The sequence below is a fragment of the Virgibacillus sp. DJP39 genome, assembly GCF_049310925.1.
GTDB lineage: Bacteria > Bacillota > Bacilli > Bacillales > Amphibacillaceae > Virgibacillus_F.
Window position 1 is genome coordinate 1 of the sequence record NZ_JBMERP010000007.1, and the last position, 57,671, is coordinate 57,671.

Annotated in this window: 50 protein-coding genes and 2 pseudogenes (1 of these 52 running past the window's edge); 12 read left to right on the forward strand and 40 right to left on the reverse strand. The window is 37.7% G+C overall.

What is annotated here, in order from left to right:
* Positions 1-27 precede the first annotated feature (27 nt).
* The 9 genes from ACOI1D_RS04290 to ACOI1D_RS04330 all read right to left on the reverse strand — a co-directional run bounded on the left by ACOI1D_RS04290 (position 28) and on the right by ACOI1D_RS04330 (position 9,827).
* Positions 28-600, reverse strand: coding sequence for a glycerol-3-phosphate responsive antiterminator (locus ACOI1D_RS04290; RefSeq protein ID WP_422499511.1), 573 nt, complete (start codon positions 598-600; stop codon positions 28-30).
* A gap of 149 nt (positions 601-749) precedes the next feature.
* Complete coding sequence (locus tag ACOI1D_RS04295) at positions 750-1,679, reverse strand: ROK family protein (protein WP_422499512.1); 930 nt, start codon at positions 1,677-1,679, stop codon at positions 750-752.
* Between the two features lie 80 nt (positions 1,680-1,759).
* Positions 1,760-2,743 (reverse strand): aldo/keto reductase, encoded by a 984-nt coding sequence (locus tag ACOI1D_RS04300; protein WP_422499514.1) that lies wholly within the window; start codon positions 2,741-2,743, stop codon positions 1,760-1,762.
* 77 nt (positions 2,744-2,820) lie between these two features.
* Entirely contained in the window at positions 2,821-3,642 is an 822-nt protein-coding gene (locus ACOI1D_RS04305; protein WP_422499516.1) for a carbohydrate ABC transporter permease, read from the reverse strand.
* Entirely contained in the window at positions 3,642-4,580 is a 939-nt protein-coding gene (locus ACOI1D_RS04310; RefSeq protein ID WP_422499518.1) for a carbohydrate ABC transporter permease, read from the reverse strand. The genes ACOI1D_RS04305 and ACOI1D_RS04310 overlap by 1 nt, the downstream gene beginning before the upstream one ends.
* Positions 4,581-4,659: 79 nt before the next feature.
* On the reverse strand, positions 4,660-5,943 hold the full coding sequence (locus ACOI1D_RS04315; protein ID WP_422499520.1) for an ABC transporter substrate-binding protein: 1,284 nt from the start codon (positions 5,941-5,943) through the stop codon (positions 4,660-4,662).
* Positions 5,944-6,044: 101 nt separating this feature from the next.
* Positions 6,045-7,475: a response regulator gene (locus ACOI1D_RS04320; RefSeq protein WP_422499521.1), complete on the reverse strand. Its 1,431-nt coding sequence runs from the start codon at positions 7,473-7,475 to the stop codon at positions 6,045-6,047.
* Positions 7,456-8,913 (reverse strand): histidine kinase, encoded by a 1,458-nt coding sequence (locus ACOI1D_RS04325; protein ID WP_422499522.1) that lies wholly within the window; start codon positions 8,911-8,913, stop codon positions 7,456-7,458. The genes ACOI1D_RS04320 and ACOI1D_RS04325 overlap by 20 nt, the downstream gene beginning before the upstream one ends.
* On the reverse strand, positions 8,910-9,827 hold the full coding sequence (locus tag ACOI1D_RS04330) for a sugar-binding protein (RefSeq protein ID WP_422499523.1): 918 nt from the start codon (positions 9,825-9,827) through the stop codon (positions 8,910-8,912). The genes ACOI1D_RS04325 and ACOI1D_RS04330 overlap by 4 nt, the downstream gene beginning before the upstream one ends.
* Before the next feature lie 233 nt (positions 9,828-10,060).
* Here ACOI1D_RS04330 and ACOI1D_RS04335 point away from each other — a divergent pair, with 233 nt between their 5' ends.
* Entirely contained in the window at positions 10,061-11,263 is a 1,203-nt protein-coding gene (locus ACOI1D_RS04335) for an ROK family transcriptional regulator (RefSeq protein ID WP_422499524.1), read from the forward strand.
* Positions 11,264-11,546: 283 nt separating this feature from the next.
* Here the strand turns inward: ACOI1D_RS04335 and ACOI1D_RS04340 are convergent, their stop codons facing one another.
* The 5 genes from ACOI1D_RS04340 to manA form a co-directional block, all read right to left on the reverse strand.
* Entirely contained in the window at positions 11,547-12,566 is a 1,020-nt protein-coding gene (locus ACOI1D_RS04340; RefSeq protein ID WP_422499525.1) for an aldose epimerase family protein, read from the reverse strand.
* 31 nt (positions 12,567-12,597) lie between these two features.
* Positions 12,598-14,097, reverse strand: a complete 1,500-nt coding sequence (gene galT / locus ACOI1D_RS04345; RefSeq protein WP_422499526.1) for a UDP-glucose--hexose-1-phosphate uridylyltransferase — start codon at positions 14,095-14,097, stop codon at positions 12,598-12,600.
* A 3-nt stretch (positions 14,098-14,100) separates the two neighbouring features.
* Positions 14,101-15,102 (reverse strand): UDP-glucose 4-epimerase GalE, encoded by a 1,002-nt coding sequence (galE, locus tag ACOI1D_RS04350; RefSeq protein ID WP_422499527.1) that lies wholly within the window; start codon positions 15,100-15,102, stop codon positions 14,101-14,103.
* A 4-nt stretch (positions 15,103-15,106) separates the two neighbouring features.
* Positions 15,107-16,285 (reverse strand): galactokinase, encoded by a 1,179-nt coding sequence (locus tag ACOI1D_RS04355; RefSeq protein WP_422499528.1) that lies wholly within the window; start codon positions 16,283-16,285, stop codon positions 15,107-15,109.
* A gap of 103 nt (positions 16,286-16,388) precedes the next feature.
* Positions 16,389-17,345: a mannose-6-phosphate isomerase, class I gene (gene manA, locus ACOI1D_RS04360; protein ID WP_422499530.1), complete on the reverse strand. Its 957-nt coding sequence runs from the start codon at positions 17,343-17,345 to the stop codon at positions 16,389-16,391.
* Between the two features lie 296 nt (positions 17,346-17,641).
* Here manA and ACOI1D_RS04365 point away from each other — a divergent pair.
* Positions 17,642-18,126 (forward strand): annotated as a pseudogene (locus tag ACOI1D_RS04365) (ROK family protein); the annotation flags it as partial.
* A 65-nt stretch (positions 18,127-18,191) separates the two neighbouring features.
* Here the strand turns inward: ACOI1D_RS04365 and ACOI1D_RS04370 are convergent.
* The 9 genes from ACOI1D_RS04370 to iadA all read right to left on the reverse strand — a co-directional run bounded on the left by ACOI1D_RS04370 (position 18,192) and on the right by iadA (position 26,196).
* A complete protein-coding gene (locus tag ACOI1D_RS04370) occupies positions 18,192-19,190 on the reverse strand; it encodes a Gfo/Idh/MocA family protein (RefSeq protein WP_422499532.1) in 999 nt (332 codons plus the stop codon).
* 321 nt (positions 19,191-19,511) lie between these two features.
* Complete coding sequence (locus tag ACOI1D_RS04375; protein ID WP_422499534.1) at positions 19,512-19,958, reverse strand: hypothetical protein; 447 nt, start codon at positions 19,956-19,958, stop codon at positions 19,512-19,514.
* A 22-nt stretch (positions 19,959-19,980) separates the two neighbouring features.
* Positions 19,981-20,445, reverse strand: coding sequence for a hypothetical protein (locus ACOI1D_RS04380; protein ID WP_422499535.1), 465 nt, complete (start codon positions 20,443-20,445; stop codon positions 19,981-19,983).
* Between the two features lie 66 nt (positions 20,446-20,511).
* Positions 20,512-20,661: a hypothetical protein gene (locus ACOI1D_RS04385; RefSeq protein ID WP_422499537.1), complete on the reverse strand. Its 150-nt coding sequence runs from the start codon at positions 20,659-20,661 to the stop codon at positions 20,512-20,514.
* Between the two features lie 88 nt (positions 20,662-20,749).
* Positions 20,750-21,748 (reverse strand): ABC transporter substrate-binding protein, encoded by a 999-nt coding sequence (locus tag ACOI1D_RS04390; protein ID WP_422499538.1) that lies wholly within the window; start codon positions 21,746-21,748, stop codon positions 20,750-20,752.
* Positions 21,749-21,768: 20 nt separating this feature from the next.
* On the reverse strand, positions 21,769-22,530 hold the full coding sequence (locus ACOI1D_RS04395; RefSeq protein WP_422499540.1) for an ABC transporter permease: 762 nt from the start codon (positions 22,528-22,530) through the stop codon (positions 21,769-21,771).
* Positions 22,508-23,305 carry an ABC transporter ATP-binding protein gene (locus tag ACOI1D_RS04400; RefSeq protein ID WP_422499541.1) on the reverse strand — a complete coding sequence of 266 codons (798 nt, stop codon included), beginning with the start codon at positions 23,303-23,305 and terminating at the stop codon, positions 22,508-22,510. The genes ACOI1D_RS04395 and ACOI1D_RS04400 overlap by 23 nt, the downstream gene beginning before the upstream one ends.
* A 235-nt stretch (positions 23,306-23,540) precedes the next feature.
* Positions 23,541-24,461, reverse strand: a complete 921-nt coding sequence (cysK, locus tag ACOI1D_RS04405; RefSeq protein ID WP_422499543.1) for a cysteine synthase A — start codon at positions 24,459-24,461, stop codon at positions 23,541-23,543.
* A gap of 586 nt (positions 24,462-25,047) precedes the next feature.
* Positions 25,048-26,196, reverse strand: coding sequence for a beta-aspartyl-peptidase (gene iadA / locus ACOI1D_RS04410; RefSeq protein ID WP_422499544.1), 1,149 nt, complete (start codon positions 26,194-26,196; stop codon positions 25,048-25,050).
* 154 nt (positions 26,197-26,350) lie between these two features.
* Here iadA and ACOI1D_RS04415 point away from each other — a divergent pair, with 154 nt between their 5' ends.
* Positions 26,351-26,788 (forward strand): DUF2663 family protein, encoded by a 438-nt coding sequence (locus tag ACOI1D_RS04415; RefSeq protein ID WP_422499545.1) that lies wholly within the window; start codon positions 26,351-26,353, stop codon positions 26,786-26,788.
* 56 nt (positions 26,789-26,844) lie between these two features.
* On the opposite strand, the gene ACOI1D_RS04420 is transcribed toward ACOI1D_RS04415, so the two are convergent.
* Entirely contained in the window at positions 26,845-28,260 is a 1,416-nt protein-coding gene (locus ACOI1D_RS04420; RefSeq protein WP_422499546.1) for a hypothetical protein, read from the reverse strand.
* A 78-nt stretch (positions 28,261-28,338) separates the two neighbouring features.
* Positions 28,339-30,159, reverse strand: a complete 1,821-nt coding sequence (locus ACOI1D_RS04425) for a cation:proton antiporter (RefSeq protein WP_422499548.1) — start codon at positions 30,157-30,159, stop codon at positions 28,339-28,341.
* Between the two features lie 164 nt (positions 30,160-30,323).
* Between ACOI1D_RS04425 and ACOI1D_RS04430 the strand changes: the two genes are divergently transcribed.
* The gene (locus tag ACOI1D_RS04430; RefSeq protein WP_422499550.1) at positions 30,324-30,494 is read left to right on the forward strand and encodes a hypothetical protein; all 171 of its coding nucleotides are present in this window, start codon (positions 30,324-30,326) and stop codon (positions 30,492-30,494) included.
* Positions 30,495-30,712: 218 nt separating this feature from the next.
* On the opposite strand, the gene ACOI1D_RS04435 is transcribed toward ACOI1D_RS04430, so the two are convergent.
* The gene (locus tag ACOI1D_RS04435; RefSeq protein ID WP_422499551.1) at positions 30,713-31,474 is read right to left on the reverse strand and encodes an SDR family oxidoreductase; all 762 of its coding nucleotides are present in this window, start codon (positions 31,472-31,474) and stop codon (positions 30,713-30,715) included.
* A gap of 311 nt (positions 31,475-31,785) precedes the next feature.
* On the opposite strand from ACOI1D_RS04435, the pseudogene ACOI1D_RS04440 reads away from it, so the two are divergent.
* The 4 genes and pseudogenes from ACOI1D_RS04440 to ACOI1D_RS04455 form a co-directional block, all read left to right on the forward strand.
* Positions 31,786-32,541 (forward strand): annotated as a pseudogene (locus tag ACOI1D_RS04440) (APC family permease); the annotation flags it as partial.
* A gap of 37 nt (positions 32,542-32,578) precedes the next feature.
* Positions 32,579-33,535, forward strand: coding sequence for an acetamidase/formamidase family protein (locus tag ACOI1D_RS04445; RefSeq protein ID WP_422499552.1), 957 nt, complete (start codon positions 32,579-32,581; stop codon positions 33,533-33,535).
* 500 nt (positions 33,536-34,035) lie between these two features.
* Positions 34,036-35,184, forward strand: a complete 1,149-nt coding sequence (gene proB, locus ACOI1D_RS04450; protein WP_422499554.1) for a glutamate 5-kinase — start codon at positions 34,036-34,038, stop codon at positions 35,182-35,184.
* A 14-nt stretch (positions 35,185-35,198) separates the two neighbouring features.
* Entirely contained in the window at positions 35,199-36,461 is a 1,263-nt protein-coding gene (locus ACOI1D_RS04455) for a glutamate-5-semialdehyde dehydrogenase (protein ID WP_422499556.1), read from the forward strand.
* 413 nt (positions 36,462-36,874) lie between these two features.
* Here ACOI1D_RS04455 and ACOI1D_RS04460 read toward each other — a convergent pair whose 3' ends face one another.
* From ACOI1D_RS04460 to ACOI1D_RS04475, 4 genes are all read right to left on the reverse strand, one after another.
* Entirely contained in the window at positions 36,875-37,858 is a 984-nt protein-coding gene (locus ACOI1D_RS04460; RefSeq protein WP_422499558.1) for a LacI family DNA-binding transcriptional regulator, read from the reverse strand.
* Between the two features lie 238 nt (positions 37,859-38,096).
* Positions 38,097-38,894, reverse strand: a complete 798-nt coding sequence (locus tag ACOI1D_RS04465; protein WP_422499612.1) for a carbohydrate ABC transporter permease — start codon at positions 38,892-38,894, stop codon at positions 38,097-38,099.
* 48 nt (positions 38,895-38,942) lie between these two features.
* On the reverse strand, positions 38,943-39,842 hold the full coding sequence (locus tag ACOI1D_RS04470; protein ID WP_422499560.1) for a carbohydrate ABC transporter permease: 900 nt from the start codon (positions 39,840-39,842) through the stop codon (positions 38,943-38,945).
* A gap of 109 nt (positions 39,843-39,951) precedes the next feature.
* Positions 39,952-41,187 (reverse strand): sugar ABC transporter substrate-binding protein, encoded by a 1,236-nt coding sequence (locus ACOI1D_RS04475; protein ID WP_422499562.1) that lies wholly within the window; start codon positions 41,185-41,187, stop codon positions 39,952-39,954.
* Between the two features lie 260 nt (positions 41,188-41,447).
* Between ACOI1D_RS04475 and bglX the strand changes: the two genes are divergently transcribed.
* The 3 genes from bglX to ACOI1D_RS04490 all read left to right on the forward strand — a co-directional run bounded on the left by bglX (position 41,448) and on the right by ACOI1D_RS04490 (position 47,522).
* Positions 41,448-43,610, forward strand: coding sequence for a beta-glucosidase BglX (bglX, locus tag ACOI1D_RS04480; RefSeq protein WP_422499563.1), 2,163 nt, complete (start codon positions 41,448-41,450; stop codon positions 43,608-43,610).
* 23 nt (positions 43,611-43,633) lie between these two features.
* The gene (locus tag ACOI1D_RS04485) at positions 43,634-46,963 is read left to right on the forward strand and encodes a GH36-type glycosyl hydrolase domain-containing protein (protein ID WP_422499565.1); all 3,330 of its coding nucleotides are present in this window, start codon (positions 43,634-43,636) and stop codon (positions 46,961-46,963) included.
* A gap of 163 nt (positions 46,964-47,126) precedes the next feature.
* The gene (locus tag ACOI1D_RS04490; RefSeq protein ID WP_422499567.1) at positions 47,127-47,522 is read left to right on the forward strand and encodes a hypothetical protein; all 396 of its coding nucleotides are present in this window, start codon (positions 47,127-47,129) and stop codon (positions 47,520-47,522) included.
* Positions 47,523-47,543: 21 nt separating this feature from the next.
* Here ACOI1D_RS04490 and ACOI1D_RS04495 read toward each other — a convergent pair whose 3' ends face one another.
* A complete protein-coding gene (locus tag ACOI1D_RS04495) occupies positions 47,544-48,395 on the reverse strand; it encodes an MBL fold metallo-hydrolase (protein ID WP_422499568.1) in 852 nt (283 codons plus the stop codon).
* A gap of 63 nt (positions 48,396-48,458) precedes the next feature.
* Positions 48,459-49,163 carry a plasmid pRiA4b ORF-3 family protein gene (locus ACOI1D_RS04500; RefSeq protein ID WP_422499569.1) on the reverse strand — a complete coding sequence of 235 codons (705 nt, stop codon included), beginning with the start codon at positions 49,161-49,163 and terminating at the stop codon, positions 48,459-48,461.
* A gap of 211 nt (positions 49,164-49,374) precedes the next feature.
* On the opposite strand from ACOI1D_RS04500, the gene ACOI1D_RS04505 reads away from it, so the two are divergent.
* Complete coding sequence (locus ACOI1D_RS04505; RefSeq protein ID WP_422499570.1) at positions 49,375-49,836, forward strand: BsuPI-related putative proteinase inhibitor; 462 nt, start codon at positions 49,375-49,377, stop codon at positions 49,834-49,836.
* A 170-nt stretch (positions 49,837-50,006) separates the two neighbouring features.
* Here the strand turns inward: ACOI1D_RS04505 and ACOI1D_RS04510 are convergent, their stop codons facing one another.
* The 8 genes from ACOI1D_RS04510 to nikB form a co-directional block, all read right to left on the reverse strand.
* The gene (locus tag ACOI1D_RS04510; protein WP_422499571.1) at positions 50,007-50,534 is read right to left on the reverse strand and encodes a chromate transporter; all 528 of its coding nucleotides are present in this window, start codon (positions 50,532-50,534) and stop codon (positions 50,007-50,009) included.
* A 12-nt stretch (positions 50,535-50,546) separates the two neighbouring features.
* Complete coding sequence (locus tag ACOI1D_RS04515; protein ID WP_422499573.1) at positions 50,547-51,125, reverse strand: chromate transporter; 579 nt, start codon at positions 51,123-51,125, stop codon at positions 50,547-50,549.
* 37 nt (positions 51,126-51,162) lie between these two features.
* Positions 51,163-52,776, reverse strand: a complete 1,614-nt coding sequence (locus ACOI1D_RS04520) for a gamma-glutamyltransferase family protein (RefSeq protein WP_422499574.1) — start codon at positions 52,774-52,776, stop codon at positions 51,163-51,165.
* Between the two features lie 204 nt (positions 52,777-52,980).
* Complete coding sequence (locus tag ACOI1D_RS04525; RefSeq protein WP_422499575.1) at positions 52,981-53,952, reverse strand: ABC transporter ATP-binding protein; 972 nt, start codon at positions 53,950-53,952, stop codon at positions 52,981-52,983.
* Positions 53,927-54,922 (reverse strand): ABC transporter ATP-binding protein, encoded by a 996-nt coding sequence (locus ACOI1D_RS04530; RefSeq protein ID WP_422499577.1) that lies wholly within the window; start codon positions 54,920-54,922, stop codon positions 53,927-53,929. The genes ACOI1D_RS04525 and ACOI1D_RS04530 overlap by 26 nt, the downstream gene beginning before the upstream one ends.
* A gap of 7 nt (positions 54,923-54,929) precedes the next feature.
* Positions 54,930-56,492: a glutathione ABC transporter substrate-binding protein gene (locus ACOI1D_RS04535; protein ID WP_422499578.1), complete on the reverse strand. Its 1,563-nt coding sequence runs from the start codon at positions 56,490-56,492 to the stop codon at positions 54,930-54,932.
* Between the two features lie 16 nt (positions 56,493-56,508).
* Positions 56,509-57,402, reverse strand: a complete 894-nt coding sequence (locus ACOI1D_RS04540) for an ABC transporter permease (protein WP_422499614.1) — start codon at positions 57,400-57,402, stop codon at positions 56,509-56,511.
* 16 nt (positions 57,403-57,418) lie between these two features.
* Positions 57,419-57,671 carry the 3' portion of a nickel ABC transporter permease gene (gene nikB / locus ACOI1D_RS04545; protein WP_422499580.1) on the reverse strand. Its footprint extends 689 nt past the window's final position, so the window shows 253 of its 942 coding nt (coding positions 690-942); its start codon lies off the right edge, out of view; its stop codon occupies positions 57,419-57,421.

Here is a 57,671-nt window from a genome sequence, read left to right on the forward strand (position 1 = left end):
TTATATTTTTTAGATAAATAGATTAATTCATGACATTATATAACTTTCGCCGGAAATCGATAAATTCCACAATGTCGATTGTGAGGTGGTTACCGCCTTAGCACCACCTCTAAATGCATTGTACACATCTTCCTCTGTTCGTATTAAACCACCGGCAATAATAGGTAAACCTGTATATTCATGAATTTCAGATATAATAGATGGAATAATACCAGGTAACACCTCTATATAATCTGGCCTAAATCTATCAACCATCTTTATGTTATGTTTTATTGCAAGACTATCCAATGCAAATATCCTTTGTATTGCTAAAACTTTATTCTTTTTTGCTAGAGTGATAACATTTCCACGGGTTGAAACAATGCCATCCACTTTTAATTCTCTAATTAAATACTCCACACCATATTCATCTGACTTTAATCCTTGGATCAAATCAACGTGTACAAGTACCTTTTTATTTTTTTGTTTTGAGTACCTCACTAGATTCCCAAGTTGGGAAATTCTTGTTTCTAGTAAAATAATATTTTCTATGTCACTATCAAGAACTTTATCAAAGTCTTTCATACACCTAATTGCTGGTAATACCCCTGATAATTCCACATTGCCCCCTCCTCTTTTTGACTGTCTTTCATATCTATACCAACACTTTAGATTTTATGTACGATTATTCCACAAATCTACTGAAAGCTCGTATAATATTAACTATTGTGAGAGGATTAAAAAAGCTAAAATCCGAGTGGTTCCTGTCATCACTCGGATTTTAGCTTTTTATTAATTTCAAAACCTAATTTCGCAGCACCGATTACGCCGGCATTTTGTTCCAACTGTGCTGGAATTATTTCTGTTCTGCGTCCTGTCGGGTTTAGCGCATATTCCTTCACGTACTTTTTAATTGCCAGAAAAAGTGGTTCCCCAACCTTTGCTACTCCTCCACCAATGACAATTTTTTCAGTATCAAACGTATTTATAATAGAAACACTTGCTACTCCCAGCACAAGAAAAATACGATCAATTAATGCAACAATCTCTTTATGCCCCTCAAAATAAAGGTCAAAAACCCCTTGAGTAGAAAGCGTTCGTCCCACTATCTCTGAACCCCGCTTGGCAATAGCCGTTCCTGAGGCAATAGATTCAAGACATCCATATTGACCACATGTGCATAGACCGAATGAAGGGTCGACAACTGTATGACCAATGTCACCTGCATTTCCTTTAACACCTCTAAGCAATCTACCGTCCTGAATAATACCTGCACCAATTCCAGTGCTAATAGTCATATAAACAAAGCTGTCATTGGTTTTTCCAGCACCAACCCATTTCTCGGCAAGAGCCGCCATACTTGCGTCATTTTCAAGTGCAACTGGCAAAGAAAACGACTGTTTAATAAGTTCCACTATTGGTATATCAATCCAAGTGGGCAGGTTAGGTGGACACGTAATTAAGCCGCTTTTACTATCCAGTGGCCCTGGTGCACCTATCCCTATTCCAACTATTTGATCTAGTCCGACTTGAGATTTTTCAACCAACTTAGCAATCTCCGTTGTCACATTTACTATCATTTCTTCCGGTTTAATCGATAGATTAGTTGGAATGACAGATTGAACCAGCACGCCACCATCCTGATTTACAATTGCTATAGCAATTTTCGTTCCACCAATATCTATTCCTATGCTATACAACCAAACTCCCCCTCTCATCATGTGAAACACATTCATTGGGGGCTTTTGATTTCGGTATATCGCACTAAATAATCTACTACCTAATATGCCCCACGAATTTCCGTATGAACCTTATCCCAGTAAAACGTTTTTAGTCTCTCTAACTCCTCAGTATTATAGTCTTGTACGGATAGCGCTTTTAGATTATCTTCAACCTGTCTGACAGTTCTAAATCCAGGTATTACACTCGATACCGCCTCGTGTTCAAGAATCCATTTTAGCGCAGCTCTAGTCATATTCCCACGACCTTCAGCTATCCATCCCACTTGATCGCTTAAATCTACACCCTTCTCAAATTCAAGTCCAGAAAAAGTTTCTCCAACATTAAATGCTTCCCCATCACGGTTGAAATTTCGGTGGTCATCTTCCTCAAACTTAGTGTCACTATTAAATTTCCCTGTGAGCAGGCCACTTGCTAGTGGTACACGTGCAAGAATTCCAACTCCACTTTCCATCGCTTTAGGAAACAACACTTCCAGTGGCTTTTGTCTAAGTAGATTAAATATAACCTGAAGTGTGCTGACATTGGTATTTTCAAGGCAAAATAACCCCTCGTCAACCGTTTCAACACTGACTCCATAATGCCTTATTTTCCCCTGTTTTTTAAGTGTTTCCAGTACGTCAAATACTTTACCATCCTGTAATACTTCCATTGGCGGGCAGTGAATTTGATACAAATCGATATGATCTCGCTTAAGTCTTCTCAAGCTATTTTCACAGTACTCCATAACCCGTTCCATCGAATAATTTTCAGGATCATGAATATCTCCGGTACGACAAAATTTTGAAGCAATATGTATGGAAGATTCCTTGCCTTTGGTTGCTTCTGCTAAAAGTTCCTCACTATGACCATCTCCATAAACGTCAGCTGTATCGAAAAAATTCACGCCTGCGTCAATTGCATGGTCCAATGCTTTTAAAGCTTCTTTGTCATTTAATTTTCCCCAGGCACCACCAATTGCCCATGTACCAAAACTTAATTCACTAATTCTCATACCTGTTTTCCCTAAATCGCGATAATTCAAATAAAACACACCTTCCTAATTTACGAACAAAGTTTAGAAGGTGTGTAAACAGGCCTTCTAAACTTTGCTCAACTTTTTTAACCTTTAACAGAGCCAGCCAGCAGTCCACGTACAAAATATTTCCCGAGAAATATATAGACCAGGAGAGTTGGCAGTGCAGCCAACAATGCACCAGCCATTTGTACGTTCCATTGGACAATCTGACTACCTGATAGATTCTGCAATGCAACCATGATCGGTTGATTTTCAGAAGTGGTAATGGTAACAGCAAATAAAAACTCATTCCAAATATTTGTAAACTGCCAAATTCCTACCACCACAAAGCCTGTTATCGACAGTGGAATTATAATATGTCTAAATATCCCTAAAAAGTTTGCACCATCCATTTTTGCCGCTTCTAACAACGAATCAGGAATACTGGCGTAGAAATTTCGGAACATTAAGGTTGTAATCGGCAATCCATATACCACGTGAACCAGAATAAGTCCTGGTATCGTATTATACAGTTCAATTGTCCTTAAAAATTGGATTAAAGGTATTAAAATACTTTGATAAGGAATAAACATACCAAATAAAATAATCATAAAAATTGTATTTGCACCTTTGAATTGCCATTTTGACAAGACATAGCCATTCATAGCACCAAGCAGTGCAGACAATATTGTAGCTGGAACAACTAAGTAAATACTGTTTAAAAAGTTCGGTGCCAAATTCTTGAATGCTTCACTATACGAAGCAAAGTTGATGGAAGTAGGCAGTGCCCACATTTGCTCAAGTGAAACCTCATCCAAAGGTTTTATACTTGTTACGATAATAACATAAATAGGCATTAAAAAAAGTATTGCCACAATGGTTAAAATTAAGTATTTGATTATTTTTCCTATATTTTTTGAGGCCATTAATTATCACCCTTTCTACTATTCCATAAATATGGAACAATAAAGATTGCTACTAAAAGTAACATGATAATTGCAATAGCTGCCCCGTTCGCATAATAGTGACCTCTGAATGTAGTTTCAAACATATACATCGCTGGAACATCTGTTACAAAGTTTGCCCCAGACCCAGTCATGGCATAGATCAAATCAAATATTTTCAATGATATATGTGCCATAATTATAATGACAGATATTGTAATCGGCATAAGCATAGGTAAAACTACCTTACGATAGATTTGGAACTCCGAAGCACCATCCATACGTGCAGCTTCTCTTAACTCATCTGGAATGCCTCGTAATCCTGCTAAATACATAGCCAACGAGAATCCCGTCATTTGCCATACAGCTGCAATTACCACAGCTATCATAGCAACTGGTAATCCGAATTGAATGCTTCCCCATTCAAATCCACCTAAGATGGATGTGTCCGTATACCATTTTGGTTGGATACCAAACACACTTAAGAATTGGTTGAATCCAGTCGAGGGATGTAATAACCATTGCCAAACAACACCAGTTACTACAAAAGATAATGCCATAGGGAACAAAAAGATATTTCTGTAAAAAGATTCACCTTTCAACTTTTGATCTATTAAAATAGCAAGACCCATTCCCATAGCAATAACAGATCCGATAAATAAAATGGTGAAGAAAAGTGTGTTTCTTAAATCAGCTTGAAATCTAAAGTCATTAAACAAGTATTTATAGTTTTCAAGTCCAGCAAAAGAAAAATCTGGAACGAGTGAATTCCAATTACTTACGGATACATATGCTGTCCACCCTATAAACCCATAGACAAAAAGAAGGATTAATAAAAAAGACGGGATTAAAAAAGCGAAGGCAGTCCATTGATCCTTAGAAAATTTTTTATTGCGTTTTACATTGATATTGTTTGCCATTTCAAACCCTCCTTAACCTCTGAGGTGTAAAAAAAGGTTGCCTCTACTTGTAATGAGGCAACCTCGAAAAATCGATCTTTTACATTTCCGATGAAGCATTTTTTAGAGCTTCAATGAAGTTATCCACATCACCTTGTGTCACAAAAATGTTTACAGCCTGGTTAACCTTTGTTAGGAAACCTGCAGCTGCAGCAGAACCGTGTGCAAGACTTGGAACTAAACGTGCATTTTTGAAATCTTCAATTGTATCTTTACCATACTGGTCGTATTTGGAAAGATCTGCATCCACACGAGCCGGGATTGATCCTTTCAGAGGATTAAATGCATCCTGACCTTCAACTGATCCTAAAACAGTTAGAAACTTTTTAACTTCTTCAGGATTTTCAATTCCTTTTGGTAATCCAAATGTATCAGTGATTACTACAAATTCTCCTTCTGTATCAGGAAAAGCAAAGTAACCAAAGTCCTTATTCGTTTCCATATTTAAATCATTTACAAAATATCCCTTAGCCCAATCTCCCATATTAATCATTGCAGCCTCACCATTTGCCACTAATTGAGCCGAGTCCTGCCAGTTACGGGATGCATGGTCCTCGTTTACGTATCCTAGGAACTTTTTGAACTTCTCAGCAGCTTCAACTACCTGCGCATCGTCAAGTGAAATTTCTCCTGCAAAAAGTTTCTTATAATCATCAGGTCCCAGAACACCAAGAAGTACATTTTCAAATATTTGCGTTGCAGTCCATGATTCTTTATCACCTAGTGCTAATGGTGTAATTCCAGCAGCCTTCAATTTATCTGCTACTTCAAAAAATTCATCAAATGTTGTTGGTATTTCTATGCCATTTTCTTCAAATACTTTCATATTATAAAACATAACATTTCCACGGTGAATGTTTACTGGAACAGACCAAATGTGCCCATCTGAACTTACCAGATCAATTAGTTCTTCAGGAAATTTATCCATCCATTCATTTTCCTTATAAAGATCATCAAGCGGTTCCATTTTGTCTGCCGCTACCCAGCCTTCATTTAGCTCGGCACCACCATGTACTTGGAACGTCGATGGCGGATCATCGCCCTGCATTCTTGTTGCCAGAACTGCTTTAGCATTCGTTCCTGCTCCACCAGCTACAGCTGCATTTTCAATTTCAATGTCAGGATTTTTTTCTTTAAACAAATCAATTAGTGCTAATAACCCATCTTCTTCCCCAGCACCTGTCCACCAGCTGAAGATTTCTACTTTACCGCTTGCCTCTTCTCCGCCCCCATCAGAATCTCCTCCTGATGTTTCCGAATCATTACAGGCAGCTATCACAAATACTAAAGAAAGTAACACTAAAAAACCTAATAATTTCTTCACTTGTATATCCCCCTTTGTTTTTGGTAACGCTTTCACTATTTATTATAAAAGTTCTTCCACCCAGAACGTAAATAATTTTCTGTACATTTTTACTATTTCCTTCACTTTTTAAAGATTTCCTGTTGAAAACGTTTAGGGGAATCATTAAAATGCTTTTTGAATACTCTACTAAAGTAGTTCGGATCCTTATAGCCGACCATATAACTGATCTCTTTTAAAGAATAGCTGTGTTCTTCCATCAATTCCTTGGCTCTGCTCAGACGAATTTTAGTTACATAATCAATAAACGTCTCACCAATTTCCTGTTTGAACAAGTTTGAAAAATAATTGGCACTTAGGTTTACATGTGTTGCCGTCTCTTCTAACGTAATTGTCGTGTTGTAATTATTTTCAATATAACGTTTTGCCTGCTCTATATATTGTCTGGACTGATAATACTCATTAATTCTTATACAGCAAATATTAATAAACGTCTCCCAATCCCGTATGGATTTGAGTGAAGCAATAGAGTTTTCAGGTATTGCAATTCCCTTTTTCGTTACTAGATTTTTTATTTCTATATAAAGGTTTTCTTTTTCCATTGCTGTAAATAGACTAGCATTTTCTTTAAAATAAGCAGCCGCTAATACGTTGTTCCCCTTTCCCAGTTCTGTTAGGACAATTGCAATCGTTTCAGCAGCTGCATTTCGTTGATTGCTTTGTTTCAAAAAACCATAATTACTATTTTGCTCTTTAGCTAGTTGAAAACACGCAGAATATGCCTCTTGATAAGACTTTCCAAGTTGGTCAATTCGTGTGTACGGAAATCCTATCCCAATATATACAATCCCTTTGGTATCAAGTACTATTTTTCTAGTAATTATTAATAGTTCTGCCTTCTCCACAACGTTCTGTGCCAAAACACAAACTGATAATTCATTCTCTGCGTGTAAAGTTATATAGGAATAGTCCAGATTTTTTTCAAGCGTTTGTTCAAAGGCATTAAAATCAAAAGAACCTGAAAACGTGCAGACTAAAAAGCAACCACTTTTCAAATCAGGATATAATTGACGCTGTGTTTCTTCAACACTATTGTGGGTTGGGTTTTGAATTATTTTGGTAATAAACCTTTCTTTTACCAATTGGTCTGATTGAATCTTTTCCTTGGACTGAGCCGTTTCCGCTTCAATTTCTTTTTTCACTCTGAGTAGCGCCCTTACAATTTCTTCTTTTTTTCCAGGTTTTAATATATATTCCTTTATACCAAATTGCATTGCTTGTTTGGCATATTCAAAAGAATCATATGCAGAAACTAGGATGAATTTTATCGATGGTAAATCTGCATTAATCTTTTCAATAGCTTCAAGACCACTGATCCCAGGCATTTTAATGTCCATAAAAATTACGTCAGGTGATAACTCGGTTGCAAGTTTTATCGCTTTTCTCCCGTTCTCAGCTTCACCAACTATTGTCATCTCTGAAAAATTAGTCTCAATGAATTTTCTCATTGCCTTTCTTTCTAACAATTCGTCCTCAACAATCAGAATACGCAATCTGATCAACCCTTTCCAAATCATTCATTGGCAATACCAATCTAACTGTTGTTCCTCGATTAACTTCTGACTCTATCTCAACCACATGATCTTGCTGATAAAAAAGCTGTAAGCGCCGAATTACATTTGTTAAGCCAATCCCTGTTGAGTGCCCTACATGTTCATTTGAACGGTCTGATAAGGCAAGCAACTGTCTGATTTGATTTTCTTCCATTCCAGCACCATCGTCCGTGACCTCGACCATTACTGTTTCATCAGATTGATAGATTTTTAGGCTGATAACACCGCCGTCTTCTTTCTCCTCTATCCCATGAATGAATGCATTTTCAACAAGTGGCTGTAATGTCAACCTTGGTATTAGCACGTCCAAACAAGATTCATCTATATCAAGTTTGAATACAATTCGTTCCGAAAAGCGCGTTTTTTGGATTAGGAAATAATCCTTTACTACTTCCACTTCATCACGTAACGCTACTTTACCACCTATGTCTCCTAAACTATGTCTTAGTAATGTCGCAACAGAGTCAATCAAATTTGAAGTTGACCTTGCTTCCTCGAGGTAAGCCATTTTTGACAATGTGTTTAATGTATTAAATAAAAAATGTGGATTGATTTGATTTTGTAAATGCTTTAATTCCATTTCTTTTACCAATCGGTCTAACTCAGATTTATCCTTTATTTCTTCTACAAGTCCATGAATATTTGACCGCATATTGTTAAATGTATCTGCAAGCAGCTTTAATTCATCCTTGGACTTTATTTCAACTGGTTCACCCGCTAATTCACCCCTGGAGACTTCTCTCGCAGCAAGGGATAATTTTTTTAGTGGACGGGTAATGCCGTTTGAAAACCAGAATGCAAAAAAGATTGCCAGAATGACACTGGTAACAAACAGAAATATAATGAATAAGAAAAACGAATGATTCCGTAGCTGCATGTCTTTGTAAAAGGATTGATAAGCTGTCAATTCTAAATTGATTAGCTCGAGAGTTGATTCCTGTATGTAGCTTGAGGCATTTCTGGTTTCTTCTAAATGATAGGTATAGTTTTCAAAGTCGTTCCTCATAACAAAGCCTACCGTTAATTCTGTTTCATGGATGAAGGTATCAATCAAATTCATATAGTTCTGGAGTTCTATTTTGTCAATTGTGTAAAAAGCAGATCCAAGCCTTTTCCAATCTGCAATTAATGATTTTCTGGTTGTATAATAGGCATCGGCATTTTTCTCGTTGGATTCTGTTACAAATGCTCTTGTTAGTGAATACAATTCTTCTGATTGCTGGGAAATAGAGTTCAACAGCAAAAATCGTTGGAAACTTTCATGATAAGTAGTTGTCAGCTGATTGGAGCTTACAAAAATAGATATTGCCGTAATGTAAAAAAGAAAGAAAAATACAAAGAAATATACGATTAATTTTCCGCGTATCGTTTTCATCATTTCACACCACCAGGGTCTGTAGCCATATCTTTCATTTGTATAATTTTGGTATCTGTATACTTCTTATTTTCTAAGACATTCTTAGTCTGGAGTTCTACCATCACCTCAACTGCCTTCGCACCCATTTCTTTTGGATATTGTGCGATTGTTGCATCAATAAAGCCTTCCTCAACAAGGTCCAGGGTTTCTGGTAGTACATCAAATGCAGTAATAAATATATCTTCATTCGGAGTGATTTCTCTTACAGCGTTCACAATACCAATTCCATCCAAAGCACTTGTACCAATTAACGCATTCATTTTTGGATATTGTTTTAATAAACTATATGCAGCTTGAGTTGCACCTATCTCGGTGATATTTGATTCCCTGCTATCAACAATATGAATTCTCTCAAAAGATTCGACAGCATGTTTAAATCCCGCAATACGCTCCTGCTGGTTAATAGCGTCGAACCGTCCCGTTATAATCCCAACGTATTGATCCCCAACTGTGTTCGTAATAATGCTTTTACCTGCTAACTGTCCAGCATAAAAATTGTCCGTACCGACGTAGACCTTCCGTTCACTTCTTTCAACATCTGTATCAATCGTAATGATTGGAATACCTCGCTCAATTCCTTTATGTACTAAATCAATAAACCGTTGTCCTTCAATCCCCTGTGTAATAATTCCATCAACCTTAGCAGAAATCATTCTGTCTAATAGTTTAAGCATTTTACTATTGTCGGCTTTCTTAGGCGCAACATATTCCAGGTAAACATCGTTTTCCTGTGCTGTCCGCTTCGCACCCTGTTCGATTAATCGCCAATAATCGTTATCACTTTCCTCAGCAATCAAAGCGAAATGATACGCATAATCTTTAGAAGTAACCTGTTCAGGTGCAATATAAAACGTCTTATAACCATAAATAAACATCCCCACAGTACTAATCAGAAAAAAAACAGCACATATCGTAAACCCTAATATTTTCATCGCGGTGCCTGTCACTCCCCGGTTTTTGTCGAATAAAAAAACCCCAACATACCTATTATTAATTGGTTTCTATACAGTATACCTTAACGTAGTATGAATACAATATCCGTTATTAAAGTTAATTTATAATGTGTTATACTACAACTAGTATAACGTGAAAGTTAGGAGAACACTACATGCAGCACGGAAGCTTTCAATGGATGAAATCACTAAATAAATCAATTATATTAAACAAAATCAGGCTAAGCCAACCGATTTCAAGAGCACAAATTGCAAAAGACACCAACCTAACTCCCCCGACTGTCAGTACTATTGTAAAAGAATTGCTCGTTGAAGGGATAGTGCTGGAAAGTAGGCTTGGGACTTCACAGGGTGGAAGAAAGCCTACCATGCTGGTAATCAACCATAACAATTTTTACATAATCGGAATTGATGCAGGTCCAAAGAATATTACAGTGGTATTAGCAGATCTCTCGGGGGAAATTGCCGATAGAGCATCATATGAAATTGATTCTACTATTACAGCTACCCAGTTTATTCAGCTGTTAAAGCGTAGTGCAGAAAATCTGATTAACATGCACAGCAAGCAAACAGGTAAGATCATTGGTATAGGAGTTGCTATGCATGGCGTAATCGAGATTGAAACAGGTGTTGCAATTATTGCACCGAATTTAGATCTGCATAACATCCCTATTAAACAGGAACTTGAAAATGAGTTTAACCTGACAGTGAAAGTAGAAAATGATGCACGAGCAATGGCACTTGGTGAAGCATGGTTTGGAGATAGTAAGAATGCAAAAAGCTTATTAGCTTTGAACATTGGCCAGGGTGTCGGTGCAGGCTTTATTATAGACAGTAAACTGTATCATGGTGCATTTGATCTTGCTGGAGAAGTTGGTCATATGACGATTGATATTCATGGAAAAAAGTGTGAGTGTGGAAATAACGGTTGTCTGCAAACAGTCGCATCCGGCCCCGCGATAGCTTCAAGAGCCATGGCATCCATACAGAACTCTAGTATCCTATTTGGGTTAATTAACGGCAATCCTGCAAAAACAAATGGCGAACTCGTTTATCAGGCTGCATTGGCAGGAGATAAAAAATGTGTAACTATCCTGCAAGAAGCTGGCGTATCAATTGGAGTTGGCTTAACGAATTTAATTCACATTGTCAATCCTGAGAAGATTGTGATTGGAGGCGGTGTCTCAAAAGCAGAAAAATACCTGTTACCTTCTATTAAAAAAGCAATCCAAACAAGGGCATTAACCGAAAGGGCCAAGCAAACAGAAATCTCCATTTCGAGATTAGGGGACGACGCTACTGTGTTAGGTGCAATCGCTCTCTTGCTTGTCGAAATGTTTGAGTCATCACAGCTTTAAGGCTGGTGGGCGGATTATGAAGGGTTTGACTGTAGTACCGCAATTATCGCGCATCAACTAGACAAAATCGAGCACCAGATTGTTTTTCCGAGCACTGAACATGGAAAATCGAGCACCATAAGTTTGGTGCTCGATAATTGTTGTTCAGTGCTCAATTTTCGTATTTGGTGCTCGGTTCTCGGCCGTGGGCGCTCGAAAATTCTAATCGGTGCGCGATTTTCATCCACCCCTGCCCCTCCCACCGGTTGATCAACAATTTAACCCCTACTCACCCCACAGTTCACTAATCGATCAATCCAAATTGAAAAGTTGTTGTATAGTAATATACTTCACCTTTATTCAGAATACATGTAGGAAACCCGTCACCATGGAGAGAAGCTGGAGAGGCCTGTGTTTCAAAACATACGCCTAAATGTTTACCAGATTTCCCTTCTGCCAGTTCATGCTGATCATCAAGCCCATTTCCTGAATAAACTACCACGCCAGGCTGGTCAGTTTTGATGGACATTTTTCGACCACTGGTGAAATCTTTTACAACAACTTCAGCATCACTCTTTTTATCAAAAATAAAATAATGGTCATAACCATTGCTGGCTATTTTATTTTGCTCACAATCTGATACACTTCCATCTTTTAACAGTCGGCCTTTACGAAAATCAAATACACTATCAGCAACACGAAGCTTTTTTCCGGTCGGAATTAACGCCTCATCCAATTCTAGAAATTCACAGCTGTCCAGCGTAACATGATGGTCCAATATAGTGTCCCGGAGGTTTCCACTTAAATTGAAATATGTATGATTCGTTGCAGTCAAAGCTGTTTTTTTGTCAGCCTCACCTTGGTATGTAATTGAAAAGTTATTGCTGTTGTCCAAGGTATAAATAACTTTCATTTCTAAATTTCCGGGATAGCCGTCTTCTTCATCTGCAATAAAATGAGAGAGAATTAGCCCTGCCTTACCCTCCTGTTTAAAAGTTTCAACATCCCAAACCACTTGATGAAAACCTTTATCTCCACTATGTAATTGATTCTTTCCATCATTTGCTTGAAGCTGATATACATGCTCGTCGAGTGTAAATGAGGCGTCCTCCACCCTACCAGCAACTCTTCCGATTAACGCTCCAAAAAAATTAGGGTTACTAATGTAGTCCGCATAGTCACGATAGCCTAAAACAACATTTTCAACATTACCGGATTGATCGGGAGTTAGAATTTTGGTAATTACGCCACCATAATTCAAACAACTTACTTCCATTCCATTGTCGTTTACTAATGTAAACTCCTCCCATGATACTTTTTTCACCGAAATTTCCCGCTGCCTAATTTCCAAGATGTCACTCCTTTTCATTCAACGTATTGATAAACTTTCTAAAAGCCTTTTGTCCATCTGGGGTTTGTTTAAATACTCCAGCATCTTCTAATACACGCGTGAATTTTTTACCAACCTCATCGTGCAAAATACTATCTATATTTTTATATGTAGCTGTTGATCTGTATTTTATTTTTAAATACTGTGCCCATTCCATGTGATAATCTGTTACTGTTGTTGTTTCACCTAGTATAAATGATTTTATTTCTTTTAATTCTCCCATTAACCTGGCGGGTAAAACAGCGAGCCCCATGACTTCGATTAAGCCAATGTTTTCTTTCTTTATGTGGTGCACATCTTGATGTGGATGAAAAATCCCAAATGGATGCTGCTTTGTGGTTCGGTTATTACGAAGAACAAGATCGATTTCCATTTTTTCATCAATAAACCTTGCAATCGGTGTGATCGTGTTGTGTGGTGTTTCATTTGAAAAAGCCTTGATCTCCACAGATTCATCACTATATGTTTGCCAATGCTTTAAAATATGAGTTGCTGCATCAACGACTTCCGTTCTATTTTCTCCCTTTAGACGAATAACAGACATCGGCCACCTAATAACAGATGCCCTTACTTGTTTAAAGTCATTTAATGAAAATGCAAATGCCTCACGCGCATGAACCATGGCAAAACCATACCGACCGCCCTGGTAATGGTCGTGACTTAGTATGGAACCACCGACGATAGGTAAATCGGCGTTCGATCCCATAAAATAGTGGGGGAATTTCGCCACAAATGCTGTTAATCGATCAAACGTCCCTCTGTCCAGTTTCATGTCACGGTGCTCTTTGGCAAACAAAATACTATGTTCATTGTAATACATATATGGCGAATACTGCAGATACCAGTTTTCTCCCTGCAAAGGTACACCGATTATCCTGTGATTGGACCTGGACGGGTGCCCTGTCCGCCCTACGTACCCTTCATTTTCTCTACATAACAAGCAGGTGGGGTAACTAATTGGCTGCTTTATTTCTCGTTCCCGTTTCAATTGTTGGGGGTCCTTTTCAGGTTTTGACAGGTTAATGGTAATGTCCAGGACACCGTATTCTGTTTCTGATTTAAAATGAATATTATTGCTTAGTCGCTTCATTTGGATATAGTTACTATTTTTACTCAACTCGTAAAAATAATCCGTAGCGCTTTTGGGAGACTTCTGGTACAACAGATTAAACTGTTCATTTATAAGTGAAGGCTTTGACAAAAAACAATTCATAATTTTAGCTGAAAGTATATCTTTTTCATCCAATACATCATCAATAACATCTTTGCTAACCGCAAAATCAACTATCAATTCCAGCAAATCGGGAATAGACAACTCGGTCTTGACTGGCTCTGCATCTTTAAAATCATTCAGTTGCAAAAGACCAATCACTTGGTTGCGAACATAAATAACGTCACCTTGTTCAATTAATTTTTTCTCTAATCCCTTGGCAATTAGCTGTGATACGATCGAATAGATATCCATTTGCTATAACACCTCATGAGGTCGATACCCATTAGGATGTGTATTATGCCAAACCCAGGCATCTGTTATTATTTTATTAATGCACAAGCGCGATGGACGCCACTTTAGAATTCGTTTGGCTTTTTCAGATGATGCTATTAACACACTTGGATCGCCTTTTCGTCTAGGGCCAATTGTAACTGGTATTTCTTCTCCCGTTACCACTCGGGCAGAATTAATAATCTCTCTAACAGAAAAGCCCTGGCTGCTGCCCAGATTAAAAATGTCGCTCTCCCCGCCTTCCTTTAAATAAGTGAGAGCCAGCAAATGGGCATCGATTAGGTCTTCTACATGTACATAATCTCTAATACATGTTCCGTCCTTCGTATCATAATCGTCACCAAAAATCGTTATGCTTTCCCTTTGCCCTAACGCAGTTTGTAAAACTAATGGTACTAGATGCGACTCAGGGGTGTGATCCTCCCCGATTCTTCCAGATTCTATGGCTCCTGCCACATTAAAGTAACGCAAAGAAACAAACTTGATTCCATATGCCTGGTCACACCATTTCATTATTTTTTCCATAGTTAATTTTGTTTCACCATAGGCGTTAGTTGGATTTGTTGGCTCGCTTTCAGTAATAGGTATAACGTTAGGTTCACCATACGTCGCTGCTGTTGAGGAAAATACAATTTGCTTAACGTCATATTCATTCATAACCTGTAGCAAAATCTGTGTGCCATACACATTGTTACCAAAATACTTTAGTGGATTTTCCATTGATTCACCAACAAGCGAATTGGCAGCAAAATGAATGACAGAATCGATTGTTTCTTTTTCAAATACTTCTCGCAAAAAATCTACTTCCCGAATATCTCCCTGATAGAATGTTACGTCCTGATGAACTGCCTTCCGATGTCCAGTTTCGAGATTATCAACGACCACCACATCCTGGCCTTGTTCCATTAATTGACAAACTGCATGTGAACCAATATATCCTGCTCCACCTAAAACTAATACACGCATCAAATCACTCCTTCAGTACTATTTCTCTCGCACCATCACTAATTGTTGGTAAATAAAAAGTAGCATCATAACCTATTTGATCATTGTAAATCCGGTTAACATTTTCCTTAAAATCGTCTACTTTTCCCTTTAGCACAAGTGCAATCGCACACCCACCAAATCCAGCTCCAGTCATTCTAGCCCCAAGGACCCCCGGTTGCTGCCATGCTGCTTCGACTATTGTATCAAGCTCTACCCCCGTTACCTGATAGTCATTCTTTAGTGATTGATGGGATTCATTCATTAACTGACCAAACGATTGTAAATCACATTCTTTTAAAACCTCAAGCGCTTTTATTGTTCGAGCATTTTCATAAACAGCATGATTTGCTCGTTTTCTATCAACCTCATTATCTATCAAATAGCGATGTTGTTCAAATTGATCGGTCGTTAATTCACCTAGCGTTGTTATATTTAAACTTCTTTGCAAATCACTCAGTGCGCGTTCACACGCTAGCCTTCGCTCATTATACGCAGAACCAGCAAGCTCTCGCCTTTTATTTGTATGAATGATTACAATGACATAATCCTCAAGTTGAAGTGGTGCATACTCAAATGCCAGTGTCTTGCAATCTAATAAAATAGCATGATCCTTCTTGCCTTTGCCTATCGCAAATTGATCCATAATTCCACTTTGCACACCTATGTACTTATTTTCAACCAATTGACCCAGCTGAATCATCCGTATACGATCAATTTCAAGCAGGTAAAGATTTTCCATGACTACACCAGTTACCATTTCAATCGACGCTGACGACGATAAGCCGGCACCATTGGGGATGTCACCAAAATAAAGAATGTCAGCACCAGTTGTAATCGAATGGCCTTCATTTTTCAAAAATCGGATCATTCCTTTTGGATAATTCGCCCATGCTTGACTCTCCTGGTAATCAAGATCAGAAAGCTTACATTCCATTACACCCAGCTCTGGAAAATTCATTGAATAGAATCGAAGCGCGTCGTCTTTCCTCTTCGCTGCCACGGCGTATGTTCCAAAGGAGATTGCAGCAGGAAATACATTTCCACCATTATAATCGGTATGCTCCCCAATTAAATTTATGCGTCCAGGTGCAAAGAATACTCTCGGATCAACTTGTCTATTAAAGATAACGGCAAACTTCTTTTTTAACCTGCTTATATCCATAAAAACCCTCCTACATACGTGTTGAAAAAAACTTAATTAATTTAATTAATTATCTATATGTAGTTTACTCTTTTTATCAATGGAATACAATACGTTCCCAGACCTATTTATGTGAAACAATCAGTGTAGCTTTTCCAGACAATTGACACGTTTTAACAGTGGAGGGCAATACAAAGTGATTCCCTTTTTCGATGGAAAACTTCTCATTGTCAATCGCAATCACTCCCTTGCCTTCTATTACACTAACCTGCAAAAAGTCCTGCGTTAGTTTTTTCATCACTTTACCATCTAATTCCCAAAGATAGACGGTGAAATATTTCTCCCTAACCAACGTCTTTTCCATTAAGCCATCTATTATCTTCACATGACCATCCGCTTTATAGACCTGATGTGGCACCAAAGTCACTTCTTTTGCCCGTTCCAGATGTAATGCTCTCGTTTTACCATCTGCATCAACTCGGTCATAGTCGTACACACGGTAAGTAATATCAGAGCTTTGTTGTGTCTCCAATATAACAATTCCTTTTCCAATAGCATGAATTGTACCACTTGGAACATGGATAAAATCACCAGCATTTACTTTCACACGCTTCAGTAATTTACTCCATTCATTTTGATCAATCATATTTCCTAATTCTTGCCTGGTTTTGGCATGATGGCCCAGAATTATTTCCGAATTAGGATCTGCATTTAGGACATACCAGCACTCGGTTTTTCCATATGGTTGTCCTTCTATTTCAGTAGCAAATATATCATCCGGATGGACCTGGACTGATAAATCGGCGTTGGCGTCAAGTATCTTGACCAGCAATGGATAATCTTCACTATCAGATTCTTTCCTGTTAAATAATTCCCCGTGTTCATTCCAGGCATCGGCTAATGTTTTTCCTTCTAGCGGACCATTTAGTATTACACTTGGTCCGTTAGAATGAGCTGAAATCACCCAAGCCTCACCAATTTTCGAATGTGGGATGTCGTACTTGTATTCCGTTAGTAATTTTTGACCACCCCATATTCTTTCCTTAAAAACGGGCTGTAAAAAGATTGGTTTATTGTACACTTTGATCCCCCCAATTTAATAGGTTTTTGTTCAATTTTATTATACATCTATTTGACAACTTAATAAATTATAAATACAATTCTATTTTCTGATTTTGGATGAATCCGATTGAGAAAGTTATTATAGCTGGTCTGAAAATAAAGGGGAGATTTTTTCTCCCTTCAAGCTGTCGGAAACCCTCTCGACAAGGGCAGTTTATGCGGATTGGCCGAAGTTCACAGATAAGCTGCTGAAGTTCACAATTGCACACAATTAAAAGAGAGACAAGCTAATCAGCTTGCCTCTCTTTTTAACCACTTGGACATATGACCATTCAAGCAAACGGACTTAAATGCAGGTGCGGTAATGAAGGGTGCTGGGAGCTGTATGCTCGGAGCAAGCTTTGTTAAACGAGGCAAAAAAAATAGGCATAACATCGGCAAACTCAAGTGCAATAACGCTTGAAGACATTAATAACCATGCAGAAAAGAATGATTTAGATGTAATCCATCTATTTGAAAAGATTGGGGATTATTTAGGAATTGGTGTTAACAATATTATAAATATCTTTAACCCTGATCAAATAATTATCGGAAATCGAATGTCGACTTCTGGAAAATACCTAAAAAAAACGCTCGAACAAAGAATGAAAACTCATACCCTTTGGTATCAGCATAGTGACATGGACATTCACTTTTCGGAACTAAACACACACTCTACCGCCTTAGGAGTAGCAGCTATAACGGCAGAAAAGTTCCTTCGTGTTGATTTAGAAAAGAAGGCATTAGAAACCCAAAAATAATTCTGGTTGAATAGAAAAAGCGTAGTTTGCTATCTCCTTACAAACTACGCTTTTTTCATTTTATATTATGTTAAATTAATTGGCTGACCCTTGTCGATAGATTCATAACAAGCATCAATTACACGCATATTGTTTATCGTGTTTTCAAAATCATGGTCAAGCTGTGTTTTCCCATCCAAAATCGCTTGTGAGAGATGCTCTACCTGGTTACGGTATTGATCACCATTAACCGTTTCCGTCCTTTGTACTCCTGATTTTTCAATAATTACTAACCCATCACCACCATTGTTGTCTGGCCGGTAGGCTCTAGGTACAGTAATACGTCCTTCCGTTCCAATTACCTCATACTCACTCCGATGCGCCATACTAAAACTTGAATCAAACGTCGCACGAACGCCGTCCTTGAAAGTTAAATATCCAACAGCATCAGTTTCAACTCCAAGTTTTGGATCCTTCACCCCGTGTACAAACACAGTTTCTGGTTCAGAACGAAGAATATTTCTAATCGAGTGAATGCCATAGCAGCCTATATCATAAATACTGCCGCCACCTTTTTGGTTGTCCATACGTATATTATCTTTATTAGTTAGGAGAAAAGAAAATGCTGCTCGCATAAATGCCACTTCCCCAATCTCACCCGAATCAACAATTTGCTTCACCCTGTCATGCTGAGGATGAAAATAGTACATAAACGCTTCCATGAAAAGAACCCCGTGCGCTTCACAAACTTCTCTCATTTCCACAACATCACCTGCATGAATTGCTGCAGGTTTTTCACATAAAATGTGCTTCCCTTTTTTTGCAGCCTCCATTACCCACTTCTTATGCAAATGATTTGGTAAAGGAATATAAACCGCGTCAATATCTGGATCATTTAATAATCGGTCATAACTATCATATGTACGGTCAATGCCAAATTGTTGTGCTATGGCTTCAGCCTTCTTCAAATCACTTCCACTCGCTATACCCACCACTTCAGCGTTATCAGCTCTCAAAAACGCAGGAATAAGCGCCTTTTGCGCAATATTAGCAGTACTTAAAATTCCCCATTGAACTTTCTTCATGAAATCTCCTCCTAATTACTTTCCCTTGAATCCGATTATACACGAATAGTAGAATAGTAGAAAAGCGAAAGCGACTTGGTCAGGGGTGACACGCATAAGCAGAGGACCGTAGAGTGCCGCTCTTTGCACTCGAAGTGTTCACTGCTTATGTCGCGAACCCCTAGGCGCTGCAGCTGGACAAGAAAAGCGAAAGCGACTGTACAGAAGCAGACGCATAAGCAAGGGTTCAAAAACGCCGGGTTATGCGTTTGAAGTAACCATTGCTTATGACGGCAGCTTCTAGGCGCTGCAGCTAGACACAGAAAAGCGAAAGCGCCTTGATCATAGTCCTACCTTAACCCAGAGTATCTTATCTTTTATCTCAAATTTAATTATGTTCCCGATTGGTACGGCTCTTATTTTATCAATTGAGTTCAGGTCAATTTTGATGACTTCTTTGCTGAATTTCATAAATGGTGGTCTATTTAAAATAACTTTGCTGAGCCAATTCCATTTCACCGGTTTAGCCTCTTCTAATTTCAGGGTTAGAACTCTCCCATTTGCATCGACAGGTCGTAAGCGAGCGTAAAACTTCACAAGACGGAAAAGCACTTTTTTATTTCCAACAATAGTTAAATAACCATCGTCAAAGGACACAGTTAAATCACCTATTTCATTATTTTTGTTCATTGTTTTTTGTAGAGCCAACAAGAATAAATCTGACGTTATAGCTAGTGTTACACCTTTGTCCTTAAGCGAATTTCTAAGTTCATCAAGTCTCTTTTTCATAGATTCGTCCTCCAAAGAATATTCACTTCTTATAATTCCAAATTATCTTCCATTTATCGTCAACAACTGTAGCATAAACATCCTGAACAATACTAAAATTACCGTATTTACTTTTATAATCTTGTGTTACGGTTACACCATAAACGGTTGGGATTGGATCCGCTCCATCTTCTATTTCCCAGTTCAATACTTTAACTGCTTCCCCAAGTGTATAAGTGAAAGTGACCACACCAAAGTGATTCATGAAAACATGTGCACGATCCTGTATATAGCCTCCTTTAGTAAACTTCTCTTGCATCAACGGATGAAACATTGCCCACGATTCAGAAAATGCACCGTCCTGTTCATATGTATAAAAAGTATTCACCGCTTCCTTTGCCTGATCTTCTGGGGGAGGCTCTTTCATGAGGAAGTACAACATAATCACAATACCTGTGGTCACTATCAATAAAAAAATCAATCCGATGCCCCGACCTCTTTTGTTCATGAATGTCAGTCCCCCTTTACAAGCATTACTAACATTTTATTCATTAGGTATGATAAATAGTAGTTGCTATAAAATCAATCTTCTTTCAACCTCGTTCGGACCCGTTTCTCTTTTTCTTTTCATAGCTACTTCTACTTTTATAATAGATGATAAGGGTGGGTTTGGTGGCATCTTTTTAATAAATATTTCATATAAATTATTACCACTTAATTGCATTGAATTTCGATAATAGAAGTAAGGATAGTGTATTGTTGTAGCGGGGATAACTTAACTAAAAAAGGCAACCATAGCGGCTGCCTTTTTTCTATTCAATAAAACTAGTATTAACTAATCCCTCTAAATCTGGCTTTTTCTTCAAAAACTCAAGATCATAAGAAGAATTCGCAAAATCCTGTAGAACTTCGCCGTTTACTTCATACGTAAAGTCAATCCGTTCCCAGGCATTATCAATAACTGACTCGGAAAGCTGTTGATCTGTAATGTCTTTAATTTTTTTAATGGCAATTGTTTTTGCTTCTGCCGGATTATCTTGAATGAACTTAGTTGCTTTTTTGTGTGCATCAACAATACTTTGGACCATGTCAGGGTGGTTTTTAACCAAATCCTGTGATGTTACGAAAACAGCTGCTGGCAATGTTTTACCATAGGCCACGTCTTCTGTGTCCACTAGTACTTTTCCGCTTCCTTCTGCTTCAATCACGGATGCCCATGGTTCAGGAACTGTTGCGGCGTCTACATTACCAGTAGTAAACATGCTTTGATAAGTAGCTGGCTTTCCTGTAACATGCTTCATTGTTCCACCAATCCGTGAAGATGTAATGCCATACTCTTCTTTCATCATCGTTTCGAATTGCACATCATGTGTACAGCCTACGCGCGGTGAAATGAAAGTTTTTCCTTTTAAGTCTTCTGGTGTTTCAATATTAGCACCTTTTCTTGCCATAATTACCGTTCCACCTGTTGAACCTGCAGCTACAACATTAATTTTTGCTCCACTAGTAAAATGGTTCATGGCTGGTCCCGGTCCAACAAGTCCACCTTCAATATCGCCGGTTTCAATAGCGGTCATAAAAGCTGAACCATCAGGGAAATATTGAAAGTTTACTGTTGTTCCATCTGGTAACGTTTCTTCATATAACTTCTTTTCTTCGGCTACCATCCCGGCTACATGGTTAATATTTGGGAAATATCCAATCGTAATTTCTTTTGACTCCTCACTACCTGTTGCTTCCTCACTATTTCCACATGCAGCTAACACAAAACTAAGTGTAACAAGTGCTATGAATAACATAAATTTTTTCATAGATTTTTTCTTCCTCTCTATTATTTAACTAGACCCCAACGTTTCATAATGTTTTTCTCTAATTTAGAAAAAACGAGTTGATCGACGACTGCACCAATCACTCCGATAATGATAATAATTGCAATAACCTGATCCATACGAGCATAGTCCTGTGCGAATCTCAGTGAGTAGCCGAGGCCAGGCCCGTTACTAAGTAATTCACCAGCCATTAGTGCGCGCCAACTGAAAGCCCAGGAAAGCCTAACTCCTGACATGAAGTACGGAATACTTGCCGGAACTTCAACGCGGTAAAATAACCCAAACCCTTTCGTTCCCATTGTTCTGGCTGCGCGTATGAAATGAGGTGAAACATTATGAATTGCCGATCTGACATTTAAGGCCATGACAAATGTACCACCTAAAACTACCACGAATATTACTGCAAATTCAGTAAACCCAAAAAGCATAATAGCTAAGGGAACCCAGACAATGCTTGGGATACTTTGCAAGGCAATTAAGTACATACCAGCTGTTTCATCTGCTTGCTTGGATTTCCCAAGAATCACACCTAAAGTCGTTCCAAGCAGAATAGCCAGTGTCAAGCCAATGAGCAAATGTCTAAAGCTTGCTCCCAGTGCCTTGATAAAATCCCCACCAGCAAACCCATCATATAATGCTGTAAAGACTAGAATCGGAGACGGGAGTATAATTTTCGGGAACACGCCTATTGAAAAAATCAACTGCCATAATCCAATGAGTACGAGTAAAAATAAGACACGTTTAACGACTATATTGAATTTCATTTGATAACTCTTCCTCTAAGACTTTTTTTATTTCACCTTCAAGTAGATTCATGACCCTCTTTTCAAGCTCAATTACAGCCTGATCATCGCGTTCTCTTGGTCTAGGTATATCTACGCTAAAGTCAGATATTACACGGCCGGGACGAGTACCCATCACAATGACCCGGTCCGATAGTTTAATAGCTTCCTGAATGCTGTGTGTAACAAAAAGTATTGTTTTCTGTGTTTCCTGCCAAATCTTTATTAACTCATCCTGCAGAATATGCCGTGTTTGTTCATCTAACGCTCCGAATGGTTCATCCATTAGTAAAACTTTAGGATCCATTGCGAGAGCACGAGCAATAGCAACACGTTGTTGCATCCCACCCGATAGCTCATATGTGAAGTTATTTTTAAACCTGCTTAAGTGGACCATTTTTAAAAAGTGATCTGCACGTTCACTTGCTTCTTTTTTGCTTAAGATCCCTTTTAAAGGAAACATGACATTGTCGTGAACATTCAGCCATGGGAACAAGGAAGGTTGCTGGAATACCATACCACGTTCACGTCCAGCCTGCTTAATTTCTTTATCCTGCAGCAGGATGGAGCCTGTAGTAGCACTTTCGAGCCCTGCTACCATTGACAGTAAGGTAGATTTCCCACAGCCAGAAGGTCCAAGGATAGATACGAATTGATTTTCAGATACCGATAAGTCAATATCAGAGAAAACGTTAAAGGATGATTGCTGATCCTGATCGGTAAAAGTTTTCCCAACATGGTTCAAGTGAAGAAACATTGAACTACCTCCTTATCATTATAATTCCTATAAACATACTTGGTTATACCAGTATACGCATCTCCTACTATTAGTGTCAATTACTTTTAACCACTAAATATTCCCAGATTCTTACTTTATCTTAATAAATGGCAAGACTCGTTGTTATACAGTAAAAAAACACCTACTTTACAAAATAGGTGTTTGAATATACATACGTGTTAAGCAAACTAGCGCAAGTTATACACGAATAGAATCACTCGTCAATCAAATCCATACTTAAATACCGCTCTCCACTATCGGGTGCAATACATAACACACGTTTTCCTTTACCGAGTTTTTTAGCAACTTCAATTGCTGTATAAATGGATGCAGCTCCAGACAATCCTACAAAAAGACCTTCCTGGATTGGCAACTTTCTAAACATGTCAACAGCAATATCATCTTCAATTTGCATAATTTCATCATAAATAGTTGTATTTAAAATATCCGGGATGAAACCTGGACTAGTTCCAACGAGTTTGTGACTGCCCGGTTTTCCGCCTGACAAGACGGGCGATCCTTTTGGTTCTGCAACTGTGATCGTAAGTTCTGGAAACTTCTCCTTCAAAACTTCACCTGTACCTGTAATGGTACCACCCGTTCCGGCAGTACAGACAAATGCGTCCAACTTACCTTCCATTTGTTCATATATTTCTAAGGCTGTAGTAACGCGGTGCACATCAGAATTTGCTTGATTTTCAAATTGTTGGGGAATAAAACTACCCGGATTTTCCTGTTGCAATTCCAATGCCTTTTTAATCGCTCCAGGCATTTTTTCTTCGCTTGGAACAAGTACAACTTCAGCTCCATAGGCTTTTAAAATATTTCTTCTTTCCGTTGTACTATTATCGGGCATGATTAAAATTGCCTGGTAACCTTTAGCGGCTGCGACCATGGCAAGTCCGATCCCAGTGTTACCACTAGTCGGTTCAATAATCATTCCACCCGGCTTAAGCATCCCCTTTTCTTCGGCTACTCGAATCATATTCGTTGCTGCGCGGTCTTTCACACTTCCACTTGGGTTAAACATTTCCAGTTTAACAAAAACATCCGCTGCATCCTCTGGGACAAGCTTGTTAAGCTTGATAACCGGGGTATCTCCCATCAACTCTGATACATTATTTACGACTTTCATCTAAAACACCTTCCTATCTTAATACATTTAATGTCCATTACTAATTTTGTTGCGATTACATCCTCTCAGTTGATAGAATGCTGCGAAGTAACTGCTATGTTTATTTTCTACCATCCTTTACAAAATTGGTGCTGACCCGCCGCTGCGGAAAAACACTCGCTTTCCATGGGGAACGCTTCAGACTGTTCCTTTCCCATTGGAGTCTCGCATTTTCCCGCAGCTTAGGTAACCTTCTGTTCAAGAATTCTCGTAAAAAAAACAGGCTTCATGCTTAGTTTTCTATCTTAGTGAAGGCAGAATACGAAGACTCCTGCGGGAACAGCACGCGTCCGAAGACCCCGGAAGAAGCGATCTTTGCTTCTGAGGAGGCTGAGGCCGTGCCCGCGGAAAGCGAAGTATTCTGCCGGAACGGAGTCGAAAAAGTTTTCACAACGTCGCTTTTTATAGATTTTATGTCAAACTACAATTTCTTATAAAATAGCTTTTTTACAAACTAATCTCGTTTAAACCAATCATACCCATTATCGGTCAACATTATGACTACACATGAATTCCCTTTGGTGGAGCGAAATTAAGAAATCTATAATCATTCAAACGTACCCTTAACAATTACATTTCTATTTTTCACCATTTGACAACCTTTTGCAAAAACATGATCCAGCTCAAATGTATCTTTTTCAAAAATTAATAGATCTGCATCTGAATCCTCAGTCAAAATGCCTTTAGACTCAAAACGTAAAGCTGTGGCTGCGTTGGAAGTAACCAGCTTCAATACGTCTTCAAGTGGTAATTTATAATCTTTTACAGTAGAAATGATCTGCTTTAACAAAGTTTGTTGACTGGCGACTCCCAGGCCAATTAGATTACCTGCTTCATCAAATTTAGGAAGACTGCCATTACCATCAGAAGAAACAGTCAGTTGCTCCATATCCCCACCATTTTCCTTAAAATAAACGATCCATTCCGGCGTATCATCAGCAGCAGTTATGTCAACAAACGCACCTTTTTTAGACAGAGCTATTGCATCATCCATTAGCTCCTTGCTTCTATTGATATGCGTTGCATAGATTTTAGAAGGTGGTATTTCATAATCTTCTACTAGTTTATGTAAAATTGACAACCGATCTTTTCCCGGTCCCACGTGAAAATGGGTAACTCCAGCTTTCTTACTTAATAATCCTCCAACTCTCGCTTCCGCAACAAGCTTTGCGATTTCATAAATGGACGGTTGCGCAGACCTTGAATCTGAAATTGCAATTTCACCAGCACCAATTACTTTATCAATAAGAATCACATCATCTTTTACCGAAGAAGTGATGGTTGGGGTTGGGACATGGTAGTTACCTGTATAAATATAGGTAGTAACACCTTCTTCCTCCAGTCCTCTTGCCTTAGCCAGTAATGACGTCATATGACGAGTTGTTCCATCAGTTCCTAAACAGCCCACTACTGTTGTAACTCCTGATCGTACGATATCGCTTAACTGTAATTCAGGAGTTCTGGTAGCAAAACCTCCTTCACCCCCACCTCCGATCAAATGCACATGTGGGTCAATAAATCCTGGGGTTACAATTTTACCTGTTGCATCCACAACTTCAATAGTAAGTCCAAGCGATAATAAGCTGTTTTCATCGATTTCACCAATTTTGATAATCTTTTCCCCAATAATTAATAAATCAAAGGTGCCTATGTATTCAGGATTATAAATTTCGCCATTCTTTATAAGTGTATTCAATGCAATGCACGCACCCTCTATTATTTTTTATAATACTAACAATTCCCATGGTAACTTTCTCACTGTATTAATTTTAGCATACTTACAATTTCCTCTAAATAAGAAAGTATTGTTAGTCGGTAGTCCGCATAAGTATAAGATAGAGGTGGTGCGCATGTCTTTTAGAGAATACATAACCGAAGACACATTAGAAATGCTAGAAACATTAATAGCTAAGAAAAAGGAACTCAAGAAGTTAACCAGATCTCAAAACAAATATTTCATAATTACAGTTACCTTGATTTGTGTTTTATTTATTTCTGTATACCTGTTTATTCTTAATAATTCAGATACCAATATACTTTTTGCTGTATCTGACTTTTTCAGCAATATTTATAATCTTCTATTGTTACTATCGGCGGTTGCCTCTCACATAGGACAGTTAAACTATAAGAAACAAGTTAAAAAAGTAAAAGAAGGCTTTGAAGAGCTACGAATAGAAACGATTGAACATCTTGACAATACCTGGTACATCACCAAACATTCCCATATAATCAACCAAATATCTTCCTACATGGAACAACATCAAATTAACATACGCTACAAAAGCTAAAAAAGGTGCCAGGCACATATTACAATAAATGGAATATGTGCCTGGCACCTTTCCGGTTATTTCCAGAAGTGTATTGCTGTCTGGACGTATAGTTGAACTATTATGTAAAACACGATGGCATATTTTCCGTTAAATTGGATGCCGTTTTTGAATAGACTTAATCCATTGGAGGCGCTTAATACAATGACTGGCATTATTACTGGTGATAATAATATGGAAATAACGCTGCCTGATGTGATCGTCAATACAATCAATTCTGGTGGGTATGGCAGTGCGACATTTTGTAATAATCCTGCAACTAAAACCATTACGGTTAATGGGCCCAATCCAATGAACCCCAGAAAGATAACAATAAATGGAAGAAAATACAAAAAGTTAATAAAAGGAAAAACCGATTGCACATATTGTACTCCAGCTATAAATGCTGTACCGAATCCAGTTTGATTTAACCCATTGATGAGGACACCTGCAGCCAGCATAATGCATAGCTGATACGATTGCTTCAGCATATCCTCAGAAAAATATACTTGTGTGTGCTTCACAAGCTTTTTGGTACTTTTTTTAGCCAAGTAATAAAACAGCGTCCATACTACCACTACAATTGGAATGGTGGTCATTAGATTTGCAGCATAGACTCCATGTAAAAGAAAAATAGTACCAAATAAAGTAATGAACAGTAACATGAATTCTATCACTTTCTTTTTCAATTCTTTCCTATTCGTATAGCTGCTTAACACATTTTCAATTTCACTTTGAAGCGCTTCCGTTAAATTTATTCCATATTTTTTTTCCTGAAAATAAGAAAATATGACCGCTGTAATAGACCCTAGCGCTGCCATCCCAAACCCTTGCAGGATAGCTACCCACAAAGAAGCTTCTAAGGTCTCCACTGCAAAAATAAAACTTGGGATACTAATCACCCACATAGTGGACAAGGCAAATGCACGCAGGAGAGCAGTTCCTTTAAAATTTTCCCATGCTTCTCCTGTTTGGTTTTTCAAAATAACTGTTACAAATTGATACATCATTGGAATAGACCCAAAAAGTAAAAAATAAGAAATCACTTGGGTAAATGAGACAATTCCAAAGTAAAATTTTCGACTTGTATTAATTCCCTTATGGGCAAAAGCTAAAATTTCTTCAATATACGGCTCTTCTCTCAACACCCAGCCTATCATTGGAACAATCACTAATAGTCCGATAATGCTCCGCATCTGAAGAAATCCATGATAAAGGCCATCTACAGTGGAACCCTCAGAGTAAAACAAAACTAATACACCTGAGAGAAACAGAAAAAGTGGTAATTTAAATTGTTTTACAGTTATAGTGAACGCAGCAAATAACAGCGTGAGAAAGCCACAAAAGGACAAAACATACAACAAAAAATCCACCCTGTAAAAATAAGTGAAAAAGTGAAGAAGTGTATAGAAGGAAATAGCGATTTTTAGTCCCAAGGCTGTTAACTGCTTCATCACATAAACTCCTTATAACTTACCTATCATCCAGTAACTTCACGCTACTCAAGTAGATAGGCACCAGTAAACCAGTGCCTATGCCAATTCTTTTTGTATATTGTTGAGATCTTCCATTTCTCCACTAACCAATAGTCTGTCTCCTTCTTGAAGAATGGTATTTCCATGCGGCACGACTACCTTCCCGTGCCTGTAAATATGCAGGATAAGAGACTCTCCAAGAAATGACAGGTTCATAATTGGCTGCTGATTATAATTGGAATTGTTGACAATAATTTCTTTTATGGTCTTATTATGATTTGTTATTAGACGAACTAGGCCAGGATTATCAATAAGTGCTTTTAATAGGGTTCTAGTTGAATACAATGTGGAGTATATTGTAAACCCTTCCTCAGATAACTGATCCTGTAATGATGTACTTTCAATCCGTAAGACAACGGTTTTGATACCTAATTCTTTCGCATGCCTGCCTAGTTCAATATTAGTTGCGTCTACTCCAGTTGCTATAACAATTTTGTCAGCTTTAAATGCATTATGTTCATCTAGTTGTTCTACCGTTAATTCACTCACATGAATATGTGGGAATAAAGATTCTTCGTTTTCTTGTTTCTCCTGCGCACTATACAAACGTACAACTGATTTCTCTTCCATCTTATCCCGAGCAACAAGCAAAGTTGCGGCATTGGCGCCTATTATAGAAATTTCCTGTTGTTTTGGCCCACCATTGGACATCGGAAATAACTTCGTAAACGTAATTGGTGAAATAAGACAGGTTAAAATGGACACTAATATAATTGCTCCATTCAGAACATCATCAATAACACCAAGTTCAAGTGCAATAGAAGATGCAGCAATCACAAGACTTAATTTGGATGTAGTTAATATTCCTATACTTAATGTTTCTTTCCAGGAATACCACTTTTTAAGAACAAGTGCCGGAATCACCTTAGCAAGATACATAAACACTAATAAGATTGGCATTAATAATAATGTTTTTCGATCAACAAATAGTTCCCAGATATTCAGCCTAGCTCCAACCATAACGAAAAAGATTGGGATAAAAAATCCGAATCCAAATGAATCCAGTTGCCGGGTGAATTCTTTGTTAGGAGCAAGCAAAGAAATAATAACTCCTGCTAGGAATGCGCCTAAAATATTTTCTGCACCAATTGTTTCCGACAAAGAAACAAAAAATAAAATAAGCGCAAATACTCCTCTGGTTCCTAACTGCACAGTTCCTTTCAACAAATTATCAAACAGTTCGAAGTTGAAATATTTTTTTATCATTTTGTAAGCAAGGAAAACTGCCAGGAAAAGCACTAATAAAAGCAGGACTTTCATGCCTTCCTGATCACGAAACATAGCGTAAACAGTTAAGAGGATCATAGTTGTAAAATCTGCAATAACAGTAATGAGCAGAATAACTTGCCCTAATAGCCCCTCGGTGAGATTTTTTTCTTTAATAACCGGTACAACAATACCGAGTGAAACAGTTGATATGATTAAAGTCATCAAATAAGGATCTTTTATCAAACCGAGCATTACTAATACGTATGACAACAAGAAAGATACACTTATAATCAGACTAAAGATAACGAGCGATACCTTAATAGGGTTCGGTAAATTTCCATCCTTTTTTTTCTTCTTCTTCTTAAACAAACTAAAGTCGATTTCCAAACCACTAATAAACATTAGGAAAATGAAACCCAAAAGCGATAACAATTCTAGCATTGGATCTTCTAATATTAGATTAAAACCACTTTTTCCAATTACTAACCCTGCAATGATTTCAGCAATAACAACAGGTATAAATCGTAAATTAAACCGTTGTAAAATAATTGGAATAAAAAACGCAATTGCTACGACAATCATTAGGGATGTCAGAGAATGATGCTCCATAAAACACCTACTTCTAAATTATATACCAATAAGCCTACCGAATTTTGGATGTTTTTACAATAGAATTGTTTCAAAGAAATTCATACCATGCTCTTTTCGTGACAAACTACCTTTAACAGGAGGAATATCTTCCTATGAAAAAAAGTTTGAAAGGAGCATGATTAATGGATGAAAAGAAGAAAGCGTCTGACACTAGGAAACCTGAAATTGAAAGAGAGAATACTACTGAAGTGGAACACAGCACCCCCCATCCCCAAGAGAAAAGCCTTAGAGATGTAAACTTTGCCCCAAGTGAGAATACGTATATATCTGGACGGAATCAACCAAATGACTAAAAAAGAAGATAAACAGAAAAAAGACAAGATGTAGATAAAGGACAGAAGGAAGCCGGGTGTTGACTTATCGTACGAAGGTGAGGGAAGTATCGCTAGTCTCTGGGCGCTGGAGCTAGATGTGGCTGTTACTGTATGCAAGCTTAACAAAGCAAATTTTTTATACTATAAAAAATCCCTAGCCCGTAATTAAATTGGGTAGGAACTTATTTTTGTAAAACTTAAATACCAAACGTGTTTCCTCCATTAACTGACAGCGATTGCCCAGTAATGAACTTTGCCTCTTGAGAACTTAAAAAGACTACCATATTAGCAATATCGTCAGGCTCACCCATTTCCCGGAGAGGAACACCCTGTCTGTAACCATCGTATTTAGCAGAGTCTTTATCTTCATGCCGTTCAACAGGTATAAAGCCAGGATTGACTAGATTTACAGTTATCCCAGAAGCTCCTAACTCATTTGCCCAAGAACGTGTCATGCCAATTTGAGAAGACTTTGCTGTTACGTAATTTGCAAAGTTCGGATTGCCTAATTGAACAACTTCACTGCAAATATTGATGATTCTACCTTCTTTTTTCTTCTTCATCCCTGGTAAAATTGCTTTCGTTAATAATAAAGGAGCTTTTACAAAAAAATGAAGCTGATCCAGATAATCGTTCCAAGTGCTATCCTCAATCGACAGTTCTGGCTGAGGCCCAGTTGCATTGTTCACCAAAATATCAATGGTCCCCTTACACTTTTCCTGAGATTCTTCGATTAAAGCAGTCACCGCTGCTTCGTTGGTAATATCACCTTTTACCGCAAGAGCTTGTCCACCATTAGATTGTATGTGCTCTACTGTTTTTTCTGCCATTTCCTTATTGTTAGCATAATTAATAATAACCATTGCTCCTGCTTCAGCCAGATTCATACTTATAACTTTTCCAAGGCCTCTTGATCCACCGGTTACCAGTGCAATTTTTCCTTCCAAACGCTGATTCATGCAATTCCTCCTTACTTATGTATGGTTTCTTTTTAGTTTAGCTTAATTCTATGTTGATTAAAAATATAATCTAAAAGATTTACACATTCCCCCGAGATTGTTTCTTTCTTGACACCAATTTATGATTTTAATATAATTTTCCCACAATTAAAATTTCAGAGAATAAAAGGAAAGAGTTAAAGTGAAAGAAAATAATAGCCTTGAACAATTTGGCTACAAACAGGAATTAAAGCGTTCATTGTCCTTTTGGGACTTACTTATTTATGGGTTAATATTTATGGTACCAATAGCACCTATTTAACCCTGATACCTTCAGTATGAGTGTTGTCATGGGTGCAGTTTCTATTGCAGTGTTAAGCTTCTTAGGTTTTGATGCAATTTCTACATTGTCAGAGGAGTCAGCTGATGGCCCCAAAGCAGTCGGTAAGGCAACGATTTACTCCCTGTTAATTGTTGGTGTATTATTTATGGTACAAACGTGGGTTGCAGCTTTAATCTTTCCTAATTTCAATGACTTTGAAGATATAGGAACTGCTTTCTATCAAGTTGCAGAGATCGCTGGCGGTGAATGGCTAGGTGTGCTAACTGCACTAGCTACTGCTATAGCTTGGGGGATTGCTGATGCCCTTGTTGCACAAGTCGCGATTTCCAGAGTCCTGTTCAGCATGGGACGCGATCGCAAACTCCCAGCTTTCCTGGCTAAGGTTCAACCTAAACATAAAACACCTTATGCCAGTATTATTGTAGTAGCTATTATTTCACTTATCGTTGGGTTATTGTTCATGGGTGATATTGGTATATTGTCATCATTCGTTAACTTTGGTGCTTTAACTGCATTCCTTTTCCTACATGTAAGTGTATTTTCCCATTACATTGTCAAAAGCAAAAGCAGAAATTTCTGGAGTCACTTAGTACTCCCACTAATTGGTTTTATTGTAATGGGCTATGTATGGTTAAACTTAGCAACACAAGCAAAAGTACTTGGCTTTAGCTGGATTGCAATTGGTGTCGTAATTACTTTATACTTTGCTTTAACCAAAAAAGATGCAAAAATTGATTTAGACTAGTTTATTCATTAAAAATATCTAAAGGAGCGTGAAACAGATGAGTATTCATCATCATAATCACACACATTTAACTATTCATGATATGAAGTCCCATATGCATTACGGTTGGGACAAGGATATTAAACCGATTGCAGAGGTGGATTCTGGGCAAACCATCACATATGATATTTTAGAGTGTTCAGGTGGTCAGTTTTCTAAGAATTCTACTTCAGCTGATCTTGAAAACCTGGATTTTGAAAAAATTAATCCAGTAGCTGGACCGGTATATGTTAAGGGAGCACAACCTGGAGATACATTAGAAGTAGAAATGCTTAATTTCAGACAGCTTGAATGGGGATGGACTGGTATTATTCCTGGATTCGGACTGTTAGCAGATGAATTTAAAGAGCCCTATTTAAAAACGTATGATTTATCACGAGCCAATACAACAGAATTTCTCCCGGGGATTGATTTATTTATTAAACCATTCCCCGGCACAATTGGGGTTGCATTACCTGAAGAAGGAAACTTTAGTGTTGTTCCTCCAAGGAAAAACGGTGGAAATATGGATATACGCCATTTAACCCGTGGAACGAAACTATACTTACCTGTCGGGGTTGAGGGTGCATTGTTTTCCATTGGTGATACACATGCTGCCCAAGGTGATGGAGAGGTATGCGGCACTGCCATTGAAGCTTCAATGGAAACAACGGTGCGTTTCAAGTTGCATAAAGGTAAAACCATTGCCGAGCCACGGTACGAAATTCCAGGAGCTCCAACACCTGAAGCGGATAGCAAAGGATACTATGTGACAACAGGACATGGAACCAGTCTTGTGGAAGCATCAAAAAATGCCATTCGCTACATGATTGAACATATCGTTGACACATACGGAATGTCGGACCAAGAGGCGTATGTACTCTGCAGCGTTGCCGTCGACCTCAGAATAAGTGAAATAGTTGATATGCCAAACATGCTCGTATCAGCCTTCCTACCAAATGCAATATTTAAGTAATCATTTAAAGGCTTACACAAAGTAAGCCTTTTTTTAATGGCAAACACCCCCAATCATTATTCGACAAATTCCGAGTGGCGCCTGGCACTTTCTCCAGGTTTATCCAAATCTCCATTTATCCGGATTTGAGAGTCTGAGAGCATCTCTGAAGCGATGAGAGGTATATATCTCTAAATGACAGCGCTTACCATTGTTATATCGCTTATATGCACCTGACTTGTGTAAAAACCCTTGAACTATATGTGTGAAGTGGTATTATAACTACGGTAAGACAAAAGAAAAATAGACCTTTTATACAATTTAAGTAATGTTTTTTTAAAACCAAAATATAAATAAAAGATTGATGTATTTATCAAACGCACCCATACGAATAAAAGGAATTCCAATCCTTATAAGAAAAATACATGAATCAAATAATTAATGAACCTACTTAAACCGATTTTCCTCAATTTATAAAAACATGAGGCATCAATGAATCAAAACTAGAAGGAAGTGTTGACTTGACACCTGATATTGAAGCACAACGCATCGTAATTAAAATTGGAAGTAGTTCACTTACCAGTATGAATGGAGAAGTGAGCAGAAGAAAACTTGAGAAGATTGTGGAAGAAGTTGTTCGTCTAAAAGATGACGGACATGAAGTCTTGCTCGTTTCCTCTGGGGCTGTGGCAGCCGGGTACCGCAGACTTGGTTTTCTCACCCGACCAGATTCACTACCTGAAAAACAAGCATCTGCATCTGTTGGTCAGGGTCTACTAATTGAAACCTACTCAGATATCTTCATCTCACATGGCTACGTCGCTTCACAAATATTAATTACACGAAGTGACTTTTCTGATGAACTTCGGTACAACAATGCAAGAAATACCATTAATGTATTACTTGAAAGAGGTATTGTACCCATAGTTAATGAAAATGACACAATCTCTATGGATTTCTTGAAATTCGGGGATAACGACACATTATCAGCAAAGGTTGCAGGGCTTGTTGATGCCGATCAACTAATTATTTTATCTGATATTGATGGTTTATACGACGCTGACCCACGAAAAGATGAAAATGCTAAATTATTGCGCGAAGTTCATGAAATCACACCTGAGATTGAAGCTGCTGCTGGTGATCCTGGAAGTGCAAATGGTACCGGCGGAATGAAATCCAAAATTGACGCCATTAAAATTGCTATGGCATCTGGAATAACATCTTTCTTGGGTAATGCATCATCAAAAAACATAGTTTATGACGCTGTACATCAAGAAGCAAAGGGGTCATACTTTGAACCACAGAGTTCCCTTCAGAATTTAAATCATAAAGAACAGTGGATTGCTTTCAACTCCGGTCCTGAAGGTGAAGTGACAGTTAACCATACAATTAGAGAAGCAATAATTAATGATAAGATCAGCTTAGCTCCGACAGACATTCACTCGATAAGTGGACGATTCGATAAAGGAGCTGTTGTGACGATTATAGATGTCGAAGGTGAAATAATTGGTCTAGGCGTCGTAAGCTATTCTTCCCAAGCTTTAAACAGATTAATTAACCAAACTGAGGTTGAACTGAAAAACTATGAAAATGTCGCCATTGAAAGTAAACATCTGGTATGTCATTTAGATGCAGAAGTACCTGTAAACAATTTAATTACAACAACTTAACCTGGAGGGATTAGATGACCGTTTCAACTGAAAAAGTGAACGTGGAAGAACAAGCTAAACTTGCCAAAAAAGCTGCTAAAACCTTATCTATATTAACAACAGAAGAAAAGAATGAAGCACTTCTGACACTTGCCGACACATTAGATAATGGCTATGAAACAATTTTAAAAGCGAATGAAGAAGATTTAAAACTTGGGCATGAAAAAGGCTATGACGAGGCATTTATTGACCGTTTAACACTTACTAAAGAAAGAATTGAGGAATTTGCTCAAGGTCTGCGTGATGTTGCTAAATTAGATGACCCAACTGGGATTGTTCAATCTGACTGGACCCTTGATAACGGGTTAAACGTTCAACAGATTACCGTGCCACTTGGTGTTATTGGAATGATCTATGAAGCACGTCCAAATGTAACTGTAGATGCTACTGGTCTTGCATTAAAGTCAGGTAATGCGATTGTCTTAAAAGGTGGATCATCAGCAATAACTTCCAACAAGGCTATTGTAGAAGTTATCCATCAAGGGTTAGAAAAAACGAAGATACCAAAAGAAGCTGTTCAATTTATTGCAAGTACTGATCGCGCAGCAACACAACAGTTATTCACTATGAAAGAACATATCGATGTACTTATTCCTCGAGGAGGCGGTTCATTGATTAAGGCAGTTGTAAACAATGCAACAGTTCCAGTCTTGGAAACAGGTGTTGGTAATTGTCATCTTTATATTGATGTAGATGCAGATGTTCAAAAAGCATTAGCTATTCTAGTCAACGCAAAAACAGACCGTCCAGCAGTTTGTAATGCAATTGAAACCGTTATTGTTCATCAGGACTGGCTTGAGGCAAATAAAGTTGCACTAATTGAAACACTTAAGCAAAACGACATCAATGTTCATGGTGACGATACTATCGTAGAAATGATACCTGGCGCAGTTCCTGCCAATGAAGGTGACTGGGCAAATGAATATTTAAGCAAAGATATTGCGATTAAAACAGAAGCAAATGTGACGGATGCAATCGAGCACATCGAACTTTATGGCACAAAGCACTCAGAGTCAATAATTACTGAGAACAAAAAAACTGCTGAGATATTTATGAAACTAGTTGATGCCGCTGCATTGTACCATAATGCTTCTACTCGTTTTACTGACGGTAGCGCGTTAGGATTTGGGGCAGAGATCGGAATCTCAACTCAAAAGTTACATGCACGTGGCCCAATGGGACTACCTGCTCTAACTACAATAAAGTATTTAATGCATGGGAACGGACAAATCAGATAGACAAAAAGAAACCAGGGGGATTAAATTTAATCCTCCTGGTTTCTTTTATAAAATTTGTCCAACGTTTAATTTTCTCAAGTATCCTGATCCTTTTTTTGCTATTTGCTCAATCAGATTATACAAAACAAATATGCATCGGATGAATAGTAATATCTTTTTTAGTAGTACTTATACAGAGCCTTTACAGTAAGTTTATTGCACCATGGTTCCACCATTTTGCCTTAACTATCCTTGGAAAACATCCAGCTTTTATTTCACATTGGTTCTAAGCCAGTCAAAATTGATAGAACATATCTAAAAGTAAATTTTAAATCCACGTCCGCTCTTCCATAAAACATAAAGTAGACCGATCAATACCGTCTACTTTATGTTTTATAGTTCTTCTCCAACTATATACCATGATGATATTATAACTACCTCACAGAATCCCGCTCTATAAGTTCAGTTGAAAGTTTGTAATTATGATTTACTTTTTCGCCTAATAACATTTGAAAAATTAAATGCACTGATAGTGCTCCAACCTCATATTTAGGTTGTTTCATTGTAGTCAATGATGGTATCACGTATTCGGCTAGTTGTATATCATCAAAACCTATGATGGAAATGTCTTTTGGAACACTTATCCCATTTTCCTTAAATGCCTGTAAGCCTCCAATTGCCATTTCATCATTAGCGTAAAATATTGCTTCTGGTAAATCACGTTGAGCAATTAACATTTTCGTTGCTCTGTATCCACCTTCACGTGTGAAGTCTCCAGATAATCTCCATTTCGACTGAAAATTTAAGTCATTGGCTTTTAAAGCGTTTGTAAATCCTTCAAATCGTAGCATATTATCATGTGAATTAGATGGACCGCTTACATAAGCAATGTGTCGATACCCTTTATTAATTAAATATTCCGTTGCAGTGTATCCGCCTTGAACGTTATCTACTTCAACATGGACGACAAATTCATTTTTAAGCTTTCTGTCCAATACAACAAGGGGGAATCCCTCTCTTGCTGATTCTAGTGTAATTTCATCACTTATATTGTGGGCTAAGATAATCACCCCATCAACTCGCTTTTCTTTTAAAAACTTAACAGCTGTGGATTGTGGTCCACCAATTGAACTACAAGCAATCAGATCATAGCCATTAGCTGTGGCAACATCCTGAACCCCTTTAATCAATTCCGAATAATATGGACCGGATAAGTCACTCAATATTAGGGCGATTGTATTTGTTCTCGATCTTTTTAAGTCTGATGCAAATCCATTTTTTTGATAATTTAATTCCTTAGCAGCCTCTACTACTTTTTTTCTAGTTGATTGACTAACTTTATTACTATTATTCAGTGCGTATGAAGCTGTAGATATCGCTACTCCGGCTAGCTTTGCTACATCTTTAATTGTTGCCATCTTTAACTTCCTCCATAAAGTAAAACTTCATATAGCGGGGATTTCTTTCTTCCCTCACTGAATTTTAGTTGAATTAATTGGGGATTATATAAGCGAGTCATCCCACACATAGAAATATCGATCAACCTCAATTATCGAGCCACGGTTTTTTACTGCCCGTCACTCTTTGATAACTTTTAAAACGACATCATTATAATTTCATAGTACCTTATATTATACCATTTGAGAACTAATCCCCCTACTTAATCCCAGACATTGTAAACCCTTCAACAATATATTTTTGAAAGAATGAAAAGATAATCATTATTGGTATAACCATGAATGCAGCTCCAGCCATTTGTAATGCAAAGTTATTCGCATATTGACCCTGTAGCAATGATAGCCCAACAGATAATGTATATAGGCTTTCATCATTAGCAATAATTAAAGGCCATAAGAAACTGTTCCACGCTGCTATGAATGTTAGAATTCCTTGTACAGCGAATATCGGTTTTGCAATAGGAATAATTAAACGGAAAAATATATAAAATTCTCCTGCTCCATCCAAACGAGCAGCCTCTATTAAATCAGTAGGAATAGTGGTCATAAATTGTCTGAACAAAAATATGCTGAAAGCAACTGCCAACCCTGGCAATATAATACCCGTCATTGTATTTGTTAGACCCATTTCATTAAGTAATAAATAGACAGGTATCATTGTAACTTGTCCTGGAATCATCATTGTTGATAAAACAACGTAGAATATTTTTTCCCTTCCTTTAAAATGAAACTTTGCAAACCCGTATCCTGCCATAGCATTAAATAGTAATCCTATAAATGAGAAAAATACAATAATTATTGTATTCTTTAAATAAACTAAGAAATTTAATTCGGTAAATAGTTTAATAAAGTTTTCTAATGTAGGGTTTTCTGGAATCAACGTGGGAGTGAGCTGCAGCACTTCACTTTCTGGCTTAAATGCACTGGAAATCATCCACAAAAATGGGATTGATACCAGTATCCCCCCTAAAACCATAATAATCGTTACAACTCTCATCTCGGTCTTACTCTTTTTTGTAGCTGTAGCCATTACGATCAACCTCTCTTAATACTCTGTATCAGACTTTTTAGATTTAAATTGAATTAACGTTACAATTATAATCATGATAAATAATAAGAATGATCCGGCTGACGCATAGCCGAATTCACTAAATTGGAAACCTTCCTGGTAAATAAACAATGCTACTGAAATTGTTCCATCTAACGGTCCACCCTGAGTCATTACATAAGGCTCCTCGAAGAATTGCATCCACCCAATTAATGTAGTAACCGTAACAAAAAAGGTTGCATATCGCAAAAGTGGTATAGTTACATGGAAAAGCGTTTTTATCCGGCTTGCACCGTCCATTTCAGCAGCTTCATAGTATGATTTCGGAATACCTTGTAAGGCGGCCAAAAAAATAATCATATTAATACCGATACCTTTCCAGACCGCTAATATAATTAAGGAAATTTTGGCTATCGTAGGTTCTTGCAACCACGGAATACTGTTTACATTTACGAGCGATAAAAGGTAGTTAAATAATCCATAATCTGTATTGTAAAGATATCCCCAAATTACCGCTACGGCAATAATATTGGTGATTGAAGGCATATAATATACTGATCTAAAAAAAGAAAACAATTTATTACTGCCATAGTTCAACAACAGTGCGATACCTAAGGAGAAGAGAATAACGAGAGGTACTCCAACAACGACGTAAAAGACAGTGTTATAGACAGCCTTTAAAAAAATATCATCTTTAAAAAGTTCAATGTAGTTTTCTAAACCAATAAAGCTTATATTTGACCAATCAGCTAGCCCCTTTAGATTAAGGTCAGTGAAGCTTATTACAAATGCAATCATAATCGGTATAATGCTAAATATCGTCAGCAATATTACTGAAGGTGCAATAAACATATACGGATGTTTATTCTGAAATTTACTTTTAAATGCGTTCAACATTTTTAACCCACCTATCAAAACTGCAAGTAATATATCTAAAAAGAAATATGGAGGGCAAGCAACTGCTAATCGCCTCCATATTTCTCTTTATTATAATAGCTTGTCGAATTTATTCTTCCTCTAATAATTCCTGAGCTGTTTGATTAAACTTTTCCATTTCTTTTTGTAAATCCGCTCCACCTGCGTTAACTCTTTCAAGTGAGCTTAAAAGTTCTTGAGCAATACGCTCAAATTCTTCAATTTGAATTCCTGCTTTTGTGTGCTTTAATTGCTCCCCAAATACTTTGTAGTTAGGATCTTCTTTTAACAAAGGATCTTCCCAAGCTTCCGTTCTTGCTGGAAGTGTATTGGAAATCTTTAGCCATTCAAGTTGTGTGTCCACTTCATTCATATAAGAAATAAATTTCAGCGCATTATCTACATTCTTTGACGTATCGAAAACAGATAATACAGATCCACCCATACTGGATGTTCTTGTTTCCTTCTTAGGCATAACCGCTGTGGCCCATTTCCCTTTAATTTCAGGAGCTTGTTCATTTATTATGTTAATCATCCACGGCCCACTAAAGAACATTGGTTTTGAACCTTTGCTGAATGCTTGAACTATGTCTCCACCTTGTTGCGTTTGACTGTAGCCTTTTTCAAAATAGCTGTGATAATACTTCATCGCTTCAATAAATTTAGGTGAATCGAAATTCAAATCATTATTTTTCAAATCTGCTTCATATCCATTCTGCCATGCAAAAATGAATGGTGTTATCTGGTCCTTTTGATCAATATCAAGTCCAAATTGGCCTTCTCCACGGGCTGCTAGCTTAGCCGCCGCGTCCTTTAATTCTTCCCATGTCTGTGGTGCTTTATCATAGCCAGCTTCTTTTAAGATATCTGTACGGTAATATAAAACACGGGTATCCACATACCACGGAATTCCAACAATTTCATCCCCGCGCTTCATTACAGATTGAGAACCTTCAAAGTAATTATCAGGAGCAAATTCCGGGTAATCATCCATATACTTGGATAAATCCTTTAATGCACCAGCTTCAGCAAATTCTGCTACCCATGTAGTACCTAATTGTAGTACATCCGGTCCATTTCCAGAGGCTACAGCAGTTAACAATTTATCATGAGCACTTCCCCACGGTATAGCTTGTACATCTACTGTAAGACCTTCATTTTCTTTTTCAAATTTCTTGGCGAGTTCTTCTAGTTTCTTACCTTCTTCACCCATTGCCCATACTTCAATCGTATTGCTTTCACCCTTTGATCCCTCTTCAGAACAAGCACTTAGTACTGCAAAAGCAACGAAAATCGAAAGCAAAAATAATAACTTAGTTTTTTTCAATCCAAACACCCCTGTTTTTATTTTATAGTAATCTATTGAAACGTTTCGATACTTTGATTATAATCAATACTGTATCCGCTTTCAATAGTTTTTTTGAAATTTTATACTTTTTATTTATTTAATTTCACTTAATGCACTGTTTATACCTATATTACAAGGGAAAATAAAGAAAAAAGAATTTGACCATTATAGCAAAAGACTTTATAATCCCACTATACAATCAATCGAAACGTTTCACTAATTACACGGAGGTTCTAACTATGAATAAAAATTTAGTTTCACTGATGGAAAAAATGACATTGGATGAGAAAATAGGACAACTTATCCAACTAGCCACCCCTTTTTATATGGGGGCAACTGACCGTGGGCAAATTACTGGACCAATGGTTGGTATGGGTATTGACGATAACGTCGTTCTCAACAGCGGTTCTGTACTTGGAGCTTCTGGTGCAAATGAAGTAATTAACATTCAACAACAACACTTAAAGGAAAACCGTTTAGGTATCCCCCTTTTATTTATGTCCGATGTTGTTCATGGGTATAAAACTATTTTTCCCGTTCCATTAGCAATTGGTTGTTCTTGGGACTTAGAACTTGCAGAAAAAAGCGCTGAAATTGCTGCGTATGAAGCAGCAGTTTCCGGTGTCCACGTTACGTTTGCACCAATGGTTGACTTGGTTCGTGATCCGCGGTGGGGGAGAGTGATGGAATCCACGGGAGAAGATTCCTATCTAAATAGTCAATTTGCTAAAGCTCAAGTTCGCGGGTTTCAAGGAACCGATATGACGAAGGACCATAAACGTGTTGCTTCATGTGTGAAACACTTTGCTGCTTATGGAGCTCCAGAGGGAGGCCGTGATTATAATACTGTAAATATGTCAGAACGTGAACTACGTGAAACCTACTTACCAGCATATAAGGCTGCACTTAATGCAGGGAGTGAAATGGTAATGACAGCGTTTAATACAGTTGATGGCATACCTGCAACTGGAAATAAACAACTAATGCGAGACCTGCTTCGCGACGAATGGAATTTTGATGGGGTCATTATTTCAGATTGGGGTGCTGTAAAAGAATTAATTCCACACGGCATTGCAAGTGATGAAAAAGAAGCAGCCTTAAAAGCAATAAAAGCTGGGGTTGATATCGAAATGATGACCGCGTGCTATGTAAAAAATTTAAAAGAACTTATTAATAATGGGGATATTGACGAAGGATTAATTAATGAATCCGTTTTACGCATTTTGCAACTCAAACAAAAGTTGGGATTATTTGACAACCCTTATCGGGGCGCAGACGCTCGACTTGAACAAGAAGTCGTCATGAGTGATGCACATAGACAGGTATCGCGTGAACTAGCAACAAAATCCATTGTGTTGTTAAAAAATGAGGCTATTCTTCCATTACACAAACACCAAAAGTTTGCTTTAATAGGCCCCTTTGCTAGTAGTAATGACATTCTTGGACCCTGGTCTGGGCTGGGATCAAAGGATGATGCCATTACAATGAATGAAGGTTTGAGAACAAAATTAGGTGATTCACACCTTCTTGTTGCCAAAGGCTGTGATGTTGAAACAAGGACTGACTCCCAGCTTAATGAAGCGCTTCTAGCTGCAAAGGATGCTGACGTTATAGTTTTAGCACTTGGTGAAGACTCCGAAATGAGCGGTGAAGCAGGATCCTTGACAGATATTAGGCTACCACAAGTACAACTCGATTTAATAAAAAAATTGAAAGAACTAGGAAAACCAATTGTAACTGTTTTATTTAATGGGCGTCCATTAGATTTGCATGGAGTTATAGAACACTCTGATGCAGTAGTTGAAGCTTGGTATCCAGGTACAGAGGGTGGAGTAGCAATTGCTGACTTACTTTTTGGCGACGTAAATCCATCAGGAAAACTTACAATGTCTTTTCCTGATTCTGTTGGACAAGTACCAGTTTACTATAACCATTTCAACACCGGGCGCCCTAAAGGTGCTCCAGATGCTCAAGAACGGTATATATCACAGTATTTAGACAGCCCAAATGAACCTCTGTTTCCATTTGGTTACGGATTGGGTTATACAACGTACACCTACAACAACATGAGACTCTCAGCAACTGAAATGACCGCTGAAAAACCGATAACATTAACAGTGACCGTTAAAAACACAGGGAGTAAAGCAGGAGTAGAAACGGTACAGTTTTATATTCGTGACCTCGTAGGGGAAGTCGTACGTCCATTAAAAGAACTTAAAGGCTTTAAAAAGGTTCACTTACAACCAAACGAGGAAAAAGAAATATCCTTTACAATCTCAGAAAAACAATTACGCTACCACCATTCAAATTTAGAGTTTTCTAGTGACTCCGGAAAATTTATTGCTTATATTGGACCGAACAGCCGGGATGTACAAGCTATTCCTTTTGAATTATTAAAATAACTGCCGAAGAGGAGAATGAAACAATGCACGAGCCTAAAATAATGATTAACGAAGGAGATTTAAGTTTCACTTTTTTTAAAAGTGGTGATTTGTATGAAATTCGCCATAAAGACACAATGATTAATCAATTATTGTCAAATTCTATTGATGGTGCATTAAATAACCTTTTCTTACGGATTTACAAATCTGACGAAATAAAAGCTTTTCCGTTACTGGGTGTAAAATCTAATAGTACTGTGTATACGAATGGAACTCATGTTATCTGGCGAGGTTCTATATACGGCGTAGATTACCAGATTACATTTAGATTGTCTTCAAAGGGAATTTGGTTCTGGGATGTTACGTTAAATGCTAATAATTTAGATGTAGACATTATCTACGGGCAGGATTTGGGTCTTGCTGATTATGGTGCAGTCAGATCAAACGAAGCCTATATGTCCCAATATATGGACCATAAAGTATTTAAAGATACTTCGAGAGGTCATGTTATATGCACACGACAAAATCAGCCGATGACCGATGGCTTCCCATACATGCAACAAGGTGCACTTACTAAAGCAGTAGGTTATTCTACAGATGGATTTCAATTTTTTGGCTTGTCATATAAGACTACAAACCAACCAGAAGTACTAAGTAAGTCCACCTTAGCAAATGATATCTACCAATATGAATTTGCCTATACTGCATTACAGTCAGAGCGAATCACTTTATCTGGTAGGCATAATGTTGTATTTTATGGTCTTTTTAAAGAGGACCACCAATCTGCCATTACTTCCTTAGAATTTAATGATGAGATATGGAGCGCTTGGGAAGAAGTAAATAAACTAAGTACCAAAACCTGCACGCAGCTGGATAAAACTAGTACTTCTCCTACTGTTGGAGAACCACTTCAAACACTGTCGATGACAAATGAGGAAATCAGTGAATATTTCCCGAAACGTCACCAAGAGGAATATGAGGGCGAGTCCTTACTTTCCTTTTTTACGGATACGTATGAACACGTTATTCTGAAGGAAAAAGAACAACTAGTGGAACGCCCACACGGTCATATTTTAATGAGTGGTCATAATGATAAGTTAAAAGAAGACACAATTACGACCACCTGTTTTATGTACGGGATATTCAATTCCCAACTAACTGTAGGAAATACGTCTATGAACAAAATGTTATCGAACATCCGAAATCCGTTAAATATAATGAAAACATCTGGCCAAAGGATCTATGTAGAAATGGATGGAAAGTTTCAATTACTTACGATGCCCACGATGTTTGAACTAGGATTTAACTATGCACGGTGGTACTACAAAATAAGTGACGATGTCTTAATCATTACAAACTTTACAACGGTCGATACACCTGAAGTGCGACTTCAAGTAAAATCAACTAGCGGCAAAGCCTATAATTACCTAGTTACAACCCAGATAACAATGAATAATAACGAATATGAAAAACCTTTCAAGATGACAAAAGAAGGAAATACATTATCTTTCTTTGCTGATTCTGAAGCTGATAGTTCAACAACATATCCTGACTTATCTTATCGACTTCATGTAACTGGCGCAACAGTTCAGCAAAAAGATGAAAACCTTTTAGTTAAAAACGCCCCCGGTTCATCTTCGCTTATAGTTTTACAACTATATGCTTCAAGTGAGTGGGAAATAGAAATACAAGGTTTACTATATAATGAAATTAGGCCTTGGAAAAAGAAAGACTTCTTAGTAGAAACAGAGAGTTACCGTACTTTTTACCGTGGTGTCATGAATAACTTTAACCTTTCTATCGATAACGCTAAAACACAAGAACTTGAAAAAATGAACGCCACAGCATGGTGGTATACACACAATATGCTTGTTCATTTTTCTGTTCCTCGGGGTTTGGAGCAATATATCGGAGCGGCATGGGGAACACGTGACGTATGCCAGGGGCCTACTGAATATTTTATGGCTACACAAAATTTTGAATCGGTCAAAGAAATTATTGAAAAGGTTTTCTCCCATCAGTACGAGGATATCGGAAACTGGCCACAATGGTTTATGTTTGATAAATATGCAAACATTCAACAAGCTGAGAGTCACGGAGATGTAGTTGTTTGGCCATTGAAAGTAGTTGCTGATTATTTGGAAGCAACAAATGACTATGCAATTTTACAAAAACAAGTTCCCTACACAGAACGAGAAGGATTTGGATACACTGAAAAAACTGAAACTATTTTAGAACATGTTACAAAAGCAATTAATCACATTAAGGATGAATTTATACATGATACATGCTTATCATCCTATGGCGATGGTGATTGGGACGATACACTTCAACCAGCAAATGCCCAATTAAAAGAATTTATGGTTTCAAGCTGGACAGTAGCATTAACATTCCAAGTAATTAATAAACTATCAAAAGTACTAACAGAACCCTATAAACAGGAAGCTAATGAATTAAACGAAATAGCTTTAGGAATTAAACGTGATTATGACCGTTATATCCATCACGAAGAAATTCTACCAGGCTTTGTTTACATGGAGAAACCAGGGAAACCTGAATTTATGCTACACCCAACCGATTCAAAAACCGGAATTAACTATCGACTATTGCCGATGCTTCGAGGTATGATTAGCGAACTCTTAACATTAGAAGAGGCTAAAGAACATTATGATATTATTAAGAAAAAACTTTACTTTCCAGATGGTGTCCGTCTAATGGATCGACCAGCTAACTACACTGGGGGAGTAAGTACGCATTTCAAACGCGCGGAACAAGCTGCAAATTTCGGACGTGAAATTGGTCTACAATACGTACATGCTAATATTCGATTTGTTGAAGCAATGGCTAAAATCGGTTATGAAAATGAAGTGTGGAGAGGATTATCAGTTATCAATCCGATTGGGATTAGAGATATCGTTCCAAACGCAGAAATACGTCAAAGCAATACCTATTTCAGTAGTTCAGATGGGAAATTCAGTACTCGATATGAAGCGCAAGAACACTTTGATAAATTAAGAGATGGAACCGTACATGTGAAAGGTGGATGGCGCATTTATTCAAGCGGCCCTGGAATTTATATGAACCAATTAATCTCCAACACCCTAGGAATACGTCAAGAAAAAGGCAATCTTATTGTTGACCCAGTTTTGCCAGACAAATTGGATGGATTACAGTTTACCTTTATGTTCAATAAACTACCTGTTACATTTGTTTATCATCTAAGCCAGGATAAGAAAAGCTTAGTTGTTAATGGACAAAGTCTGGAAACAGAATTCATAATTAACCCTTATCGTGATGGTGGATTCGTTGTTGGACATGAAATCCTTGAGAAGTTTCTTACAGCCGGTAAAAATAAAATAGAAATCTATTTATAATAAGTGAACCCACACCTCCCCTTTTGAGTTGTGGGTTCATTTTGTTCGGAAGAATATCACTTTCATAAATAATGCCAAGATTGTTAATGTAATAGATATAGCGATTCAATCATAAGGTGTAGTAGAATAAACACTATAAATCTTTTACATACGGAGGCAATTTATGAAAGACGTCATTATATTTTTAGCAGGTATAGTTAACAACATTCATGACAGATTCCTCGATTTGTTCGGACTTCAGATGACCGACAAAGAGCTTCACTTTTGGATTATTGGAGTTATCGGGATCGTAACTTTTTTCTTTGTATACAGTGTTTTTAAGATTGTTGAAAAAATGAAATGGAGCATTACAATTTTAGCATTCATATATACATTGACAGTTATGATCGTACTGGTTTTTGCGATAGAATTACAGCAGGCAATTACAAACCGCGGTAATATGGAATTTGCAGATGCTGTAATGGGACTATGGGGTTTCATCGTGTTCTTCATCATCTATTGTTTTGTAGGTATTACAGTTTTCCTTCTCGTAAAATTAGTAAAGAAAAAAAGAAGATAAAGTGTGGTGCCAGGCACCGACTTACTTAAAGTAAGTAAATCGTTCGCCTGGTGTCATCATATGGAATTTTTGTGTTGGTGAGCTTTGAAATAGGTAGTCTACGAAATAGGCTGGGTTTTCTCTATTGTTTGGGAACATGTCATAATGAACGGGTATAAGCATGTCTGCGTTAACTTTTTTAGAAAAATCAACGGCTTCTCGAAAGCTCATATTTCCTGCGATTCCTCTTGCCGTGCGGAAATAATCTGCTCCATTAATTGGGAGAAATACTATATCAGGAGCAAAGTCAGCTATTTTCTCTACTAAGGCTGTGGTTACAACAGTGTCACCACTGTGAAATATCTTTACACCGTTTACTTCAATACAATAACCAATATACTGGCTGTCTTTACCAACTATTTCATACTGCACGTGAGCTACAGCAATTGGCTCTATTTTAAATCCTTTAATCTGGAAAGCTGTTTCATTTTTTACAGGTATTATTTTATCCTGACTAACGCATATTTGACCTAACATAGACACTGCAGGAGATGGGATAGCAAACTTTGTTTTGTCCGAAACCCTTCCAATTTCATCAAGCGTCGTCAAATCAAGATGATCATCATGAGCATGCGTTACAAGAACCCCATTTATACCAGAAAGATCCTCAGGCTCCATTACAGGAGGAAATGCCCGCTTGAACTCTGTTTCCGGGTCGTTTTTTTCTATAGAATAAGATAGATAAGGATCGATACAAACATAACCATCATTACCTTTACCTTTTAATACAATCCCAGACTGCCCTAAGCTCCAAAATGCAAGAGAATCTTCCGGTACAGATGTAGTTGAAATTTCCTGAGCTATAGATGCACTCGTTCTAGATAATTTTGACAAAATAACCATCCCTTTCGATAAAAAGATGAAACTTCAAAAAACATTTATAACAATGATTTACCTTTACGCTTTCTTCTCATTTATTTTATCCCACTCTGTTTTCTTGTACTTAATGGATTTTAGCATGTCGTTGAGAAAACGTTCATCGTATTCTCTATAACCCTGTTCGTTAGCCCATGCCCTTGTATCATCGTGGTCTGGATGTTTAGGATTGTTGAAGATTTTGAGAAACTCATAATATCCTGACATTCCTCCAACGTCCTCGGGTGGAGCAGTTTCAGCACCATCAATCAACGTAGGGTAACCGTAATGATAGTCTTCTGTAATTCCCTCTAGCTTTACAAGAAACTGCCAGCCATCCCCGAAATCGTAGTTATAGTTAAGTTCACCATACTTTTCGATATAGTTATCAACCTTAATTCCTGTTGGCTTACGAACCGTCTTTCTCAGGTTTGCTAACTGCACCTCTTGATATTTTGAAAACTTGGGATCAACTTCTGACATTTTCTTCTCTATCGCTTTACGGTTTTTCTTAAAATGCTGATGCTCCTGATACGCTTCCTCATTATTGGTAACTCTAATATTTTCTTCCGACAAAGTGAATTCAAAGAGATGCGAAGGCTCATAGGGATAGCCACTTGTAAAATTTGTTACCGTTTGAATAACGTCATGAAGTCTGTTGAAAGTTGCCCCCGCAGGCATAACAATTCTTCTCCAGATTAGAGGGTCCGATCCAGTTAGTTCAATTTCGATCTGATAAGCTTTCATTTTATCATCCCGCTTTCTATTAAATTTCTAGGCTAAATAATAGTTGCTGAGTTAATTTTAGCATACATCCTATTTTTTTTGACGTCATCCCCATCCTCTTACGTCCGGCACCCTGCTTAAAGCAACAAAAAGAAAACATGTAACCCTTTTTACGTTTTACACGTCTATAATAAATAGAAGAGTAATTTAAAACTATAAAAGGTGTGAGTTTATGAAAAAGCGGGGGTTAATCCAAATCCTATTCTGTGGTTTGATAATTGTACTATTATCAGGCTGTGGTTCCTCAGATCAAACGAATAGTCAACAAGGGTCTGACAAAGAAGAAAGTGTAACAGGAGAAGTCGTGCCTTCCTTAATTGATTTAGGTAATGGGATGTTCGAATACAGGGTTAAAAATCAAACTGGAAAAGTAGTTGAGTTCGAGTTCACAAGTGGTCAGCGCTATGACTATGCATTAATAAATAAAGATGGCGAGCAAGTATTCTTATATTCAAGTGTGGCATCGTTCATACAGGCTTTAGGGGAAGAAAAGTTGAAGCCGGGTGAAGAACTGGTTTATGAAATTGATTTATCAAAAGTTAATGTAAAAAGTGGAACGTATATTTTAGAAGCCTGGTTAACCGCTACAAGAGATGAAAAATACAAAGTCAGTACGGATTATATCGTTGAATAACCCTATATCAAAAAATATAACATGGGACCTTTAAAGAGTTGCTGAACACATAAATACAAAAATTGAAACAAACTTAGAAAACCTTGGTTGCACTTATGCAATAAGGGAATTTTTATATTTTCCTTATTGCCAAAACTAGAAAACGGTTGGTGCCAGGCACCAACCGTTTTCTAACCTAACAATAATCCACCGTATAGTAATGCTGCGGCTATTACAAAGGCAGGATGTACTTTCATTCTTTCAATTAATAAGTAACTGCTTACTGTTATTAATCCTGTTTGCCACAAGCCAATTCCTTCATAGGATTCTTTAAAAAAGTTCCATGCCATAACACCCAGTAAGATTGCAATTACAGGCCGTACATATTGTGTTAACCTTTTTACTTTACTGGAATCCTTATACTTGTAAAGAACTCCAACCAATAAAATCATAATAATTAAGGAAGGGGCAACTGCTGCAAAAACAGCTATAATTGCACCAAGAATACCACCTTCATCATAACCTATGTACCCAGCCATTTTAGTTGCAATTGGACCAGGTAACGAATTTGCAAGTGCCAGCATCTCACTGAACTCTTGCACACTCATCCACTCATACTTCACTACTTCATTTTGCACTAAAGGGATGGAGGCTGGTCCACCACCATACCCAAGAATACCTGGGATGAAAAAGGCTAAAAATATATGCCAATACTTCATGATGTTTCCACCCTACCTCTCCCTGACTTTTTCCGATCCTTTGTCGTCTGGTTTCTCCTTATCTTTCCTACCTAATGCAATAACGATTAATAATCCAATTATAATTCCTGGATGCAGATTTAATAGATATAACATAATAAATATGATAACAATCATGATTCCTGTTTGCATCCAGCCCATGCCTTTTACTGCTTTATTAAAGAACTGCCATGTTAAAACCGCTAACATAACCCCAACTACTGGTATAACAGCAGCAGTCATTCCCTGAACCCATGGAAGGTCGTCAATAGAGGATAATGAGGTTAAAAGAACGATCATCAAAACAATAGTAGGTAAAATTGTGGCTATGACAGCGTTTATCATACCAATAAAACCTGAAACACTATGTCCAATATACCCTGCAAGTTTAGTTGCAATTGGACCTGGCAACGTATTCCCTAAAGCCAATAGATCACCAAAATCTTCATCACTCATCCATTTATATTTTTCTACTACCTCTTTATGAATAAGCGGAATAGAACCTGGCCCACCGCCATATCCAAGCATACCTATTCTAAAAAATGCTATAAATAAATTCCATTGTGTTCTCATAAATGATTTTCCTTTTGGTTATTTCTATCGTTTAGTTTTACCATGCAGCAACAGAACCATCCGTTCGGGATTCAGTACCACCTACTAATACACCTGTTTCAGGGTCGCGCCAGATAATTTCACCACGTCCAAAGCTGTTTGGTTCAAGGGCAATTTTAAGATCATGTCCCTTATCTGCCAATTCCTGCGCGATATGATGAGGAAACCTGTTTTCTACTTCGACAGTTTTATCTTTTTGCCACTGCCAGCGTGGTGCATCCAGTGCTGCCTGCGGGTTAAGACCGAAGTCAATTGTGTTCATAATGACCTGGACATGACCCTGTGGTTGCATAAATCCTCCCATTACACCAAAAGGACCAACCGCTTGATGGCCTTTCGTTAAAAATCCAGGAATGATCGTGTGGTAGGTTTTCTTGCCACCTTTTAAAGCATTTACGTGACTCGAGTCCATTGAAAAATTGTGCCCCCGATTTTGAAGGGCAATTCCTGTACCCGGTACAACTAAACCAGATCCAAATCCCATGTAATTACTTTGAATAAATGATACCATATTACCTTCATTGTCAGCTGTAGCCAAATAAACCGTTCCACTTAAAGAAGGTTCTCCTGCTTCAGGTAAAAGAGCTTCATCACTAATAAGATTTCGGCGTAATTCCCCGTATTCATTGCTTAACAATTCATCAGAAGTGACTTTCATCTTGTCTTCTTCCGTAACATGCTCATGCCCATCTGAAAATGCAAGTTTAAGAGCTTCTATTTGCTTGTGATAGGTCTCCACTGACTCTTTTTCTGGAAACTCAAATCCTTTTAAAATATTTAATGCCTGAAGTGCAACAATACCCTGTCCGTTGGGAGGGATTTCCCAGACATCGTAACCACGGTAGTTAACTTTTATTGGTTTTACCCATTCCGCTTTATGTTCGGCAAGATCTTCGGCGGTTAAATAGCCACCATTTTCTTTTGAAAAATCAGCAATCTTCTCCGCCAGTTCACCACGATAAAATGACTCGCCATTCGTTTCAGCGATAGAGCGTAATGTTTCGGCGTGACCTTGTGAAGACCATATCTCCCCAACTTTAGGAGCACGACCTTTAGGTGCAAAAGTCTCAAACCAATGCCTGAAAACATCATCTTGCAAATTTGTTTTAAAACCTTCGTAAGCTTTATTCCAAAACTTACTTAATGTCGGGGATAATGGATACCCTTCTGTCGCATAATGAATTGCAGGCTGCAATACTTCCGTTAATGGAAGCTTTCCAAACCTTTCAGAGAGTTCCGCCCAAGCTCCTGGTGCTCCTGGAACAGTTACTGGTGTAAATCCATACTTAGGAATTTCGTCGTGCCCAGCTTCCTTCACAGCATCAATTGAGATGCTTTTTGGAGAACGGCCACTGGAATTTAAACCATGCAGTTCGCCTTTCACCCACACTAATGCAAAGGCGTCTCCACCAATTCCATTAGAAGTAGGTTCTACTACAGTAAGGCAAGCTGCTGTAGCAATTGCAGCATCTATTGCATTTCCACCCTTTTTCAAAATATCTAATCCTGCCTGTGCTGCGAGCGGCTGAGATGTTGCAACCATACCATTACTAGCATACGTTGCATTTCGGGTAGTTGGATACGGGTGTGATTGAGAGTTAAAAGAATGCATATGAATCCCTCCTGATATAAGTAATAGAATTTATTTAATTTCATCGCAATTTTATTGGCAGCAAGCCCCCACCTACATATTGGGAGGAAATGAAGGTGGGGATAACTACCTCACAAGCTAACAGCCAAATCAACTACCATTCAGTGGGGGGAGAAAGAAACCCCCCACTTAAAATGAAGTTTACCTGTTAAATAAGAAAGTAACTTAAACTTCATGACATGCTACAAAATGGCCATCTTCAATTTCACGCCATTCAGGAACTACTGTCTTACAATGCTCCTGTGCTATTGGACAACGGGTATGGAACGGACAACCTGTTGGGTAGTTGGATGGATTGGGTAACTCGCCTTTAAGCATAACTCGCTCTTTTTTTCTACCTGGAATTGGGCGAGGAATTGCAGATAAAAGCGCTCTTGTATATGGATGAAGTGGGTTTTCATATAATTGTTTTGACGATCCTAGTTCTGCAGTTGCTCCTAGATACATAACCAGGACTCTATCACAAACATGTCTAACCACTCCCAAATCATGTGAAATGAACAAGTAAGTAAGTTGATGTGACTCTTGGATTTTTTTTAAAAGTTTGATGATCTGTGCTTGAACAGAAACATCTAAAGCTGAAACTGCTTCATCACAAACAATTAAAGAAGGGTTTAAAGCTATCGCTCTGGCAATACCAATTCTTTGCCTTTGTCCACCACTAAATTCATGGGGATATCTTTCATAATGTTCTTCTTGCAAACCTACTTCAACTAGTAACTCTCTCACCCGTTTTAGTCTCTCAATTTTTGGTAACGTTGTATGAATAATAAAAGCTTCTTCCAAGGCATCACCAACTTTTTGTCGTGGATTTAGTGAAGCATAAGGATCTTGGAAAATCATTTGCATTTCTTTTTTAAATTTTTTAAGTTTACCTTCAGCTAAACCTCCGATTTCTTCTCCGCGAAATTTAATAGAACCGTCGGTAAGCTCTTCCAATCCCAAAATAGTTCTTCCGAAAGTCGACTTTCCACAACCAGATTCACCCACAACACCTAAAGTTTCACCTTCATAAACATCAATGCTAACGTTCTTTACAGCTTGCACGTTACCAGTAGTTCGTTTTAAAATTCCACTTTTTATCGGAAAATACTTTTTTACATTTTTCACTTCAAGAAGGGGTTGCTGTTTTGTCATGGGTGTTCACCTCCTGTAACCAACATTTTGATTGATGACCTTCTGAGACAAGAAAAGAAGGTGGCTTTTCTATGACACATTTCTCTGTCGCAAATGGACAACGTGTATGAAATCTACATCCTTCAATTTTTTCACTTAAATTTGGTAGCATTCCAGGAATGGATTCAAGTTTATGTGTTTCATCGTCAACATTAGGTACGGAAGCAAGTAAACCTTTCGTGTAAGGGTGTTGCGGATCATTAAATATTTTTTTAACATCCCCTATTTCAACCACTTCACCTGCATACATTACCATTACTCTATCTGCTATTTCAGCTACTACTCCCATATCATGGGTTACAAAAATAACACCCATATCCATTTCTTTTTTTAGGTCATCAAGTAAATCTAGTATCTGCGCCTGAATCGTTACATCAAGTGCTGTTGTTGGCTCATCTGCAATTAATAAAGACGGTTTACAAGCTAAAGCCATTGCAATCATTACGCGTTGACGCATACCACCACTTAATTCATGTGGGAATTGCTTTAACTTTTTAACTGGATCAGGTATTCCTACTTGTTCCAAAAGGTCTACTGCTTTTATATTCGCTTCTTTTTTATTCATATTTCTATGAATCATTAAAGGTTCCCTCAATTGGTAACCTATGGAAAACAAAGGGTTTAGTGCTGTCATCGGTTCTTGGAAAATCATTGACATTTTGTTTCCACGCAATTGTCTCAATTCTTCTTCTTTCTTTTTGGTCAGTTCCTCATTATTAAATAGAATGGATCCTTCTGCAATTGTTCCATTTGAAGGGAGAAGTCCCATTAGAGAAAGAGAAGTGATACTTTTTCCACAGCCTGATTCTCCTACTATACAAAGAGTTTCGCCTTTATTTACTGAAAAAGATATCCCACGAACAGCTGAAAGATTGCCTTCAGCTGTTCGAAATTGGGTTACCAGATTATCCACTTGAAGTAACTGTTCCATTTTTACCCTACTCCCTACTTACATTATAGAGTGACCATGTTCCTGTTGGATCTAAATCTAAGCCTTTCACACTCTTGTCATATGCAGCAGATACGACACCATGATTCATAGGAACCCATACTGCATCTTTAATAGCTAGCATATTTGCTTCATGAAGTTTTTGTAACCGAGCTTCCTGATCAACTAGTGTACGAGATTGATCTACCAATTTATCAAACTCTGGATTGTTATAATTCATACGGTTTGACGAACCAATATTATCTGAATGTAAGTTTGGATATAATAATTCACTACCATCAGCAGTACTATTTGTCCATCCTAAGAAGGTCATTTCAAAATTACCTTGTGCGGTTGTATCTAAGAAAGTCCCCCATTCCATTGATTCAATTGATACATCTAGTCCTACTTCGTTAAGTTGAGATTGTACAATCTCAGCCATCTTCATATAACTACCCGAATTTGATGCTAATAGAGTAATCTTTTGTCCTTTGTATCCATTATCTTTAAGAATCTCTTTTGCTTTTTCTGGATCATACTCGTACCCTGCATCTTTTGCTTCTTCTTTATAACCAAAAACTTTTGGACCAATAATGCTGTCATTTTGAACACCTAAACCGTTTAATTGTTTTACATATGCCTCTGTATTTACTGCATGTGCAATTGCTTTACGGAAATCTTGATCGCTAAACGGTTCCTTATTCATATTAAATCCTAGGTAGTAAACAGGTGTTCCTTCTTTTGTTTGAACTTCTACAGTTTCGATACTTTTAATTCTAGCTAAGTGTTCAGCTGGAATCCCATCTATAAACTGTACTTCACCCGTTTCTAACATAGAAACTGCAGTAGAATACTCTGGAACAACTTTCATTGTTACTTTCTCGAGTGCAGGTTCACCTTGCCAATAGTTTTCATTTTTCTTTAATGTAACGTGGTCACCTTGAACTCTTTCTACAAATTCGAAAGGTCCCGTCCCAACTGGATCACTCATGATGTCTCCATCTTTATCAGCAGTCGGACTAACAATTGATGCATTTTTATGTGATAATGCAGCTAATAATGGTCCATAAGGATATTTAGTTTTTATAACAACCGTATACTCATCTTTAACTTCTACTGATTCAATTGGTTCTAATAACGAAGCACGAGGTGCAGCTCTTTTTGGATCCATGAACTGATCAAATGTATACTTTACCGCTTCTGCATTGAAATCAGTTCCATCCTGGAATTTAATACCTTCTTTAAGCTTGATAACCCATGTATTTTTATCTGGATTCTCATAGGATTTAGCCAAAAGTGGTTCAATTTCCATAGTCTCTCCATTACGTGTAAATAGTGTTTCGTAAATTTGCCCAATCATAGCAGTCGAAACAGAATCATTTGTATCAATTGGTGACAAACCAACAATATCTGATGTTGCAGCATAGGTAATCTCTTGCTTAACATTTTCCCCTTTAGCACTACCATCAGTGCTACTATCACTACTAGGCGAGTCTCCGCTACACCCTGCAACAGCTAACAATAACAAAACCAACATTGAACTAAATAGTACTTTCATTTTACTTATTTTCATTTTCTTTCCTCCTGTGTTAATTATTTAAATCCATGTTAGGATCTAATGCGTCACGCAATCCATCACCAACAACATTAAAAGCAAATACAACTAGCATTATCGCAACTCCCGGAACAATGGTCATATGTGGAGCAGTCCACATAAAGGCCTGTCCAGCAGCTATCATGGCTCCCCACTCAGCTGTAGGTGGTTGAGCACCTAACCCCAAAAAGCTTAATGCTGAGGTAGAAAGAATGGATGTTGCCATTCTCATTGTCGCGAATACAATAATTGGTGCCATGCAATTAGGTAATATATGTTTAATTATAATCCTACTATTACTTGCTCCAAGTGACTTCATCGCTAGTACATATTCTTGCTTCTTTACAGAAAGTACACTTCCTCGGACAATCCTGGCACAACCAGGTATTGACCAGATGCTAATTGCGATTATTACATTTACAATGCTCGTACCTAGCATCGCTATAATTAGCATAGCAAGTAGAATACCAGGAAAGGCGAATAATAAATCCACTATTCGCATAATAATTCCGTCTAATTTCTTATAATAACCAGAAAGAAGACCTAACGTAACCCCACCAGCTAATCCAATAACAACCGATATAAGCCCTACAAGAAGTGATAATCTTGCTCCATAAACCAATCTGGACCACATATCTCGTCCATAGTTATCAGTCCCTAGCCAGTGCCCCTCAGAACCTATACCCAACTCAGATTTCGCTAAATTTTGGTCTACAGGGTCATAGCCTACTAACAGTGGTGCAAAAATTGCCATCAATATCTGTATGGCTATGATAGATAAGCCAAACACTGCTAACTTATTTTTTACTAACCGTCGCATAATTCGAACAAACGGTTTTTCTTTTTTCTTTTGCTTTATTGCTTGGTCAACTACTGCCTCAGAAGACATACTATTTACCTTCTTTCTAATCGTAACTAATCCTTGGATCAATGATTGCATAAACAATGTCAACTATTAAATTTACAAAGACAAACAATCCTGCTACTAAGAGAACAGTTCCTTGTACCATTGGAAAATCTCTCGCTGCAATTGCATCGATCAATAGACGTCCAACACCATTAATTGCAAATACCTGTTCCACAATTATGGTTCCACCTAATAATCCACCAAAGTTCATCCCAATCACTGTGATAACTGGTATCATGGCGTTTCGTAGT

Bases quoted from the DNA above. Each gene is read 5' to 3' on its own strand.
- ACOI1D_RS04390 (WP_422499538.1), bottom strand. From the start codon at position 21,748: ATGAAAAAATTTATGTTATTCATAGCACTTGTTACACTTAGTTTTGTG.
- ACOI1D_RS04370 (WP_422499532.1), bottom strand. From the start codon at position 19,190: ATGAAGAAAGTTCAATGGGGAATTTTAAGTACTGCTAATATTGCGCAA.
- ACOI1D_RS04455 (WP_422499556.1), top strand. From the start codon at position 35,199: ATGACCGTTTCAACTGAAAAAGTGAACGTGGAAGAACAAGCTAAACTT.
- ACOI1D_RS04430 (WP_422499550.1), top strand. From the start codon at position 30,324: ATGGATGAAAAGAAGAAAGCGTCTGACACTAGGAAACCTGAAATTGAA.
- ACOI1D_RS04415 (WP_422499545.1), top strand. From the start codon at position 26,351: ATGTCTTTTAGAGAATACATAACCGAAGACACATTAGAAATGCTAGAA.
- ACOI1D_RS04325 (WP_422499522.1), bottom strand. From the start codon at position 8,913: ATGATGAAAACGATACGCGGAAAATTAATCGTATATTTCTTTGTATTT.
- bglX (WP_422499563.1), top strand. From the start codon at position 41,448: ATGAATAAAAATTTAGTTTCACTGATGGAAAAAATGACATTGGATGAG.
- ACOI1D_RS04515 (WP_422499573.1), bottom strand. From the start codon at position 51,125: ATGAGAACACAATGGAATTTATTTATAGCATTTTTTAGAATAGGTATG.
- ACOI1D_RS04470 (WP_422499560.1), bottom strand. From the start codon at position 39,842: ATGTTGAACGCATTTAAAAGTAAATTTCAGAATAAACATCCGTATATG.
- ACOI1D_RS04420 (WP_422499546.1), bottom strand. From the start codon at position 28,260: ATGAAGCAGTTAACAGCCTTGGGACTAAAAATCGCTATTTCCTTCTAT.
- ACOI1D_RS04435 (WP_422499551.1), bottom strand. From the start codon at position 31,474: ATGAATCAGCGTTTGGAAGGAAAAATTGCACTGGTAACCGGTGGATCA.
- ACOI1D_RS04395 (WP_422499540.1), bottom strand. From the start codon at position 22,530: ATGAAATTCAATATAGTCGTTAAACGTGTCTTATTTTTACTCGTACTC.
- ACOI1D_RS04400 (WP_422499541.1), bottom strand. From the start codon at position 23,305: ATGTTTCTTCACTTGAACCATGTTGGGAAAACTTTTACCGATCAGGAT.
- ACOI1D_RS04375 (WP_422499534.1), bottom strand. From the start codon at position 19,958: ATGAAAAAGAGACTTGATGAACTTAGAAATTCGCTTAAGGACAAAGGT.
- ACOI1D_RS04330 (WP_422499523.1), bottom strand. From the start codon at position 9,827: ATGTTTATTTATGGTTATAAGACGTTTTATATTGCACCTGAACAGGTT.
- ACOI1D_RS04510 (WP_422499571.1), bottom strand. From the start codon at position 50,534: ATGAAGTATTGGCATATATTTTTAGCCTTTTTCATCCCAGGTATTCTT.
- ACOI1D_RS04305 (WP_422499516.1), bottom strand. From the start codon at position 3,642: ATGGCCTCAAAAAATATAGGAAAAATAATCAAATACTTAATTTTAACC.
- ACOI1D_RS04465 (WP_422499612.1), bottom strand. From the start codon at position 38,894: ATGAGAGTTGTAACGATTATTATGGTTTTAGGGGGGATACTGGTATCA.
- ACOI1D_RS04335 (WP_422499524.1), top strand. From the start codon at position 10,061: ATGCAGCACGGAAGCTTTCAATGGATGAAATCACTAAATAAATCAATT.
- ACOI1D_RS04445 (WP_422499552.1), top strand. From the start codon at position 32,579: ATGAGTATTCATCATCATAATCACACACATTTAACTATTCATGATATG.
- ACOI1D_RS04460 (WP_422499558.1), bottom strand. From the start codon at position 37,858: ATGGCAACAATTAAAGATGTAGCAAAGCTAGCCGGAGTAGCGATATCT.
- ACOI1D_RS04535 (WP_422499578.1), bottom strand. From the start codon at position 56,492: ATGAAAATAAGTAAAATGAAAGTACTATTTAGTTCAATGTTGGTTTTG.
- ACOI1D_RS04355 (WP_422499528.1), bottom strand. From the start codon at position 16,285: ATGGATATAAGCAGGTTAAAAAAGAAGTTTGCCGTTATCTTTAATAGA.
- ACOI1D_RS04485 (WP_422499565.1), top strand. From the start codon at position 43,634: ATGCACGAGCCTAAAATAATGATTAACGAAGGAGATTTAAGTTTCACT.
- galE (WP_422499527.1), bottom strand. From the start codon at position 15,102: ATGCGTGTATTAGTTTTAGGTGGAGCAGGATATATTGGTTCACATGCA.
- ACOI1D_RS04520 (WP_422499574.1), bottom strand. From the start codon at position 52,776: ATGCATTCTTTTAACTCTCAATCACACCCGTATCCAACTACCCGAAAT.
- ACOI1D_RS04385 (WP_422499537.1), bottom strand. From the start codon at position 20,661: ATGCAATTAAGTGGTAATAATTTATATGAAATATTTATTAAAAAGATG.
- ACOI1D_RS04310 (WP_422499518.1), bottom strand. From the start codon at position 4,580: ATGGCAAACAATATCAATGTAAAACGCAATAAAAAATTTTCTAAGGAT.
- ACOI1D_RS04425 (WP_422499548.1), bottom strand. From the start codon at position 30,159: ATGGAGCATCATTCTCTGACATCCCTAATGATTGTCGTAGCAATTGCG.
- ACOI1D_RS04540 (WP_422499614.1), bottom strand. From the start codon at position 57,402: ATGTCTTCTGAGGCAGTAGTTGACCAAGCAATAAAGCAAAAGAAAAAA.
- ACOI1D_RS04500 (WP_422499569.1), bottom strand. From the start codon at position 49,163: ATGAAAGCTTATCAGATCGAAATTGAACTAACTGGATCGGACCCTCTA.
- ACOI1D_RS04505 (WP_422499570.1), top strand. From the start codon at position 49,375: ATGAAAAAGCGGGGGTTAATCCAAATCCTATTCTGTGGTTTGATAATT.
- galT (WP_422499526.1), bottom strand. From the start codon at position 14,097: ATGGATATCTATTCGATCGTATCACAGCTAATTGCCAAGGGATTAGAG.
- cysK (WP_422499543.1), bottom strand. From the start codon at position 24,461: ATGAAAGTCGTAAATAATGTATCAGAGTTGATGGGAGATACCCCGGTT.
- ACOI1D_RS04530 (WP_422499577.1), bottom strand. From the start codon at position 54,922: ATGGAACAGTTACTTCAAGTGGATAATCTGGTAACCCAATTTCGAACA.
- ACOI1D_RS04525 (WP_422499575.1), bottom strand. From the start codon at position 53,952: ATGACAAAACAGCAACCCCTTCTTGAAGTGAAAAATGTAAAAAAGTAT.
- ACOI1D_RS04490 (WP_422499567.1), top strand. From the start codon at position 47,127: ATGAAAGACGTCATTATATTTTTAGCAGGTATAGTTAACAACATTCAT.
- ACOI1D_RS04380 (WP_422499535.1), bottom strand. From the start codon at position 20,445: ATGAACAAAAGAGGTCGGGGCATCGGATTGATTTTTTTATTGATAGTG.